Origin of the sequence: Carboxylicivirga caseinilyticus (genome assembly GCF_050589785.1) — a bacterium.
Lineage (GTDB): Bacteria > Bacteroidota > Bacteroidia > Bacteroidales > Marinilabiliaceae > Carboxylicivirga > Carboxylicivirga caseinilyticus.
On the sequence record NZ_JBNGOX010000014.1, the window covers coordinates 57,672 to 115,342 of the forward strand.

At 37.2% G+C, this 57,671-nt stretch carries 38 protein-coding genes and 1 riboswitch (1 of these 39 only partly in view); of the genes, 19 read left to right on the plus strand and 19 right to left on the minus strand.

All coding sequences use genetic code 11. From position 1 onward, the window contains the following. Positions 1-267 precede the first annotated feature (267 nt). Complete coding sequence (gene erm / locus ACRD62_RS09355; RefSeq protein ID WP_088653487.1) at positions 268-1,068, plus strand: 23S ribosomal RNA methyltransferase Erm; 801 nt, start codon at positions 268-270, stop codon at positions 1,066-1,068. Between the two features lie 168 nt (positions 1,069-1,236). Here the strand turns inward: erm and ACRD62_RS09360 are convergent, their stop codons facing one another. From ACRD62_RS09360 to ACRD62_RS09375, 4 genes are all read right to left on the minus strand, one after another. Continuing rightward, positions 1,237-1,917: a hypothetical protein gene (locus ACRD62_RS09360; protein WP_430819859.1), complete on the minus strand. Its 681-nt coding sequence runs from the start codon at positions 1,915-1,917 to the stop codon at positions 1,237-1,239. Between the two features lie 185 nt (positions 1,918-2,102). Continuing rightward, entirely contained in the window at positions 2,103-3,314 is a 1,212-nt protein-coding gene (locus ACRD62_RS09365) for a DNA cytosine methyltransferase (RefSeq protein ID WP_430819860.1), read from the minus strand. Next, on the minus strand, positions 3,311-4,483 hold the full coding sequence (locus ACRD62_RS09370) for an HNH endonuclease (RefSeq protein WP_430819861.1): 1,173 nt from the start codon (positions 4,481-4,483) through the stop codon (positions 3,311-3,313). The genes ACRD62_RS09365 and ACRD62_RS09370 overlap by 4 nt, the downstream gene beginning before the upstream one ends. A gap of 190 nt (positions 4,484-4,673) precedes the next feature. Continuing rightward, positions 4,674-5,816 carry a tyrosine-type recombinase/integrase gene (locus ACRD62_RS09375; protein WP_430819862.1) on the minus strand — a complete coding sequence of 381 codons (1,143 nt, stop codon included), beginning with the start codon at positions 5,814-5,816 and terminating at the stop codon, positions 4,674-4,676. Between the two features lie 942 nt (positions 5,817-6,758). On the opposite strand from ACRD62_RS09375, the gene ACRD62_RS09380 reads away from it, so the two are divergent. The 3 genes from ACRD62_RS09380 to ACRD62_RS09390 all read left to right on the plus strand — a co-directional run bounded on the left by ACRD62_RS09380 (position 6,759) and on the right by ACRD62_RS09390 (position 12,524). Continuing rightward, positions 6,759-9,497, plus strand: coding sequence for an alpha-L-rhamnosidase (locus ACRD62_RS09380; RefSeq protein ID WP_430819863.1), 2,739 nt, complete (start codon positions 6,759-6,761; stop codon positions 9,495-9,497). A 378-nt stretch (positions 9,498-9,875) separates the two neighbouring features. Then, entirely contained in the window at positions 9,876-10,955 is a 1,080-nt protein-coding gene (locus ACRD62_RS09385) for a porin (protein ID WP_430819864.1), read from the plus strand. A gap of 24 nt (positions 10,956-10,979) precedes the next feature. After that, positions 10,980-12,524: a methyl-accepting chemotaxis protein gene (locus ACRD62_RS09390; RefSeq protein ID WP_430819865.1), complete on the plus strand. Its 1,545-nt coding sequence runs from the start codon at positions 10,980-10,982 to the stop codon at positions 12,522-12,524. An 85-nt stretch (positions 12,525-12,609) separates the two neighbouring features. Here ACRD62_RS09390 and ACRD62_RS09395 read toward each other — a convergent pair whose 3' ends face one another. After that, positions 12,610-13,974 (minus strand): alpha-L-fucosidase, encoded by a 1,365-nt coding sequence (locus tag ACRD62_RS09395; RefSeq protein WP_430819866.1) that lies wholly within the window; start codon positions 13,972-13,974, stop codon positions 12,610-12,612. Positions 13,975-14,648: 674 nt separating this feature from the next. Here ACRD62_RS09395 and ACRD62_RS09400 point away from each other — a divergent pair. Next, on the plus strand, positions 14,649-15,023 hold the full coding sequence (locus ACRD62_RS09400) for a GxxExxY protein (protein ID WP_430819867.1): 375 nt from the start codon (positions 14,649-14,651) through the stop codon (positions 15,021-15,023). Between the two features lie 403 nt (positions 15,024-15,426). On the opposite strand, the gene ACRD62_RS09405 is transcribed toward ACRD62_RS09400, so the two are convergent. The 4 genes from ACRD62_RS09405 to ACRD62_RS09420 form a co-directional block, all read right to left on the minus strand. Further along, complete coding sequence (locus tag ACRD62_RS09405; protein WP_430819868.1) at positions 15,427-16,944, minus strand: beta-N-acetylhexosaminidase; 1,518 nt, start codon at positions 16,942-16,944, stop codon at positions 15,427-15,429. Positions 16,945-17,286: 342 nt separating this feature from the next. After that, positions 17,287-18,735, minus strand: coding sequence for an alpha-L-fucosidase (locus ACRD62_RS09410; protein ID WP_430819869.1), 1,449 nt, complete (start codon positions 18,733-18,735; stop codon positions 17,287-17,289). Positions 18,736-18,834: 99 nt separating this feature from the next. Beyond that, positions 18,835-21,483 (minus strand): glycoside hydrolase family 3 N-terminal domain-containing protein, encoded by a 2,649-nt coding sequence (locus ACRD62_RS09415; RefSeq protein WP_430819870.1) that lies wholly within the window; start codon positions 21,481-21,483, stop codon positions 18,835-18,837. A 20-nt stretch (positions 21,484-21,503) separates the two neighbouring features. Continuing rightward, the gene (locus ACRD62_RS09420) at positions 21,504-23,732 is read right to left on the minus strand and encodes an alpha-L-fucosidase (RefSeq protein ID WP_430819871.1); all 2,229 of its coding nucleotides are present in this window, start codon (positions 23,730-23,732) and stop codon (positions 21,504-21,506) included. Positions 23,733-24,507: 775 nt separating this feature from the next. Between ACRD62_RS09420 and ACRD62_RS09425 the strand changes: the two genes are divergently transcribed. The 11 genes from ACRD62_RS09425 (at position 24,508) to ACRD62_RS09475 (ending at position 41,889) form a co-directional block, all read left to right on the plus strand. Further along, entirely contained in the window at positions 24,508-25,728 is a 1,221-nt protein-coding gene (locus ACRD62_RS09425) for a PNGase F N-terminal domain-containing protein (RefSeq protein WP_430819872.1), read from the plus strand. A gap of 24 nt (positions 25,729-25,752) precedes the next feature. Continuing rightward, on the plus strand, positions 25,753-26,514 hold the full coding sequence (locus ACRD62_RS09430) for a DeoR/GlpR family DNA-binding transcription regulator (RefSeq protein WP_430819873.1): 762 nt from the start codon (positions 25,753-25,755) through the stop codon (positions 26,512-26,514). 61 nt (positions 26,515-26,575) lie between these two features. Next, entirely contained in the window at positions 26,576-27,328 is a 753-nt protein-coding gene (locus ACRD62_RS09435; protein WP_430819874.1) for a copper homeostasis protein CutC, read from the plus strand. A gap of 31 nt (positions 27,329-27,359) precedes the next feature. After that, positions 27,360-29,906, plus strand: a complete 2,547-nt coding sequence (locus tag ACRD62_RS09440) for a beta-mannosidase (RefSeq protein WP_430819875.1) — start codon at positions 27,360-27,362, stop codon at positions 29,904-29,906. A 2-nt stretch (positions 29,907-29,908) separates the two neighbouring features. Then, entirely contained in the window at positions 29,909-31,069 is a 1,161-nt protein-coding gene (locus tag ACRD62_RS09445) for a transglutaminase-like domain-containing protein (protein ID WP_430819876.1), read from the plus strand. A gap of 61 nt (positions 31,070-31,130) precedes the next feature. Then, positions 31,131-32,195, plus strand: a complete 1,065-nt coding sequence (locus tag ACRD62_RS09450) for a carbohydrate-binding family 9-like protein (RefSeq protein WP_430819877.1) — start codon at positions 31,131-31,133, stop codon at positions 32,193-32,195. A gap of 10 nt (positions 32,196-32,205) precedes the next feature. Further along, the gene (locus ACRD62_RS09455; RefSeq protein WP_430819878.1) at positions 32,206-33,252 is read left to right on the plus strand and encodes a family 10 glycosylhydrolase; all 1,047 of its coding nucleotides are present in this window, start codon (positions 32,206-32,208) and stop codon (positions 33,250-33,252) included. Between the two features lies 1 nt (position 33,253). After that, a complete protein-coding gene (locus tag ACRD62_RS09460) occupies positions 33,254-35,509 on the plus strand; it encodes a GH92 family glycosyl hydrolase (protein ID WP_430819879.1) in 2,256 nt (751 codons plus the stop codon). Positions 35,510-35,513: 4 nt separating this feature from the next. Beyond that, complete coding sequence (locus ACRD62_RS09465; protein ID WP_430819880.1) at positions 35,514-36,512, plus strand: isoaspartyl peptidase/L-asparaginase family protein; 999 nt, start codon at positions 35,514-35,516, stop codon at positions 36,510-36,512. Positions 36,513-36,527: 15 nt separating this feature from the next. Further along, a complete protein-coding gene (locus tag ACRD62_RS09470) occupies positions 36,528-39,560 on the plus strand; it encodes a GH92 family glycosyl hydrolase (RefSeq protein ID WP_430819881.1) in 3,033 nt (1,010 codons plus the stop codon). Between the two features lie 97 nt (positions 39,561-39,657). After that, positions 39,658-41,889 carry a GH92 family glycosyl hydrolase gene (locus ACRD62_RS09475; RefSeq protein WP_430819882.1) on the plus strand — a complete coding sequence of 744 codons (2,232 nt, stop codon included), beginning with the start codon at positions 39,658-39,660 and terminating at the stop codon, positions 41,887-41,889. 92 nt (positions 41,890-41,981) lie between these two features. Here the strand turns inward: ACRD62_RS09475 and ACRD62_RS09480 are convergent, their stop codons facing one another. After that, positions 41,982-42,344, minus strand: coding sequence for a winged helix-turn-helix transcriptional regulator (locus ACRD62_RS09480; RefSeq protein ID WP_430819883.1), 363 nt, complete (start codon positions 42,342-42,344; stop codon positions 41,982-41,984). A 93-nt stretch (positions 42,345-42,437) separates the two neighbouring features. Between ACRD62_RS09480 and ACRD62_RS09485 the strand changes: the two genes are divergently transcribed. Next, a complete protein-coding gene (locus ACRD62_RS09485) occupies positions 42,438-42,716 on the plus strand; it encodes a hypothetical protein (RefSeq protein WP_430819884.1) in 279 nt (92 codons plus the stop codon). 69 nt (positions 42,717-42,785) lie between these two features. Here ACRD62_RS09485 and ACRD62_RS09490 read toward each other — a convergent pair whose 3' ends face one another. Beyond that, positions 42,786-43,757, minus strand: a complete 972-nt coding sequence (locus ACRD62_RS09490) for a helix-turn-helix domain-containing protein (RefSeq protein WP_430819885.1) — start codon at positions 43,755-43,757, stop codon at positions 42,786-42,788. A 455-nt stretch (positions 43,758-44,212) separates the two neighbouring features. Next, entirely contained in the window at positions 44,213-45,013 is an 801-nt protein-coding gene (locus ACRD62_RS09495; RefSeq protein WP_430819886.1) for a DUF4198 domain-containing protein, read from the minus strand. Between the two features lie 98 nt (positions 45,014-45,111). Beyond that, positions 45,112-45,292, minus strand: a riboswitch (cobalamin riboswitch). 333 nt (positions 45,293-45,625) lie between these two features. On the opposite strand from ACRD62_RS09495, the gene ACRD62_RS09500 reads away from it, so the two are divergent. Both ACRD62_RS09500 and ACRD62_RS09505 read left to right on the plus strand, forming a co-directional pair. Continuing rightward, entirely contained in the window at positions 45,626-46,399 is a 774-nt protein-coding gene (locus tag ACRD62_RS09500) for a threonine/serine exporter family protein (protein ID WP_430819887.1), read from the plus strand. Positions 46,400-46,402: 3 nt separating this feature from the next. Beyond that, positions 46,403-46,900: a threonine/serine exporter family protein gene (locus ACRD62_RS09505; RefSeq protein ID WP_430819889.1), complete on the plus strand. Its 498-nt coding sequence runs from the start codon at positions 46,403-46,405 to the stop codon at positions 46,898-46,900. Between the two features lie 3 nt (positions 46,901-46,903). On the opposite strand, the gene ACRD62_RS09510 is transcribed toward ACRD62_RS09505, so the two are convergent. The 7 genes from ACRD62_RS09510 to ACRD62_RS09540 all read right to left on the minus strand — a co-directional run. Then, on the minus strand, positions 46,904-47,497 hold the full coding sequence (locus tag ACRD62_RS09510; RefSeq protein WP_430819890.1) for a YkgJ family cysteine cluster protein: 594 nt from the start codon (positions 47,495-47,497) through the stop codon (positions 46,904-46,906). Positions 47,498-47,738: 241 nt separating this feature from the next. Beyond that, complete coding sequence (locus ACRD62_RS09515) at positions 47,739-49,988, minus strand: DUF4838 domain-containing protein (protein ID WP_430819891.1); 2,250 nt, start codon at positions 49,986-49,988, stop codon at positions 47,739-47,741. Between the two features lie 124 nt (positions 49,989-50,112). Beyond that, positions 50,113-51,678 carry a SusD/RagB family nutrient-binding outer membrane lipoprotein gene (locus ACRD62_RS09520; protein ID WP_430819892.1) on the minus strand — a complete coding sequence of 522 codons (1,566 nt, stop codon included), beginning with the start codon at positions 51,676-51,678 and terminating at the stop codon, positions 50,113-50,115. A 12-nt stretch (positions 51,679-51,690) separates the two neighbouring features. Beyond that, complete coding sequence (locus ACRD62_RS09525) at positions 51,691-53,928, minus strand: SusC/RagA family TonB-linked outer membrane protein (RefSeq protein ID WP_430819893.1); 2,238 nt, start codon at positions 53,926-53,928, stop codon at positions 51,691-51,693. A gap of 42 nt (positions 53,929-53,970) precedes the next feature. Continuing rightward, entirely contained in the window at positions 53,971-54,900 is a 930-nt protein-coding gene (locus ACRD62_RS09530) for a TonB-dependent receptor plug domain-containing protein (protein WP_430819894.1), read from the minus strand. A gap of 389 nt (positions 54,901-55,289) precedes the next feature. Beyond that, positions 55,290-56,723, minus strand: a complete 1,434-nt coding sequence (locus ACRD62_RS09535; RefSeq protein WP_430819895.1) for an alpha-L-fucosidase — start codon at positions 56,721-56,723, stop codon at positions 55,290-55,292. Between the two features lie 110 nt (positions 56,724-56,833). Next, positions 56,834-57,671, minus strand: partial view of an ROK family protein gene (locus ACRD62_RS09540; protein ID WP_430819896.1) — the 3' portion only. Its footprint extends 47 nt past the window's final position; 838 of the gene's 885 nt are visible here — the last part of the coding sequence; the start codon falls outside the window, past its right edge — the gene reads right to left on this strand; the stop codon is at positions 56,834-56,836.

Sequence of the window (57,671 nt, forward strand, 5' to 3'; positions counted from 1 at the left end):
TGCAAATTAAAACAAAGTTACTAATTTTGCATTCAATTATTTAATTTTTTTTTCATTATGTATTACAGCAGACCTTGGACGACTATCTAAGTGATAGACAGTCCCAAATAAAATTCCTATAATCTTTTTGGTAAGACAAACAGTCTATGCCTTAGTGTGTCGTCATTTTTAATGAATGCATTGCTTTGTCATAGTTGCGCTGTCAGGTAATACTGTCTTTCACTTCGCTGTGATTTGAATTCAAGTATTCACCTGTAAGAAGTCATAATGAATAAAAATAAATTACCTGTAAGATTTACGGGTCAGCACTTTACAATTGACAAAGTGCTAATTGAAGATGCAATAAAACAATCAAGAATTAATCAAAACGATACGGTCTTAGATATTGGTGCAGGAAAAGGATTTCTAACTGTACATCTACTACAAAAGGCAAAATTAGTCATTGCGATTGAGAATGATTTTGAGTTAATAACATATCTAAAACACAAGTTTAAACAAACTCAAAACATTCAAGTTTTTGGATGTGATTTCAGAAATTATAAAATTCCTAATTTTTCGTTTAAGGTTGTTTCTAATATACCATTTGGTATAACATCAGAAATTTTAAAAATATTGATGTTTGAAAATATGGAAAATTTTCAGGGCGGTTCAATTTTCCTGCAATTAGAACCTGCTAAAAAGTTATTTGCAGACAAAATCTTCAATCCTTACACTATCCTATATCATACATTTTATAGTTTGAAGATAGTTTACGAAATAAATCCTAATAGTTTTATACCTCCTCCAACTGTTAAGTCTGCTTTTCTTAAAATTGAACGAAAACCTTTACATATTGATTTTAATCAGAAAGTCAAATATTTAAATTTCCTATCCTTTCTGTTACAAAAACCTAATTTATCTGTCAGAACGGCTTTAAAATTAATATTCAGAAAAAGTCAGGTTAATGAGATTTCCGAAAAATTTGGAATTAATTTGAACTTAAAAATCGTGAATCTATTTCCAAGTCAATGGGAAGAATGTTTTATTGAAATGCTGAAAGTTGTTCCTGAAAAGTTCCACCCTTCATAATCAATTCTTTTTTGTCAGGGAGTATTTCCATCGTGGGTGTCTTCTTTTTAGCTGACGCACAACGGTTGCTGGATGAAGTCGTGGCGCGTTAGTCGTGGTGTCGTGTCACCCGATAGGGGGACTAAGACGGTAGACAAAGGCGTCAGGACGAGCCAACCTAGCCATGCTTTATTCCAGCGTGTTACCGCCAGTTATTTGTTGTTTTTTTAATTCTAGATTATTGTCAATTAACTCAATTTGATATTTCCCGTTATAATTCTCAACTGTAATTTTATTGGATTCCAATTGAGTCAAGTCAAATTTTTTATTAAACATTATTCTTGGTTTCCCATTACTAAATTCTATAAAAGTTAAAAGACCAGGTTCACTTGCGTAAACCCAGCTAAACAATCCAATTAATTTCGTCTTTCCAAAATCGGTCAACAACAAGAAGTCCGTATTAAATTGATTTTGTTCTTTTATAAAATCAGGTACTGGATAATTATTATCAAAACGAACCCAGCCGTCAAAATTGGTTTTCATCCAACTCTCACCATTGTCTAGTTTTATCTCTATTTGATGAAAATCTCCAGGGTCATTTTCGAATCCATTAAGTTTGTATAGAATTAATGTGTCTTGTTTTTGATTTTGGTTTAAATCAGCAATAAACTCTTTAACACGATAATTAGTCAATTCAGGATTCTCTGGATATAACCATTCATCACGGTAAAAACCGTCAATAAGTTTTGAATTTAATACGAATCCAACTTTTTCAGAATTTAGAGCAGTGTCTTTATTCTCCGTTTGGTTTGACTTACAAGAAGTCATAATTAAAACCAATATTAATATTCTCGAAATCTTCATTTTCATTATTGGCGGTAACGGTGGCGGTATGAAACGTAAGGGCTTTATTGCAATACATTATCTAACCGCTAAGTAGCCAAAACTACGTTTTGACACCGAATTTAAAACATTTTACAAAACCGTCAAAACGTAGTTTTGGCGAGGCTGATTAAATGCCGAAAAGTTACATAACCTACTGAACCCCTTATGTTTTATGACCGCGTGTTAGGCAACGTTTTTTTTATCCCTAAGGCTAATTTGTATGCCAACAATGGAGGAACTGCATTTCCAACTTGAGTAAATTGTCTTGCTGCTGAACCTGTAAATATATAATTGTCAGGAAATGTTTGTAATCTTGCTGATTCCCTTGCTGACAATGTTCTCGGAGAATAAGGGTGTAGATGAGAACGTCCACCACCTTTTGTTCCTCCTGCTATTACTGTTTTTGAAGGTAAAAAAGGATTTAGTCTGTCAACACGACCTCGTTGGTCTCTCATTCCATAGTCTAACTGAATATATCTTAAAATTGATTCTGCTGTATGGTTTCTTGTTACGTGATTCTCAATACCATCAAGGTCAGTATGAAAGACATCGTAGCTTGCTGACTGAAAAACATTTGGTTTAGGAAACTCAAAATTATTTTTACCCTTTATTCCTATTATGAAAAGACGTCTTCTATTTTGAGGAACTCCATAATCTGCAGAATTTATAACTGTTGGTTTTGTTATTGAATATCCTAAATTAGATAATTTATCTAAATGCTTTTGAATTAAATCAGCCTCATCTAATTCTCCTAAACCTGGAACATTTTCAATAAGAAAAGCCTTTGGTAAAAAATATTCAATGAACCATAAATAATCAAATAACAAATTGCCTTTTTCCTTATCCTCAAAACCTAAACGCTTAAAATTATCATCTTGCTTTTTAAACCGTTGATTGGATGCGATACTGAAAGGTTGACAAGGTGGTCCACCATGAAAAACGCCATTGAAGTTTTTTGAAATTCCAACATTTTTTATCAAAATGTCTTTAAGCGTTTCTCTTTCTCTTACATCGCCTGTAAAATCAGATGGTCCAATTACAATTTTTTCTGGATTGTTAAGTCTTAAAGTGTTGCAAAAAAGTTCAGTATTTTCAATTGATGCGAGATTATTAAATCCTGCATATTTAAATCCGATATCTAAACCACCTGCCCCCGAAAAAAAGCTAATTGCCGGAATATTTTCAGTAGAAGGAACAATATCATTTAATGATTCTGCTTTTCCCTGTCTATTAAAGCCATTAACGTAATTATTGTATCTCAGATTGTCATATGACAAACTTTTATTCTTTAATTCCTCATGCAAAGGGATTTCGTTTAAAATGCAGTAATTTAACATTTTAACTTGCTCTTCAATACTTAATTTATCCCTAAGTTCTTTCATATAACCAACTTCCTTTTTGCTTGCAAATATACATCTTTTGCCTCGTTTTTACTTCTAAAATCATCAATACTCTCTGCGTCTAACCAAGTCTTGTAAAATAAGTGTACACTTTTATGACAAGACGGACAAAGACCAATCAAATCATCCATTGACGTGCCCTTTGTTGAAATAGCAATTGTAGATGAAAGCGGCAAAATGTGATGCATTTCAATTAAATATTTTGTCCAAGGATATCTTAGGCTCATATTTGTTTCACACATATGACAAACAGGTTCTGGGTTGTTTTGAAGAAATACTTTTCTCAATAATGGACTTCTTTCTATTTTTAAGTGTGTAACTCTTGATTTTTTACCCTCAATAAATAATTCATCTGAGGCTGATTCACGACTTCTAATTTTTGTTGGTAGAATAATTCCATCACTGGTTTTCGTTAACTTCAGAAAATCTTCTTCTTTTAATTTGTTTGGCAATAATAGCTTTGGTGTAATCAATTTTCTAAATTCTGGAGAATTGATTTCATCATTGTCTATATCTAAGTACAATGAATTATTAAACCATTTTAAAATGCTCATTTGGCTTATAAAGATTAGCATTTCTCTTACTTGCCTTTTTTGGTCACCTTTTATAGTATATGGAATTGGAAGAAGCTTCTTGTAATCTTCAATAGTTTCAAAGCCTGTACAATTATTAGCTATGATAATTCCAAATACTTCTTCTATCGTTATTTTGGGTTCATCACCCAATTCTATACGCGATGCTAAAAATTTAAGAATAGCGCAAAATGGATGGATTACGTTATCTTTTGGGTTATAATCTTGAAATGCTGGAAAAGGAAACCGAAATCGAGGAATATAAAGAGAAAAATAATCATCAACATCGTTAATACTTCCATCTTGCCTGCAAATTTCAAGACAGAAGTCAGTTGCTTGCAGTTTGCCATCTATCTTTGTAGCTAAAAATGAACACTCAAAAACTCTTTTGTAATTTCTCCAAACGGTATAATTTGAAGGTGCAAATGGCAAGTTTGTTTTATCTTCGAGAGCATTTCTTAAAATGTCTGTACCAGCTAACATTGACGTTCCTGATAATTCGCTCAATACCTCAGCCATATTTTTCAACACATCAAATTGAAAATATAATAATCTACCTTGATCCCATCTCCAAATCATAAAATTTGATTCAATAGTTTAAAAGTCTAAAATAATCATTTTTCTCATTACTTATCTTGGCTTGATGAACGCTCTTTTAAATGTTGCCTAACTCTCCAATAAACGGAGTATTACTGTTATTTTTAATTTACCCATTTTTTTATTCCACTATACATACCGTATAGGGTTGTAAAGCGGACATTGTTTTATGTTAATTATATAAATCATCCAATGGATTTTTAATCCTTTTCAATTCTTTGTTACTTACGTAAGTATAAATCTCTGTAGTTTTACTCGAACTATGTCCGAGCAATTCTTGTATGTATCTTAAATCTGTTCCTTGTTCCAGTAAATGAGTCGCAAAAGAATGCCTGAGCATATGTGGAGTTACTCTTCTTTTTATTCCGGCTTTAAGTGCCGATCGTTTTAATACCTTTTGAATACTTGTTGTAGAATATGGTTCTCCAGGTGTAGCACCCTCAAATAACCAATACTTTGGCCTGTATTTCTTGTAGTATTCTCTTAATTCAATTAAAAGGTTCTTCGATAGTGTTGTATATCTATCCTTCTTTCCTTTTGCATTAATAATTCTAACCTGATATCTGTCCGAAATAATATCGTTAAGTTTTAAATGTATTAATTCACTTATCCTCAATCCAGCCGAATATATTAAAGATAGAACACACCTTTGTTTTAAATTGTCAGTACATCTGAGAATCTTTACTACCTCTTCTCTGCTTAGTACTTTGGGTAAAGTATTTGAAGATCTGGGACGCTCCAGTTTATAGTGTATCGGTTCTTGACCCAAAACCTTTTCGTAATAAAATTTAATGGCACTTATTCGCTGATTTTGTTCTGATGCGGATATTTTATTTTCACGAATTAGTTTCAATAAGTATTCCGAGATTTGTTCATAGCTTATTTCATTAACATTTTGATCTTTAAATTCAAATACAAAATCCCTAAAGTAGGCCAGATATGTTCTTTTTGTGTTTTCGCTATATCTTTTCTCATCCAGATGCTTTGTATATGAATCCGGTATTTGAACCGTTTTTCGATACTCATACTTCATATTAACAGGCACCTTAATGTCCTTATCTATACTTTGAGTATCATTTCGTTTGAGTAAAGCTTCATAATTTACAAAAGCTTTAGATTTCAAAGCATGAAATACTGTATTTAAATTAAATTCTTGCAAAAATAAATACCAACATTTATTAGTATTACTCCAGTGCAATTTAAGTTCATCTTTTAGTTGTCGAATAAGTTCTTGATTAAACTCAAACTTAAAGAAAACTACTTTTTCACCTCGATGTATTCCTGGCTCAAGTATTATAATTGGTTTGGCTGGCAAGAAACTTTAGTTTAAATTAATTATTCCATTTCTTATCTACAATATAACAAATTTTGATTAAAATCTACACAGCTTTATCTTGTTACAAACTCATCATTTTGCCATACATCTGCTCAAAAGCTGGAAAATCAAAGGTGGAAACCTTTATTATTTCTGCTATGATTATGGCTATACACCATCAAGTGAATCAGGTAAAGTAATGGTTATTCAACAACAGTATTATATGAAGTAACTCACAACCGATTTTTGTAACCAACTCTTTAATTGTGTTTGAATCAAATATAAACTGGTAATACTGCACTTCTGGTAATGCTTCGCCATCTCACTCCCAATAGCACGCTATGAGTAAGTCGATGTTTGTAAGTCAATGACTATACTCTTTGTGCCCATCAACACTCATCATGCTCCCACACAAACAGCAATTGTATAATTCCGACTTAGGTTTGATTACGAATCATAAAAAAACATATTTTTTTTGAAAATTCAAATGATACAGTTAAATCGAAGACCAAACATTTCTGTTATTTTTCAACAAATTTTGTAGCTTCAATACCATTATACTATCAAAGGAGAACCTTTTCAGCTAAACAAATCATTAAACTCTAAATAACACATCCGGTCTAACTAATTATTTTTCAAACCGTTTTTTAAGTTACAGTAACATTCTATCAACAAATACTAAATCAGTTGCCAACTGCACTCCTGTTTTCACCTTTGCTAAAATCAGAACTACTATAATATCTATTTACAATACAATTGAAAAAACAAATAAAGACAATAAGATATTTTTATTGAATAATAACGAATATGAGTATAGTAGGTACGAAAAGTGTATTTGTAATATGTAAACCATATTTATTTAAGTATCTTCAGATGTGTTTTATAACTCTTAATCGTAAAAGCTAAGTTATCATCCACCTAAATCATCCTAATTACAACAAAATGAAAAAATCAAATCTCCGCCTCTTAATTGCCTTAGTTTTTTTCGTTGTGTCTCATGGTATTTCAGCAAAAACAGAAATCAAAAATCTGGTTACTGAGTATCTCACCAATCCGGTGGGCATCGACATAATAAAGCCACGTTTGAGTTGGCAACTTTTTTCTACCGAAACCAACGTTATGCAGTCGGCCTATGAAATAAGAATGGCATCTTCATCTAATAACTTAATAAAAGGAAAAGATCTGATTTGGAGCAGTGGCAAGATCCTGAGCGATCAATCGGTAAATATCGAATACAATGGTCCTGAACTTCAATCAAAACAACGGGTTTACTGGCAGGTACGCATTTGGGATCAAAAAGGTAAAGTAAGCAAATGGAGTCAGCCTGCCTTTTGGGAGATGGGACTCTTACAAACAACCGACTGGAAAGCAAAATGGATAAGTGCTAACGAAGACAAAACTGATTCACCCCTTCCCTGTCCTTATTTTCGCAAACAATTTTCAACTGCAAAAACCATTCAATCAGCCAGAATCTATGTTACGTCTCTGGGTCTTTATCAACTGTTTTTAAATGGCGAGAAAGTAAGTAATGATTTATTCTCGCCCGGTTGGACGAGTTACAACAAAAGGCTTCAATACCAAACCTACGATGTAACTTCACTTTTAAAAAATGAAAATGCAATAGGTGCAATTCTGGGTGATGGCTGGTATCGCGGACGAATCGGATGGGCCCGAAACAAAAACTATTACGGCAACAAGCTTGCCTTATTACTTCAACTCGAAATAAAATATTCCGATGGATCTGCCGAAACGATTATAAGTGACGAAAACTGGAAAACAAGCACTGGTCCTATTCTGGCATCCGGCATTTACGATGGCGAAACATACGATGCCCGTTTGGAGAAAAAAGGCTGGTCAACCTCCACTTTTGATGATAACCAGTGGAACAGTGTCATCATCCTCGATCATTCGAAAGACATGTTGGTTGCTTCGCAAAGTAATCCTGTACAAGGCACTATCGAAATTAAACCCATTGCCATCATCACAACGCCTAAAGGCGAAACAGTTTTGGATATGGGACAAAATATGACCGGTTGGCTTCGAATGAAAGTTAAAGGCGAGCAAGGAAACAAGGTAAGCCTGAGCTTTGGCGAAGTATTAGACAAAGAAGGTAATTTTTATCGCGATAACATGCGAAGTGCCAAAACAACCGACACATATATTCTACAGGGAGACGAAGAAGAAACCTTTGAACCACATTTTACCTTTCATGGATTCCGCTTTGTTAAATTAATTGATTATCCGGGTACTCCTCAATTGGATGATTTTACGGGTGTGGTTATTCATTCCGATATGCAGCCCACCGGATCATTTAGCTGTTCCGACTCGTTAATCAACCAGCTGCAGCATAATATCCAGTGGGGTCAGCGAGGTAATTTTCTCGATATTCCTACCGACTGTCCACAGCGCGACGAAAGACTGGGATGGACAGGCGATGCACAGGTTTTTAGTATGACGGCTGCTTATAACTTCAATGTAGCACCATTCTTTACCAAGTGGTCAAAAGACATAGCTGCCGATCAGCATCCCGATGGAAAAATCCCTCATGTAATACCCGATGTAATGCTGGGGCGAGAAGGTGGATCAACAGCCTGGGCCGATGCGTCGGTGATTATTCCCTGGACGGTTTATCAGGTTTATGGTGATAAACGAATACTGGAAGATCAGTACGAAAGCATGAAAGCATGGGTCGAGTTTATGAAGTCGCAATCTAACGATGACAGCCTTTGGACCAAAGGATTCCATTTTGGCGATTGGCTGGCTTTTGCAACAACCTGGTCTGACTACCCGGGAGCAACCACCGAAAAGGACTTGATTGCCAACGCTTACTTTTATTATTCCACACAATTATTGAGTAAAGCGGCAAAGGTGATTGGCAAAACAGATGATGTGCAGAAATACGAAGCTCTTTGCAATAAGATTAAAGAGGCTTTTAACAAAGAGTATGTAACGCCGAACGGTCGCCTGGTTTCACACACGCAAACAGCTTATGTACTGGCTCTGGCTTTTGGTTTATTGCCGGATGAGTTGCAAACTAAAGCAACTGAATACTTTGCCAACGATGTAAGAAGATTTGGTCATCTCACAACCGGTTTTGTAGGCACTCCTCTCCTATGCCATACGCTATCAGCAACCGGCCACGACGATTTGGCTTTTATGCTCTTAACCCGCAAAGATTATCCTTCTTGGTTATATCCGGTTACACAAGGCGCCACCACCATTTGGGAACGCTGGGACGGTCAAAAACCGGATGGTAGTTTTCAGGATGTAGGTATGAACAGTTTTAACCATTATGCCTACGGTGCCATTGGTGAATGGCTGTACAGTTATGTTGCAGGTTTACAAATCGATCCTGAAAATGCCGGATATAAACACTTTAATCTTTGCCCACATATTGGTGGAGGATTAACAAATGCCAAAGCCGAATTTCATTCAATGTATGGAACCATCCTGTCAGCATGGACAAAAGAAGGCGAAACATTTATTTATAACATTAAGATTCCGGCCAACACAACAGCTACTATTGAATTACCGTTAGCTAAAGCAAATAAGGTTGTTATGAACAATAAAGAGTTAATACAAAGCAAAAACAACGGATTAAAAGAAGATACTGACAAGGTAATTGTTAACCTGGGTTCCGGAAACTATACTTTTAAATATCCTATAAAAGCCGTAAAATAATTCATTTTCATTATTGAAAACAAAAGGCTCCTTTTTGTTTAGATAAGAGGAGCCTTTACTATATCACAAAACAGTTATCATCCATATCTCATTAACTATAATACTCTTTTAAATAAATCATACCATTAATTTTATTGCTCTATATACTAACCATATTTTTGCATATACATTTCTCATTATACATTAAAACAATTACTCCCCTAAATAATGGAGCTATGAAAGGTTGTCGAAAATTATTGACAATTACCTCTTGATCATTTTTGAGATAGGTCATATCTTTTAAGATAGGAAATCCCCCTCCTGATTTTTTATCCATACCAACCCATTATCATTTACACTCAGAAAGTGTGAATATGTATAACTTTTAAAAGGGAGGTTATGGTGAAGCCAGTTGTTATTTCCATGTTGGTTTGCATTTTAATTGCGCCTTGCAAAGTAAGTGCACAAGAACAAAAAGAATTTACTCCAACATTAAAATGGAGTGGTTTTACACACATGTGGATTGGTTACGTCCAGCGCGATAATCTGGATGTTCATTATGGTTTTATTCCCAGGTACGTTCGTTTAAAAGCTTCGGGCAAGCTCACACCCGATGTTCAATTTGCTATACAGGCATCCTACGACAAAGGTACTCCAGCTTTACTGGATGTTTTTCTTTCGTATGAGCCTTCGCCATTTTTTAAAGTACGAGTTGGCCAGTTTCCTGTTCCGGGAATTAAATCGGCCGTCCATTCTTCTCCCCTTTGGGGAACTGCTAAAATGAAACTAAACGATAGGCCTACAATTGCACAAAACTGGAATTCAAATGTTGCCTTGTCGGGTTTTAGAAGTGGCGGAGTAATGTTGTATGGAGGAATCACAGATGACAAAGTTCAATATTTTGCCATGATATCCATGCCACATGCAGGCCCCAACTATTACTGGAACCCAAGCGTTAAATCGCCCCGCTACGAAAACGATGAAAATGGTCTGGCATTATTCACCCGACTCGAATTCAGACCCGTAAAGAATGTCGAAACAGGATTAAGTTTTCATACCGGTTCCGGCACTGTAGGCGACACCATTAAAACTAACAGAAATTCGTTCAGCGTGTATTTCGTCACTCAGTATCAAAAGCTGTATTTTATGACCGAATACATTGCCGGTATGAATAAGCAGTTTCTTAACGATATTAAGGACAGTGAGTTTAGTTACTCCGGTTTCTTTGCCGAAACAGCTTATAAAATCACACCAAAACTGGAACCCACCTTGCGGTATGATTATTACATACCCATTAAAGATGCATTTGATGCAATTGGATATAAAAAATACAGCAACATTACAGTTGGTTTAAACTATTATGTTTTTAAGAACATCGCTTTAATGACGAATTACGTTATGCGAACGGAAGACCCTGCCGAAGGTTATTCAACCATACACAACGACTTGTTTTACGTTCAGTTACGATTTAAATATTAATACTTCATTCAAATATCCAAAGTCATGAAAAATATATCTATTAAGTACAGATTAATAACAATGATAAGTGTGTTTCTATTGTTCTTTCTGGTTAGTTTCATTCTATCCATTAACAATATGAACAGGATGATTGATAATACCGAAACCATTTACAAAATAAGACTGGCAGGAATTCAAAACCTTGTGGAAGCAGACAGGGATGCATATCAGTCAAATCTGGCAATTAATCATGCCATCTTAAACAATGAGGTTTCCGACAATGAAAAATCAGGCTATTTTGATGAAATAACAACCAATTTGGGCCAAATTGATGAAAGGTTTCATGTATTTATAGATAATTACAAGAAATCATCGAGCACTCCTCACCCTGATCTTGAACAGACTTACGAGGAAGGGTATGCTGAATTGGGAAAAGTTACCTCAACAATTATAGATGAGCTTAAAAGCAACAATTATGAAGAAGCTTCTATAGTATACTTTACAAACTATCTTCCGATTTTTGAAGAAGTGCGTTCTGTTCTTGATGAATTCACCAATATCAGTTCAGAAGAAGCTCAATTGGAATATGACTCCATTACAGCTACCAGTTTAAGCAGTAAAATCACCTTCTTTGTAATTTTCATCGTTATCATGGTTATTGCCATTGTAGGAGGTATATTTCTGGTCAATTCCATTACCAGGCCATTATCGCAGGGCATTTCCTTTGCAACAGAGATTTCGCAGGGCAATCTTGATGCATCCATTGAAGATCCGGGAAGTAATGAAATTGGACATCTTACTCATGCCCTAATGAACATGGCTAACAAACTAAAAGAAGTAGTTTCCAACATTATGGAAGGTGCCAGCTATGTTTCATCGGCAAGCGAACAAATAAATTCATCTGCTCAAACCATGAGTCAGGGAGCCAATCAACAAGCTGCTTCGGTTGAACAAATATCCTCTACCGTTGAACAGATGGTTTCTAATATTGAGCAGAATACCGACAATGCACGACAGACTGAAAAAATTTCTTCCACGGCTCAATCAGGCATTGGTGAAGTTAGTCAACACTCAAGCAATACGGTAAGTGCCAACAAACAGATTAGTGAGAAGATTGATATCATCAATGTTATTGCCCTCCAAACAAATATACTTGCTTTAAACGCAGCGGTTGAAGCTGCTCGAGCCGGTGATCAGGGACGAGGTTTTGCTGTAGTGGCTGGAGAAGTAAGAAAACTGGCCGAACGAAGTAAAGTAGCAGCCCAGGAAATAGTCATGCTGGCCAACAGCAGCCTTGATCTGGCTCAAAAAGCCGGAAGCAGAATGGATGAAATTCTGCCAGACATTGAAACAACCGCCAATCTGGTGAAAGAAATCACAGCTGCCAGTCTTGAGCAAAAGAACGGGGCTTCAGAAATTAATAATGCTATTCAGCAGTTAAACGGTGTAACCCAGCAAACAGCATCGGTAAGTGAAGAGCTTGCTTCCAGTGCCGAAGAACTCAATAGTCAGGCTGAACAATTAGTTGAGCTGGTAAGCTTTTTTAAACTAAAAACGAACTCCAAACCTACCACTTCTATGGCTGGCTAACAATATTTGAATCATATCACGTCAAAAAACCCGGGGTAATATTCTCACACCCGGGTTTTCTATTTATTTCAGATATAATTCTTCTTTAATCATTTAACTCCACCCCATGCCCTATTCCTCTGTACAACGAAAAAGGTTCCTTAAACTCCACCTTAATGACCGACACATAACGGGCATCCTCAGCCTGACTAACGTCCATCACAATAATGCCGGGTATATCGTTCCAGGGTGTTGAATCCTGAATTTTAAAAGGTACATCCAGTTTATTATGCAACATGGTAATATTTTGTACTTCGCCTTTAATACCTCTCAAAGTCAACATCTGATTAAACTTACCCATGCAAAACAAATAAATGCTTTTACCATCTGCCGATAAGGTTGTTTCTCCATCAAAATGACCATACGGTATTCCGGGTTGACCATAACGCACTGCCTCTTCATGAATATGATACCACGCTCCTATCTCTTCCAACAAATCAATCTGACGTTGTTCTATTGTACCATCTGCTTTAGGACCCACATCGAGCAACAGATTACCGCCTTTTGCAACCGATCGCACAAAGGTCTCGATCAAAAACTTGGGTGATTTATAATCATTATCATCTTTCTGGTAGCCCCACGATTCGTTCATAGTCAAACATAATTCCCACGGTCTTTCAGGTGTTTTTATCGGCGGATCCTGTTCCGGTGTGTTGTAATCGCCATATGAGTTCAATCGCGAATTAACCACTATATTAGGATTCCAGGTCAGCAAAGAATCTTTTATCACTCGCGATGGCCATTCGTCGGCTTTATGTTCCCAATCGCCATCAAACCATATTAAATCGGGTTGGTATCGATCAAAAAGCTCTTTCATTTGATTGAGATTAAACTGTTGAAAGCGACTCCACTTCGTCCAGTAAGTCTGCATTTTTGGATAAGGATAAAGTTTTCGTAGCTTCTTTTCAGGCCGGGGAAAATTAATGGGTGAATAATCAGGATGTGACCAGTCGCACAGCGAATAGTAAACACCCACTTTCATTCCAGCCTTTCTTACAGCATCAACATAAGGCGTATAAACATCGCGCTTGGCTGCACTCCAGTCTTTTGCATTAATCTTAGAATATTTGGTATCCCACAAAGCAAAGCCATCATGATGTTTGGATGTCATCACCACATAGTCGGCACCCACTTTTTTAAACAAAGCAGCCCATTCCTCCGGATGATAATTTTCGGCTGTAAAAACAGAAGCCTTACCTTCCATATAATCGCTCCAGCTGATACTTTTATGATACATTGCCCACGATTCAGAAGTAGTGCCCTCGGAATACAAACCCCAATGAATAAAAATACCCAGGCGGGCTTCCCGAAACCATTCCATTCGTTCATTATAAGCTTCAGTAGTCTCTTTTTGAGCAACAGCAATTGTTGTAATCAATATTGACAATAAAAGGATAATGGATTTTTTCATGATTGAGTTTTTGTTTGAAGTTACAATTTCTGAATTAATGATACCATAATTAAACAATCACAAATTCAATAAAAACAATTCCGTAGGAATTAAACAATACAATAAGCGAAAGAAGTGAATCACTATAATTTAAATACTCTATTAATTGACTAAAACAACACAAATTTCACCAATTGGCACAAATAAAATTCTTTTAGAATCTGTGAAATCTGTGTAATGTGTGGTTAAATTTATTTTTAAAGTATATAATCAACGTTTGGTGGAAGCGCATAAATATCATGGACCTGGATCATTAGTAACAGTATATCAGGAAGCATAAGCCAAAGAAGTGAATCACTATATTTTAAATACTCTATGAATAGAATAAAATACCACAAATTTCACCAATTAACACAAATAAAATTCTCTTAGAATTTGAGCAATCTGTGTAATTTGTGGTTTAAGATATATAATCAACGATTAGTGGAAGCGCATAAATATCTTGGCCTGGATCATTAGAAACAGAATATCAGGAAGCCTAAGCCAAAGAAGTGAATCACTATATTTTAAATACTCTATGAATTGAATAAACCACCACAAATTTCACAAATTAACGCAAATAAAATTCTTTTATGTTTTATGAAATCTGTGTAATTTGTGGTTCATATAATTTTAAAATATATAATCAGTGATTAATGGAAGGCTTTCTGTTTAAAAGGGAATGTTATAGAATAATAGGTTGCTGTATGGAGGTGCATAAATATCTTGGCCCAGGATTATTAGAAGCAGTTTATCAGGAAGCTTTAGCAATGGAACTGAAACAAAACAAAATTCCTTTCGCACAAGAAGTTGAATTACAAATAGATTACAAAGGAGTAATTCTTAATAAGAAATACAAAGCAGATTTGATATGTTTTAATGAAATAATTGTTGAGCTAAAGGCTGTCAAGGAACTTGATGATATACATTATTCACAGCTTATCAATTATTTAAAAATCACCAATAAGAAAGTAGGTTTACTAATTAATTTCGGAAGTGAATCACTCGAATTTAAACGCTTTATTAATTGAATAAAACACCACAAATTTCACCAATTAACACAAACCAAATTCTTTTAGAATTTGTGCAATCTGTGTAATTTGTGGTTAATATAATTTATAAAGTATATAATCAACGATTAGTGGAAGCGCATAAGTATCATGGACCTGGATTATTAGTAACAGTATATCAGGATACATAAGCGAAAGAAGTGAATCGCTATAATTTAAACACTCTATTAATCGAATAAACTACCACAAATTTCACTAATTACCACAAACCAAATTCCTTTAGATTTTGTGAAATCTGTGTGATTTGTGGTTTATAATATTAACAATAATCAATGGAAGGCATTTTGATTAAAAAGGAGAAGTTACTAACAAAAAGCCCCGATTCTAATTAAAACCGGGGCATGTCCTATCTTAAAAAAACCAATTAATACTCACAACCGGTTGCAATATAAACATGGTTATAGTTTAACTTCCAGCTATCGTATACCTTGAAGATATAAGGTAGTTTTCGGTTCATATTTTCCCAGTCTCTCAGATCCTGATTGGTCCATGCAACTTCTGACAACAATGCAAAACGAGGAAAGATTCTCATCTCGGCTGTTTCATTGCTGGTAACATATTCAGTCCATAAATTACCCTGAACACCAATCACCTTATCGTGGTATTTAGGATCCAAATCTTCAGGAATAGGATCATAGTTATAGGTTTTGTGCAGTGGAGTGGCATAAGGAAAGGCCAATGGTTCAAAATGCTCCTTATCGTACGATACATAAAAATCGAAATACATCCGATGATTTAAAGTTGAAACCACATCATTTCCTCTTTCTGCAGCTACTTTAGTCATATTTTCCTTAGTCCAGAAACGCCAGTGATAAACAGTTGCTGTTTTACTCATATCACCCTCCAAAATCTCATCCCAACCGGCAATCTGCTTGCCTTTGGCCATCACCGTTTTCTCTATCTCCTTTAAAAACCACGACTGAAGTTCTTCTTCATTTTTCAATCCCAAATCCTTAATCATCCTCTGACAGGATGCACTTTTCTCCCATTGCTCCTTAGGACATTCATCTCCTCCAATATGAATTAAACGATATGGAAATAAATCGCACACTTCGCTGATGACATCTTTAGCAAACTCCAGCGTTTTAGGATTGCTTACATCCAGCACATCGTGCGAAACACCCCAATACTGACGAACCTCGTACGATTCTTTTGGACCCAACTCGGGGTAAGCATGCAAAGCTGCCATCATATGACCCGGCATATCAATTTCAGGAATCACATCAATACCCAACTTAGCTGCATATTCAATCACTTCCTTAATCTGTTCCTGAGTGTAAAAATAACCCTTTCCATACTCAACACCATCAGTAGGACAATCCATAATATCCGGCTTCCAACCTACCTGAGTCGCTTTTCTTATCGAACCTTTCTCTGTAAGCAAAGGATATTTTTTGATTTCAATTCTCCAGCCCTGGTCGTCGGATAAATGCCAGTGAAACTTATTCAACTTATGAAAAGCCATACGATCCAGAGTCTTTTTCACAAACTCCATTCCCTGAAAATGACGTGCTTCATCCAACATAAACCCCCGGTGTTTAAAGCGAGGCTTATCATCAATTTTAACCAAAGGAATATAGTTGGTGACTCCATCGTTGTCCTGCAGTTGAGACAAGGTTGCTTCGGCATACATCTTTGCCACATCTGTAGCATATGTTATAGTAACGCCTTTTGTGTTTACCTCCAGCTTGTACTCTTCTTTACCAAGGTTGCTATCCTGATTATATACAACATCGGGTGCTTCGCCATAAGTGTAACGTCCTGCTATTACCTCCATATTGTTAGGCTCAGGTATAACGTGCGTTTGATAAACGATGTCATTGTTCTGGCAGCAACTTGCCAAAGCAATGGTTATTAGGGCAAATAGAAAAAACTTCTTCATATTAATTCTTTTACTATGATATTAATATCGTTAAGAGCGTAATTTTTTTTAATCCTTAATTTAAACAGCTCAAGCCGCAAGCCTTTTGGTTTCTCCGATTTTCAATTCATTTCTTGTCTTGATACAAGAAACGAAACAAAGAAAATCAAGGCTACATTAGAGATGATTTCTAATTCTTGCAGCTCTTAAGTGCGGCCGGGTGATCTTCGAACAAGTTCTCAGCTTCCCGGTCTTACTAAAGACCTACTGCGCCTCATTCTTCATCCCTAATGAGGCCGAATCAGTAGCTTAAATACTAAAAAGTTGCCCCCTCTATGCAAGAGAACAACTTTCATTTAGTTTTTATAAATTTCTGTTATCAGCATCAATGGCAGCCTGTGAATTACCAAACTCTTTACCGGCCATCTTTTCTACTTTCGATATCTCAAAGGCCACAGCATATTGAGCGGTTCCTTTTTTCTTTGGCATATCTACCAATGTTGAATTACCCTGTTGTGAAAAATTAACCTGTTTACCAGTTGCAACATCAGTAACAACTGCATCTTTAGCAACCAAACAACCTGGTAACATAGCCTTAGTCATCTGCTCACCTTCTTCGAGCAAAACAATTGCATATACCTTTTTACCATCTTTCGATTTCGTGTATCTTACATTAGCCTCGGCATAAGGAGCAACTGCTCTGGTGCTGTAAATAGCTTTTCCGTTGATTTTTAACCATTCACCCATTTCGCGCACTACTTCCACCTCTTTTTTATTGAACCAACCTTCAGGAGAAGCTCCCAGGTCAAGTAAAAGGTTTCCTCCTTTCGAAACAATGTCGATTAGCTTATGAGTCAATTCACGGGCTTCTTTTACATTTGTTTCTTCGCTTTCTACAAAACGATAGGAGAAACAGCAGTTAACAGTCATACAGGTCTCCCAAGGAATAGCTTCTGCTTCTCCCGGAATATGTTGTTCAGGAGTACGGTAGTTTTCCCATCGTCCGCCAACCCAACGATCAACCACCATTATTCCAGGTTGTTTCTCACGACACATAGCTCCTACTCTGTCCATTCCCATATCCTGGCCTCTGTTGGCTTTATCAGCCCACGCTCCATCTAACCAAAGAATGTCAATATCACCGTAATTCGTCATCAACTCCTCTACCTGATTGTAAAAGAAATCAGTGTATTTTTTCCACCAATCGGGGTGACGCTCAATTTTATAGTTAACATTACGCCCCGGACTTTCAAATGATGGTGACCAGTAGTAAGGACTGTGCCAGTCGGGTTTTGAGATATAAGCACCAATCATCATGTTTTTGTTTCGCATGGCATCAAACAACGATCCTGTAATATCAGCGTATTTAGCATTTGCATACGGATACTCTGGGTTGGTGATTTTATAATCTGTTTGCTTGGTATCCCACATGGTAAATCCATCGTGGTGCTTGGTAGTGAATACAAAGTACTTCGCTCCCATATCCACTGCCAGGTCTGCCCATTGATCGGGACTGAATTTGGTCGGATTAAAACGCTTAGGTAAATCAAAGTAATGATCTCTGAATTCTTTCAGGTTTTCGTGTGGTGTTAACCAATCCACATCCTCCGATACTACCGGCCACGATTCACATAAACCTTCTACAGAATATGCTCCCCAGTGAACAAAGAATCCCAATTTAAGATCCTGCCACTCATCAAGCTTTTCCAACACTTGTTCATCTTCCTCCACCACGTATTCTTTTCCTGCCCATTGAGCAAAGGCAGCTGATGTAGCAAGAGTTAACGCGATTGATAAAAATATTTTTTTCATATCTTTTCTTTTAATGAACCTCAGATTATACAGATTACTTTTGTTACAAAAAAAAAATCTGTGTATCTGCGTAATCTGTGGTTATAGATTAAAAAGCTTTTAGTCTTCTAACTGATAGCTGTTCATTAAAGTGAATTCTTCCTGTAATGAAAGATCATTGGAATTAGAACCTGTCATTACCCTGAATTCACCTGCTTCAACTGCCCATTGTTTATCAACATTCCATAATCTCAAATCCTGTTTACCCAAAGTAAAGGTAAAAGTCTTTGTCTCACCGGCCTTTATCATTTGTTTATCAAATGCCTTTAATGATTTAACCGGCGTAGTTACCGACGATTTTAAATCCCGAACGTAAATCTGAACTACTTCTTTACCATCTACCTTAGAAGTGTTGGTAACATCAACACTCACATTCACTTTAAAGTCACCTGCAGACTCATCAACAGCCACTTTAAGGTTATTATATTCGTATGTTGAATAAGATAAACCGTATCCGAAAGGATACAAAGGCTGATCATCTTTATCAACATAGCGATAGATAGTTGTAGGCTTTTGATTGTAATATATGGGTAGCTGACCAACCGACTTGGCAACCGAAACCGGCATTCGTCCTGATGGGTTTGTTTTACCAAACAATACGTTGGCAATGGCATTTCCGCCTTGCTCACCTGCAAACCAGGCTTCAACCAAAGCATTTGCATTTTCCGAAACCCAGTTGGTAGCCAATGGACGACCGTTTTGCAATACAACAATATATGGTTTGCCCGTTTTGTGTACTTCTTTAATCAATTCTTCCTGATCGGATGACAATCCTAGAGTCGCCACATCACGATTTTCATTTACTGTTTTGGTATTTTCTCCCACTGTGATGATAGCCAGATCAGATTGACGCGCAAGCTTCACTGCACGGGCAATACCTTCGTTCTTTTTCGACCATCGTAAAGATGCTGTTGCATGCCATTGATTGTCGTAAAATTCGTATCGAATATTGTATCTAACTCCTTTTTTGAAATTGTATTTAGCTCTGGTAATAGGTGTTGTTCCTTTCCAGGCATCAATCACCAACTCATCGTTGATGTACAAGCGCGAACCATCATCAGAGCTGGTACCAACCCAGCCGTTTACATCCACATCAGTTTTGATATATCCTTCCCAACGAGCCGAAAAGAAATCATCTTCAATACCCGGGTAAGGATTCCAGGGCCATTCGAAATCAACCAATTCATCAACACGAGTCAGTACTGGTTCTCCTTTCAATTCCATATTGTTGAAGAATGAGGCCTTCAGGCCTTTCTCACCATTTCCATGGAAAAGATACTTACTGTCAATAACTGTTCCTCGCTCAACAATAGTTGCTCCCTGTTCATACACAAATTGTGTCTCTGGTGAAGCAGCTTTTAAACCAGCTATAAGCGAAACCCCTTCAGCATCAGCTGCGGTGTAACCACCCAGTTCAGCATAGTTGGCCAAAGGACCTAATACAGCAATCTTCTTATATTTATTGGCTTCCAATGGAAGGATTCCGTCGTTCTCCAACAACACAATTCCCTCCTCTGCAATATTTAAAGCAGTTTGAATATGATCATCACAATGGTAATATTCATCAATTCTTTCCTGTGTAATAAAAGGCTCTTCAAACAAACCGAGGCGAAACTTGGTATAAAGGATTCCTTTAACTGCGCGATTGATGTATTTCTCATCCAATTTACCTGTTTGCACCAGATCAATTAAAGTAGCCTGATAAGTACTGTCGGTGAAATCATAGAACTGCATATCCATACCAGCTTTTGTTGCTTTGCGGATTGCATCCTGTGGAGACTCAGCAAAGTGATGTACATTCCAAAGGAAACGCATGGCACCAAGGTCTGATACAGTATATCCTTTAAATCCCCATTCATTGCGCAATACATCAGTTAATAACCATTCGTTTCCGATACATGGGATTCCGTCCAACTCAGAATAAGCCGACATCACATTTAAGGCACCTGCCTCTTTGATGGCACGCTCAAACGCAGGTAGAAAATCCATTCGGGCAGTACGCTCGCCTAGCAATACTGGTGAGGCATTCGATCCAGAGATAGGTGCTGAATGAACAGCATAATGCTTGGGTCCTGCCACCATCGAAAAAGGTGATTTAGGATCAAGGCCACCCATTCCTTGAATGATCTGCACTCCAATTTCTGAAGTTAAATAAGTATCTTCTGAATATAATTCGGCTACTCTACCCCAGCGTGGCTCGCGGGCAATACCTAAAGTAGGACCTAAAGCAACATGAGCCCCATGAATACGGGCTTCGGTACCAATAACCTTACCCACTTTATTCATCAGTTCTTTATTCCATGAAGCTCCCATACCTATTGGCATTGGAAAAACAGTTGCTCCCTGAGTCAGATAGCCATGAAGCATCTCTTCCATCAACATCACCGGAATACCTAAACGAGAGTTTTCCATGGTAATACGTTGTACCGTATTATACTCTTCAGCAGTTTTAGGATAGAAATCATGAATTGATCCCAATCCCAGATCTCCAACCTGCTCTGTAACTTTTTCCTTATTAATCTCACCATCCACTTTCAGATAATCACCCCGGGTCATGTTCATCTGACGCACCTTTTCCTGCAGCGTCATCTCCTTCAAAAGAAGTTCCGCTCGTGTCTCTTCCGGTAACGATGCATCTTTCCACCCCTCTGTCCTTCCGCAGGCCGAAACCATCAGGGCAATTAACAGTATTTGTGCAATCCTTTTCATATATTTTATTTTATTATTCTCTAAAACAGATCAATTTCTGCTATAGCAGCCTGTTGGCTGTCACCAGCAATTTCCTTTGTTGTAATTCTTACAAATTGAGCCTCAACCGACTCTTTGAAGTAATGCGTACGGGTTGTTGGCATATTTATCAGATTACCAAACTCAAAATCATCTGCCTTAACCCATGATTTTCCGTTACTACTTATCTCTACCACACCGCGCTGGATCATTCCTTCTTTGTTTTCTTTTTGTGGAGTATAAGAAAATCCTTTCAAGATTTTTAACTCCGAAAGATCAATGGTAATAGTATGTTTATGTCCGGCATTTGTCAACCAGTATGTTTCAACATCTGCATCAATGGCAAGAACTGCTTCGTGATCTTTCAGCTGAGAACTTGTGTTTTTCACTTTCCAATCTTTTTTAATCAACCCAACATTCTGAAGTAAAACAGGACCCTGCTTTCCATTATTAAAAGCTCGGGCTTTCACTTCAGCTGATTCAATCAATACAGGTTCAGTAAACAGCTCAGATTCCATCGTTGGCTCAGATCCATCCAACGTATATCTGATTTGCAGATTTTTATTCAAATTAGCTACAGGATCCAACCCATGTAATTTCCAGCGAAAAACATGCTTACTGGGTTCAATGGTTACTTTTCCTTCGATATCGCGTGTCAGCTGCAACTGAGGAGGCTGAACATCGCAATAATAAGCAGCTATATTTGCTATTGCCGGATAATAACGCGAATCAAGAACAGTGAACCGGAACTTATCGGAAGTAACCTGAGGGAAACGAAGAATTCGTTTATATCCAATATTAGTTCCTTTTGCAATCTCCTTCCATTCACCTTTAATCCAGGCTTCCACTTTATGGTCAGCAACACGCTCGCCATGCGACTGAATAGCTTCCTGAATTACAAAACGATTAATGGTTACAGGCTCCTTAGTGGTAATCTCAATACTGTTGTTTGTTTCATCAAGCAATTCAAAAGTGGAAGTATTTCCATCCAATACCTTAGTTGAACCGGCTGCTGATGCAAACAAATTAGTTCCGTAAGTATTTTTAATTCTTTCACCTGTTTCTTTCAATACTTTGACATCCTCATCAGAAAATAAACCATCACGATTTGGAGGTATATTTAACAGGAAGATTGAGTTTCCACCCACTGAGCGCTCATACATATCAAAAACATCATCTGTACTTCGTACCATTTGTGTAAGATCGTCACGATAAAACCATCCTTCGCGAATTGATGTATTGGTTTCGGCTGGTTGATAATGCAAATACTTTCCTTGCACCAGCTTCTCCTCACTTGCCAGATCATGATCCATCAAATCCGGAAACATATTCATAGTTTGAGGATTATCCTGATAAGGAATCACATTCCATTCTGTATTGCGGGTATCTCCTTCCTCGTTACCACACCAACGAATATCTTCTTTACCAAAGATAACTGCATCGGGTGCCAACTCTTTAATCATCTTTCTCCAGGCTCGGTAATTATACTTTTGACCACCTTTATGTTTTGGGTGAGCTCCATCGAACCAAACCTCATGAATGGGTCCATACTCAGTGAGTAATTCAAAAAGCTGATTCATAAAATACTCATTGTAATCGTCCACATTGGCGGTAAAAGTGGCTTTATTTTCAAACGGACGACCTTTTACAGGGCGAGGAATAACTCTATCGGTATATGAACTCAGGTTTCCATATAAACCATCAAGGCTTTCAATCTGGTATAAATCGGCAGGCGAAAGATAGATACCCAGCTTTAATCCATATTTTTGACACGATGCAGATAAGTGTTTTAACACATCTCCTTTTCCATTTTCAAAAGGAGACGACATTACACCATGTTTAGTGTAACGACTTTGCCATAAGACAAAACCGTCATGATGTTTGGCAGTAAAAATAACTTTTGTCATGCCGGCTGCCTTAATGCTTTCGCACCATTGGTCAGTATTAATATTTTGAAGGTTAAAAACCATTGGATCTTCAAAGCCATTACCCCACTCTTTTTGGGTGAAAGTATTAGGACCAAAGTGTATAAAAGCAATAAACTCATCTTCTAAAGCTTTGATTTGCTCCTGAGTAGGAACAACGTGAGCTGCCTTTAAGATAATACTATCTGGCGTATCTGTCTCTGTAACAGCAATAGTATTGGCAGTTTTCATTAATAAACCTGACGGTCCGTTACAACCGACGATTAAAGACAAAACAAACAGGCAAAAGACAATGCGTTTTTCCATACTTTATTTCTTTTTTAAGAATGGTTTTAATATGATTCAAAAATCTGTTTTAGTTTGCTTAAAAACAACATTTCGAAACTAAATAAAAGTTAAAACAAACTTTTTATAAGTATTTTGATTGCAAATATAAGGTTTTAAAACAAAAGTAGTTCTTCTGAAATTGTCCAATTATTCTAAAACAAGATCCTTTTATCTAGCTTACACATTCATTATCAATTTATTTAATCTTTCTTAGATATTCAATAATTGAATCTACCGGAATGAAGTGATTATTTATTAAGCAGCAACAGAATCGCGATAAAAAGAATAATTACAACATTTATCATCCACTATTTCATTAGCTTATACAGACATTCCACTTTGAATCTTTACTTAGCCTAAAATGATAATAAACTCATTTTAATTCATGCACATTCATGCAATTATCAACACAAATATATGCACATAATTTTATTAACTTACTATGAAATACCGAATTAATTGCATATAAATGCGTTTTATCGCCATATTAAGAGTAGTTAATTATCAAAAACAGCATTATAACTTTAACATAAAAAGCGACACTACAAACCAACCCCAAAATTAGTCTATCAATCTATTTATCTTTACTTTAAAACATTAAATACCAAACAAAAATTGAACTTATCATAGAATTATTCAATATCAAAAACTTTAAAATAATGCTGATTAAAAGAAAAATTAACACCAAACATGCAAATACATGCAAATAAGAAATTAAATTTGCATTAACTAAATAGCAAAATCTGTATCAATCATGTTGAAATATATCTTCACCTTTTCACTGATCATTACTCTGGCATCTTGTACAAGCAAACAAGAATCAATTGGAGATAAAGAGATAGAAATTTTTCAGAATCAAGCCATCAACTTTAATCCGGAAGAGAACACAACCAATCTGAGTGATGATATTATCAAAATAGACAACGGCAGAATCATTCTCAAAAAAGTATCCTTACCAAAGTATTCAAAACATGTGAACATCAGCATTGAAGCCGAAATTGTTTCAGCTGGTGATCCATGGGATAAAACAGGATCATTATTTATCATTCCATCATCAAGCAACATAAACTTTTTAACGGAACACGATGCTTTTGTTGATATTTATAAAGACACAAAAGACGAAGACTTGTTTGCAGGCATAATTCCAACAGGTAAATATTCGCCTGCAATTGAGCTCCTACGTTTTATGACTCCTTTTGGCGTTGGTCATTTCTCTCACGATGACCAAATTCTGAAACGCAAACCTGTTTACATTCCTCACTGGGAAGAAAAAGTAACCTGGATACAAGACATCACTCAGCTTTGCAGCGAACTGGAAAATGAAGTATGGATAGGGGCCTTTGTTGATGTTTGGACAAAACAAGGATATGCCATTTCTGCCAAATTAAAATACCAGGAGTCAAAGGCTGAAGTTTATAAAAAGGAAGAAACAAAGGTGATTCCATTAGCCAATACAATGCGCTACATTAGTCCTCAGCGATTATTCGATGGATTCAGCCGAAACGACATCACCTATGATTTTGAAGTAACAGACGATTTTTCAACAGCACAGTTGTACTATATCACAACCGGGCATGGTGGGCATAGCGAGGGTGATGAATTTGTTAAGAAAGAAAATATTGTATCTGTAAACGGAACGGTCCTTTATAAAGATATCCCCTGGAGAGACGATTGCGCATCATATCGTCGATTCAATCCTCACTCTGGCGTTTGGACCATGAAAAGAACGGCTCGCGTTGGCAACCTTAGAACAGGCGATACCAAAGAATCAGAAATTGAAGAATTCATAGCTTCATCTGATTTATCCAGATCGAACTGGTGCCCGGGCTCCCAGATTGAACCAATGGTTTTTAATGTAACGAACCTGAAAAAAGGAAGAAACAGCATAACAATCAGCATACCAGAAGCTCAACCTGAAACCATCAATGAGTTGAATCACTGGAATGTTTCAGCCTACATTGTTTTAACCCGATAATCTTGCTAAAATAATGAATCAACCATGTTAAAAGAAGAAAGACAAAATATCATCTTAGAAAAAATCAAACAATCATCTAAGGTATTATCATCAGAGCTAAGCATTGATTTAAATGTTTCGGAAGACACCATTCGGCGCGATTTAAAAGAACTGTCGCAACAAGGTTTGATTCGTAAGGTGCATGGTGGAGCCATCTTAACCGATTCATCATCGTACATACCCATGAAATACGATGACAGAAAAACATTTGCAGCTGAAGAAAAACAATTGATTGCTCAAAAGGCAGTTTCATTGCTCAAAGATGATATGCTGATATTTATTGACGGAGGAACCACCAATCTGGAAATAGCAAAACAGCTACCTTCTGATATTAAACTATCGGTCATGACCAATTGTCTGCCAGTTGCATCGGAATTATTATCAAAAAGTAATGTTCATACTTACTTCTTAGGTGGAGAATTTTTGTCTGATGTACCCATTACAGTGGGCACAGATACTCTAAACCTGCTAAACGAAGTAAATGCCGACATATTTTTTATTGGAACACGAAGCCTTAGTATCGACAGAGGTCTTACTGATATTGACAGGTCGGAAGTATTGGTCAAACGTAAAATGTCTGAACGAAGTGCTAAAACAGTTTCAGTTGCACTGAGCGAAAAACTTGATTCGGTTCAGAATTTCAACATCATACCCATTGAAAAACTGGATATTTTAATAACAGAGCTCAATCCGGACAATCCAATATTAAAACCTTATATAAAACTTGGTTCTTTACAAGTAATATAAACCAAAAAAATAGTAGGCAACTACTAATCTCAGATAAAATTGAAAGTAGTAAACAGAAGCAATGTATAAATTAGAAGTTAGCACTTACAGTATTGAAGGTGTAAAAGAAGCATTAAAATTGGGAGTTGACAGACTGGAGCTATGTGCCAACATTAAAGAAGGCGGAACTACTCCCAGCTTTGGCTTTATAAAGGCAGCCTTGAACACAGGCCACTCCAATGTATTTATTATAGTTAGGCCACGTGGAGGTGATTTTCTTTATTCGAATGATGAATTTGATATCATAAAAAAAGACATCATCGAAGCGAAAAAAATGGGCGTTCACGGTGTTGTGTGCGGCATTTTAAATGCAGATGGATCAATCGACAAATGCAGAACAAGACAACTGGTAGAATTAGCAGAACCTATGAAATTCACCTTTCATCGCGCTTTTGACATGTCGTGTGACTATAAAAAATCATTAGCAGATTTAATTGACTTAAAAGTAGATACCGTATTAACTTCGGGAACAAAAGAAACTGCTTTAGAAGGAAAAGAAATCATTAAAGAACTGGTTGAAATAGCTGCAGGTAAAATAAATATTTTGGTTGGAAGCGGTGTTAATGCCAGTAATATTGAAGAATTGCAAGTTGCAACAGGCGCCAATGAATTTCACATGTCGGCAGTTAAAATGATTCAGTCGGAAATGACTTTTACCAACAACAATTTAAATATGGGTAACATCGAATCAGAAGAATACCTTAAACAGACCGTTGACGAAGAAAAGATTGAAGCCGCAATGAAAGTTATTAAAAAACTGAACAACACATTATAAATCTTACTAAACATCGATAAAACTCAGTCCTATGTTACAAAGATTATTACAACTATCATTCATATTCATCCTCGCAATCCTTTATTCCTGTTCTTCCAGGGATCAGGCATTAAAAAGCTACGAATTGAATGCAGACTGGACTTTTCGTCAGGCTGATGAAGAAAGCTGGCATCCTGCCATTGTTCCGGGTAACGTACATATCGACCTTGAAAACGCTGGAATTATTGATAATCCGTTTTATGGAACCAATGAGGATAGCGTACAATGGGTCGAACATAAAGACTGGGTTTATCAGGGTGAATTTACAATTAATGATGAAACACTGAATTTTGATAATATAGAATTAGAATTTCTGGGATTGGACACCTATGCTGATGTAACATTAAATGGTCATAAACTATTTAGTTCGGAGAATATGTTTCTTGCCTACAGCAGTGAGGTAAAGCAGTATTTAAAGAAAGGCACCAATAAGCTTGAGGTTCTTTTTCATTCACCCATTAAAATGGCAATGCCTTTGCATAAAAAGGCAAAATATACCTATCCTGCCGATAACGACCGATCGGAAGAACATTTGAGTGTATACACCCGCAAGGCGCCCTATCATTATGGTTGGGATTGGGGCCCACGCTTTGTTACTTCAGGCATTTGGCGTCCTGTTAAAATAAACGCCTGGAATGATGCCCGTTTTAACGATGTTCAGTTTGTACAAAACACTTTGAGTGAAGAAAAAGCAGAAATAACCTTCAACTACGAAATAGAAGCATCAACAGCTTCAAATGCAACCGTTTCCTTAACTTTTGGAAGTATCGAAGCCAACAAAGAAGTTGAACTTCAGAAAGGGAAAAACAGAGTATCCATTGATATTACAGTTGATAATCCAGAAATCTGGTGGCCCAATGGCATGGGTGAACAAAAACTATATGCTGTCACATCTGAATTAAAAACCAATAGTCAGCTTTTGGATTCAAAGAGTCAAAAAATTGGTTTGAGAACCATTGAAGTTATTAATCAACCTGATTCTTTAGGCGTTAGTTTCTACTTCAAGGTAAATGGCACTCCAACTTATATGCGTGGGGTAAATTACATACCAAATGATATCTTTTTAGGCAGAATGACTGATTCTGTTTACCAAAACAACTTCAATGATTTATTGGCCTCTAATATGAACATGGTTCGGATTTGGGGTGGTGGTGTTTACGAAGACGATCGCTTCTTCGACCTGGCAGACGAAAAAGGTATTTTATTATGGCAGGATTTTATGTTTGCCTGTACTATGTATCCGTCGGATGATGTGTTTCTGGCAAATGTGGCCAACGAAGCAGAATACAACATCAAACGCCTGCGTAATCACCCAAGTTTGGCAATCTGGTGTGGTAACAACGAGATAAATGTTGGATGGCATAATTGGGGGTGGCAACAAACTTATGGCTATACCGAAGAAGATCAAAAAGAGCTTCTGGAAGGATACAACAAATTATTTCATCAATTATTACCAAACAAACTCAAAGAACTGGATCCACAACGTTTCTATTACGATTCATCACCCATCAGTAACTGGGGTGATATCAATGATATGAAGATAGCCGACAACCACTATTGGGGTGTATGGTGGGGCAAACATGAATTTGAAAAGATGAACGAATATGTTCCTCGATTTATGAGCGAATTTGGCTTTCAATCCTTCCCTTCGATGGAAACAATAAAAACTTTTTCGGAAGAAAAGGACTGGGACATTGAATCCGATGTGATGAAGACCCATCAAAAGAGCTCAATTGGCAATGTAACCATTAAAGAATACATGCAACGCGATTATAATATGCCAACCAACTTCGTAGATTTTGTCTACCTCAACCAGGTAATGCAGGCTGAAGGTATGCGCATTGGTTTTGAAGCTCAGCGTCGCAATAAACCTTTCTGCATGGGTTCACTTTACTGGCAACTAAACGATGTTTGGCCGGTGGTGTCATGGTCGGGAATTGATTATTATGGACGTTGGAAGGCCATGCAGTATTTCATCAAAAAAGCGTATGAACCGGTAATCACTTCCTCAGTAATGGATAATGATTATCTTCAGGTCAATCTGATTTCAGATAAAATTACTGAAACCAATGTGACAAGCTCCTTACAAATTATACAACTCGATGGCACCGTTATATGGGAACAAAACAAAGAATACAAACTGGAACCAAATGCAAACCAGGTTATTCTGAAAACTCCTTTAAAACAATTGATTGGAAGCATTGCTAAAAACAAGGTTATACTTGTAATGAATACTGTATACGATTCAAACCAAACCGAGACAACCTTCTTATTCTCTAAAGTGAAGCAACTTGCTTTGCAGAATCCTGATGTTGATATTAAGGTTATTGAGAATGGAAATATAGCTGAAGTAACTCTTAAAAGTTATGCATTTGTAAAAAACATTGAGTTAGTAGCTGAAGGTATCGATGGCAAATGGAGCGATAATTACTTTGATATGATTCCCGAGAAAGAATATAAAATCAGTTTTAACAGCAACAATCCAATTCATGATCTGAAATCCAAATTGCAAGTTAAATCTGTAAAAAATACCTACTAGTCATGAATAAATTATTATTGTTTGCATTACTTGCCTTAGTAACCTTTTCGTGCAAAGGCAAGTACGACGAAGAATTAACAAAAGCTCTGGAATTAAGCGGCAACAACCGGGCTCAACTGGAAAAGACCATTGAACACTACGATGGAGAACAACAGGAGGCAGCTAAATTTCTGATCAGATATATGCCTGAGCGTGATCTGACTACATTGAATTTTGAATTTCTGACGGAGAATATAGATTATGCCTATGTTGCACGCGAAGAATTTCCCTGGGCTCAGGCTCTGGATAAGGAAACCTTTTTCAACGAGGTACTCCCCTATGTTTCATTGAACGAAACCCGCGAACGCTGGCGTGCTGATTTCTACACCCGTTTTAAAAAATATCTTACTGATGCCAAAACTATTGAAGATGCCATCTGGGCCATCAACAATAATATTTTAAATGAGGTGAACGTTGAATACAATACCAAGCGTAATAAGCCTGATCAGAGTCCATACGAATCAATGGAGATAAACATGGCTTCCTGTTCAGGGTTATCCATTCTTTTGGTTGATGCCTTTCGTGCAGTTGGAATTCCTTCACGTGTTGCCGGAACACCCAATTGGTACAACAATTCAGGTAATCACAACTGGGTTGAAGTAAAAGTGAACGGCCAATGGCATTTTACCGAATATTATCCTTCCGGAACATTTGATGAAGCCTGGTTTTTGGAACGTGCAGGTAAAGCTAATGATGAAGATGCCTATCAATGGATTTATGCTTCCTCATACAAACCAACAGAAATAACTTTCCCCCTTGTTTGGGACGAAAATATCAAATATGTATATGCTACCAACGAAACACCTCGATACAAAAGGCTTTACGCTGAACAAAATCTGGGTGTGGTTAATGGCATTCCTGTTCAGGTTATTATGTTATTAGGTGACCAATGCAGCATTAGTGGCAATAACCGTGTTAAAGCAGAAGTTAAATTGCTTAACAACGGCTCAGTGGCTGACAGTGGATATACCAGTGGACCCGAAGATGATATGAATCGTTATCTGACTTTTCCGCTTGATAAGAATAAAAAATATGAACTTCAGTTCGTCAACTCAAAAGGAGAAACCATTACTCAATCATTTGGGACGGAAGACCAGGAAGAACAAATTATTCTGAGTTATTAATAAATCAGTCAAAATGAATGTTAGATAATTAGAAATTACAATTCATAAAAGTAAAAAAGCATTGAAGAAGTTACTGATCATTCTATTTTTAGCAGCAACCATTGGTTTACAGGCTCAGGAATTCAACTTTATTGAACCTGAACAATACTTGTGTTATAAAATCGACCATGACTTTACCATTGATGGAAACATCAATAAAACGGAGTGGCAAAAGGCAGATTGGACTCACCTTTTTGTTGATATTGAAGGAAGAGATTTTAAAAAGCCTTATTACAATACAAGAGCCAAAATGCAATGGAGCGATCAGTACCTTTATTTTGCTTTTGAATTAAAGGATCATCATATCTGGGCCAATATCACTCAGAAAGATGCCGTAATTTTCCATGATAACGACATTGAGATTTTTATTGATGCCAATGGAGATACTCACAATTATCTCGAACTTGAATTAAACGCCTTGAATACGGTTTGGGATTTATTTCTAACAAAACCCTATCGTGAAGGCAGTCCTGTTTTAAACGAATTTGATTTTGTGGGATTACAAACGGCAGTGCAAATAAATGGCACATTGAACAATCCACATGATGAAGATGATTCATGGACAGTGGAAGTAGCCATTCCATGGTCAAATCTGGTTACCACATTTACTCATCGTCGTTTACCTCATCATGGAGAAAATATGCGCATGAACTTTTCACGGGTTCAATGGGAAACTCAGGTAGTTGATGACAAGTATGAAAAAGTCCGAAACCCTGAAACAGCCAAACCTCTTCCTGAAAACAACTGGATTTGGTCGCCAATGGGTGTAATTGATATGCACCGTCCGGAGCTTTGGGGAATAGTAACATTCGTTGATCAACCAATTAATCAATCTTTCTTCAATAAAGATGAGGAGATATTACGACAGTTATTATCGCACATTTACAAAGTACAGCGAAGTGAGTATCGAAAAACCGGAAAATACTTTCACACACCTGATCAGTTAAACATTACAAATGAATTACTTGCAAAATATAACATCCATATGGATGTACTCGAATATTCATTTGAATTAAAAGGATCTACTCCTGATAATAAAGTCAGTTATTATTGTAATACCGAAGGTCGTTTAGTTAAAATCCAATAAAGTAAAGTCTATGAAGTTACCTGTTTTATTTATAGCATTGTTTTCTTTGATATTCGTATCCTGTTCGACAAAAAAGCAGGAAGTAGAAACCAAAAACTGGATCTGGGTTTATGCCAACAAGGACAAAACAACTGATGAGTGGACTCAACAGTTGGAGCAATACAATAAAATAGGAATTAAAGCCATTTTACTGGGAGCAAATAAGGAGGTATTACAAAGGGTAATACCATTGGCACATCAGAAAAACATTGAGGTACACGCCTGGATGTGGACTTTAAACCGCAACGGCGATACGATAGCTGCACAAAATCCCAATTGGTTTTCAGTAAATCGTTTGGGTGAATCGTGTTACGACAAAAAGCCCTATGTTAATTATTACAGCTGGGTGTGCCCTTCCATTCCTGAGGTACAAAAGCACATTTTAAAACAGGTAGCCGATCTTCTAAAAATCGAAGGTCTTGACGGCATACATCTCGATTACGTAAGATATTCCGATGCTATCTTACCCAAAGGATTATGGAAAAAATACGATTTAGTTCAAGACAAAGTTTATCCGGAATGGGATTACGGTTACAACCCTTCCAATCTTAAATTTTTCAAAGCCTTGTACGGATATAACCCGGTAGATCTGAAAGATCCGAACACAGATGAAAACTGGGTTGAATTCAGACTAAATACGGTTACTGAATTGGTGAATAAAATTGCCGATCTGGTTCATAGTCAAAACAAACAACTGACAGCGGCAGTATTTCCTTCGCCTCGAATGGCTCGCGAAATGGTTTACCAGGCTTGGGACCAATGGAATCTTGATGCAGCACTTCCAATGATCTACCACAATTTTTACGAAGAAGACCTGGACTGGATTGGTGAGACAACAGCAGATGGTGTGGCAACAATTGATGGAAAATTCCCCATCTACACAGGTTTGTTTGTACCTGATTTAAAAGATGGTGATTTAAAAGCTGCAACTAAAATTGCCATTGGATCAGGCGCTGAAGGATGGGCTTTGTTCGATGCCGGTTCATTTGAAAGATTACATCAATCTAAAATTGAATAAAATGAGAATATATTCAGGCATTATAATCAGCCTTCTTCTGTGGTCATGTTCAAATAAACAGATTGCCACCAATAATGATACAAGTTTACTAAGCTATGTGAATCCTTTTATGGGCACAGACGGACCTGGTAACACCTACCCCGGAGCCCAATTTCCCTTCGGTGCTGTTCAGTTAAGTCCGGATCATGGATTAAGTGGCTGGGATCGCATATCGGGTTACTCCTACCCCGACACCATCATTAGTGGATTTAGTCATATGCATTTAAGCGGCACCGGTGCTGGCGATTTATACGACCTGCTCTTCATGCCCATCAACAATCGTAGTTCAAGAACGATCAAGGAGAATGGTAACCGCCCCTTTTCAGTTTTCTCCCACTCTGAAGAGGGAGCCTCTCCGGGATACTATTGGGTGATGCTTCAGGACTTTGGTATAAAGGCAGAAATGACGGCAACCACCCGAGGCGGAGTTCAACGCTACCACTTTCCCGCCGACGCAGGTAAAGCCGTTATTCTCGATTTGGGATATGCCTTAAATTGGGATGGCCCCACTGACACCTACATCAAAATTATTGATAACAATACTCTAATAGGTTATCGCTTATCATCTGGTTGGGCAGCCGACCAACGTGTGTATTTTAAAGCTGAGTTTTCAATACCCTTCAATACCTACCAGCTATTTGAAGAAGACAATGAAGTTCAATCAGAGGCTCATGCAAAACACACAAAAATCAAACTCAATTTCGACTCTAACCAGGAAGAAGTGATTGAGATTAAGGTATCATTGGCATCTTCTAATTTGGAAGGAGCCAAAGCCAACTTTGCTTCTGAATTAGCCAACAAAAGCTTTGCTGAAATAAAAGTGGAAGCGGAACAAGCATGGATGAATGAATTATCAAAGATTTCCATTGAATCCAATGATGAAGAGCTGAAGAAAACTTTTTATACCACACTTTATCAAACCATGTTGAATCCACGTGTTTTTTCTGATGTAAACGGGTATTATAAAGCTCCGAATGGAAAAACAGAACATGCTGATAATTTTACGCGTTATGAGTTATTCTCTCTATGGGATACTTTCAGAGCGGCTCATCCACTTTACACGATTATGCACCCAAACAGGGTTCAGGATATGGTTAAATCCTTCATGGCTCATTATCACGAGAGTGGATTATTACCTGTTTGGTCACTCGAGGGCAACGAAACCAATATGATGATTGGCTATCATTCGGTACCTGTTATTGTAGATGCTTATTTTAAAGGTTTATTGAATGATTTAAATGCTGAAGACCTGTATACGGCCTGCAAAGCATCTGCCATGCAGGATGCTCACCGAATAGACGAGTATAAAGCAAAAGGTTTTGTTACGGCAGATGAAAAGCATGAAAACTGGTCGGTATCCCTGACATTGGAATATGCTTATGATGATTGGTGCATTGCCCAATTGGCAAAAGATCTTGATAAGCAAGAAGACTATCAGTATTTCATGAAACGATCTGACAACTGGGCCAATCACTACGATGATGAAAGCTCTTTTCTGAGAACAATTGAAGCTGATGGTACCTTTATCAAACATTTTATACCTAAAGAATATACACATGATTACTGCGAATCGAATGCATGGCAGTATTTCTGGTTTGTTCCTCATAATATTCAAGGCTTGATAAATAAATTAGGTTCATCAGAACGGTTTGAAGAAAAACTGGATTCGATGTTTAGCTATTATCCCCAACCCGATGATAAACTTCCCATCTTCAGCACAGGTATAATAGGCCAGTATGCACATGGAAATGAACCAAGCCATCATGTTGGTTATTTGTACAATTTTATTGGTAAACCCTGGAAGACACAGGCAATCGTACGACAGATAGCTGAAAGTCAGTATTCCGCAACTCCAGATGGACATTGTGGAAACGAAGATTGTGGACAAATGTCGGCCTGGTTTGTGTATTCAGCTTTGGGCTTTTACCCGGTTAATCCGGCAGATGGCAACTATGTTATCGGAAGCCCTCTAATGAATAAAGCAACCATCCGACTAGAAAATGGCAAACAATTTGTTGTAAAAGCTGAGAATCTGTCAAAAGACAATATTTATATACAGGAAGCCATCCTTAATGGCAAAACACTGAAAAAATCCTACATCCGACACCAGGACATAATTAATGGAGGCGAGTTGATCTTTTTAATGGGATCAGAGCCCAATATTGACTTATGGACTGATACGAATGCTTATCCTCCGTCCGACGAACTAAAAGATTAGAACAATGAGTGGAAGAAGAAATTTTATTAAGATGGCTTTAATGGGAGGCGCTGCTATTGCTTCCCAGGGTTTAAAGGCACGAACTGCGAAAGCCAATGGTTTTAAAGGAAAATCCGGAAATAAGCCTTTGGTAATATCAACCTGGAACCATGGTATCCCGGCCAATGCCGAGGCATGGAAAATCTTAAGCAAAGGTGGAAAGTCGATTGATGCAGTTGAAAAAGGCGTAATGATTCCTGAAGGTGATCCAGAAATACGCAGCGTAGGCTATGGAGGATACCCTGACAGGGATGGTAATGTTACATTGGATGCTTCCATCATGGATTACAATATGGATACGGGAGCTGTCTGTTTCCTGCAAGGTATTAAACACCCAATTAATGTAGCCAGGTTGGTAATGGATAAAACACCTCATGTGATGCTATCCGGAGAAGGAGCATTGCAATTTGCCTTGGAACAAGGATTTAAAACCGAGAATCTATTAACCGAAAAATCCAGAAAAGACTGGGAAGAGTGGAAAAAGAAATCGGATTACAAACCGGTTATCAATATTGAAAATCATGATACTATAGGCATGTTGGCCATCGATAAAGAAGGTCGTGTAGCAGGAGCTTGCACCACATCAGGGGCATCATGGAAAATGTACGGACGTGTTGGTGATTCTCCTATTGTAGGTGCAGGTTTATTTGTTGATGGTGAGGTAGGCGGAGCCACAGCTACCGGCTTGGGAGAAGCAGTTATTCGCACTGCAGGTAGTGCCATTGTGGTTGAATTAATGCGTAATGGACTGTCTCCATTTGATGCCTGCAAAGAAGCCACTCATCGTATTTACAAACAGCACAAAGGCCGTCCTGAATTTGACTATCTGCAGGTTGGATTTATTGCCATCAACAAACATGGCGAATACGGTGGTTACAGCCTTCGCAAAGGATTTAACTATGCTGTTTACGACGAAAAGGCTGGTAATCGAATGGAAGATGCTGTATATTATTACGAAGAATAAACAAGAGGATTGGTAATGAAGATATTTAAAAATAATGCAAAGTATTTAATCAAAAACCTCCCCCTTGCTATCCTTTTCCTTTTTGTATCAACACTAAATGCACAGGAAAAGGATTATACCCAATTTGTTGATCCTTTTATTGGGACAGGTGGTCACGGCCATACTTTCCCGGGAGCAACACTGCCGTTTGGCATGGTCCAGCTAAGTCCGGATACCGGAGTGGAAGGCTGGGACTGGTGTTCGGGCTACCATGCTTCCGACAGTTCGATTATTGGTTTTTCGCACACGCATTTAAGTGGAACAGGTGGAGCCGATTATGGCGATGTACTACTAATGCCAACCATTGGAAAAGTAAATTTTGAACCAGGCACCAAAGCTGATCCTGACGCAGGTTATCGAAGCCGTTTTAGTCATCAGAACGAAACAGCTTCACCGGGTTATTACTCGGTTCTGTTAGAAGATTATAATATCAAGGCTGAATTAACTGCCACGCTTCGTACAGGAATGCATAAATACACGTTTCCAGCCTCTGAAGATGCTCACATCATACTTGATCTGAAACACGGAATTGCAAATAATGTAACTGATTCGGAGCTTAAAATACTTTCTGACACTAAGGTGGAAGGAAAACGTTTTTCGCAGGGATGGGCCAGTAATCAACAATTATTTTTTGCCATTGAATTTTCTAAACCTTTTGAAAAAAAAGAACTGGCAAAGGATGATCAGATCATTTCTTCCACATCTGAAGCACAGGGTAAAAATATTAAAGCTGCCTTTAGTTATCAAACAAAAGAAGGTGAAAGCATCCTTGTGAAAGTGGCCATCTCATCTGTATCATGCGAAAATGCATGGGCTAACATGAAGGCCGAAAACAGCGGATTTGATTTTGATGTAATCCTGACTAAAGCTAAAGAAACATGGAACAAAGAATTATCCAGGATTGAAGTGGAAGGTGGTTCTGCTGATGATAAAGTGATCTTTTACACAGCTTTGTATCATACTAAAATACACCCTAATACATTTCAAGATGTTAATGGTGAGTATCGAGGTATGGATATGAAGGTTCATAAAGCTGAAGACCGTACTCATTACACTTTATATTCATTATGGGATACATTCCGTGCGTTACATCCTCTTTACTCCATTATCGACACAAAAAATAACAACGATTTTATCAAGGCGATGATTGCCAAGTATGATGAATCGGGCCGTTTGCCTGTTTGGGAACTGTGGAGCAACGAAACCAACACCATGATTGGCTACCATTCGGTACCTGTAATTGCCGATGCAATTCTAAAAGGATATTACACAGGCGATGTAGAAAAAGCTTACCAGGCAATGGTAAGCTCAGCCATGACTGATGGGCAGGGATTAAAAGACTATAAACACATGCATTATATTCCGCGCGAAAAAGAAGCTAACTCTGTATCGAAAACAGTGGAATATGCCTTTGATGATTATGCCATCGCCCAGGTTGCTCTGAAATTAGGCAAAATGGATGATTACAAGGAATTCACGCTTCGATCACTTAATTATAAAAACGTGTTTGATCCGGAAACTAAATTTATGCGTGGACGTGACGAAAACGGAGTATGGAATCCCTACTTTAATCCAATGGCCATCACATTATTTGGATCCGGAGATTTTACCGAAGGAAATTCCTGGCACTATTCATTCTTTGCTCCTCACGACATGAACGGGTTGATTGAGTTATATGGAGGGAAAGAAGCTTTCATTGCCAAGTTGGATGAGATGTTCGGTCAGGAAGCGGTAAACGACAATGAGCATGCACATGATGTTACCGGACTGATCGGTCAGTACGCACAGGGTAACGAACCATCGCACCATGTAATTTACACCTACAATTTTGCCCAGCGTCCGGATAAAACACAGGCAATGATTCGTCGCGTATTACAAGAGATGTATACTACTGATAGAGATGGTTACAGTGGAAATGAAGATACAGGTCAGATGTCTGCCTGGTATGTTTTATCATCCATGGGCTTCTACCCTATGAATCCTGTTAGTGATCAATACATAATTGGAAGTCCTGCATTTGAGAAAATCACCATTAACCTCGAGGATGGTAAACAATTTGTTATTGAAGCCAGGAACAATTCTGAGTCTAATGTTTATATCAGCTCTGCCACATTGAATGGTAAAGCTTATAAGTATACCTACCTCAAACATTCAGATATTATTAAGGGTGGTAAACTAACCTTCGAGATGAGTTCAACTCCTCAAAACTGGGGAACATCCATTGAAGCAACTCCTGTTGAATGGGCTAAAGAAGAAGGTATTGAAATTGAGCCTCGTCCATTAAAGGCTTTTATGCCATATCCGGCTACTCAGTCACGTAATTTTGAAGATGAACTTTCGGTAGCATTGCAATGTCAAACAGAAGATGTAGTTATTTATTATACGCTGGATGGAAGCATTCCTACTACAAATTCAAAGATATACAGCAAGCCTATCGTTCTAAAGAAATCAACAACATTAAAAGCTATCAGTGTTAAGGATGGTTATATCAACAGTGATGTTAAAAACATTCAGTTCCGTAAAGCCTATTTTAACAACGGAACCAATGAATATCCTATTCTTTCAAGCAATGCAACTATATCAGAAGCTTATAATCCGGGTATTCAAACATTGATTGATGGCAAGTTGGGTTCGAACAATTATCGCGATGGACTTTGGACTGGCACAAACGATGAAAAATTTGAAGCAGTCATTGATTTTGGCAAAAAGAACAAAATCAGTCAGGTGAGTGTGAATTTCACTCAAAACACCGGATCATGGATCTTTCCACCTAAATCAATTACTATTTCAGGATCGAATGACGGTGAAAACTTTACAGAGATTGCGAAAGAAGAATATGAACTACCAAACAGTCATGTTGACATACTAGTTTTAACGAAAAAACTGGTTGCAAAGACAAAAGTTCATTATTTAAAAGTAGTCATTGAAAGTGGAGGTATATTGCCAAGCTGGCACTCAGGATCAGGTTTACCATCCTACTTATTCATTGATGAGATAACGGTTGAGTAAATTATTGATGAGTCGATTAATCGATTTTCAATGCGACAATCTGTGATTCAATAATATCTAATGCATTAATCTTGATTGAGAATAAAAACATTCAAACATGAAACGAATATTAACCATCATAACAGCAGTTGGCCTATTGAGTTCTCTAAGTGCTCAAAACCCGGCTGACTATGTCAATCCGTTTATTGGCAGCGATAACTACGGAACAACTAATCCGGGGGCTATTGTTCCCAGAGGGATGATCTCGGCTGTTCCCTTTAATGTATCGGGCCAACCCAACAAACATGAAAAAGACAGTAATTGGTGGAGTACCCCATACTCAAACGTAAACGAGACATTTACAGGTTTTAGTCATGTAAATCTTTCGGGTGTTGGATGCCCTGACCTGGGAACCATTATTCTGATGCCTACAACTGGAGAACTCAGAACAAGTCCCGGTGAATATGCAACAGCATACACCGACGAAGAGGCTGAGCCTGGTTATTACAGTAACAAACTGACTCGTTACGATATTAAAACAGAAGTAACAGCAAGTGTAAGAAGTGCTATTAACCGTTATACTTTCCCAGCAGGACAGGCAAACATATTATTAAACCTGGGACTGGGATTAACTAACGAGCAGGATGGTTATTTGCGCATTACATCCAGCAACGAAGTGGAAGGCTTCAGAACCGTTGGCTCTTTTTGTTACAACAGTCCTGATGAGATTTACCCGGTTTATTTTGTAATTAAGCTTGATAAAAAAGCCGATACTTACGGAACCTGGAAAAAGCCACCGCATTATAATGGTGTTGAAGGCAACTGGATGGGTTATAACGGTAAAACCCGTTTAATGGAAGAGTATACCAAACCTTTGGTTGGTGACAGTATCGGGGCTTATTTCACTTATCAGTTTGATAAAGAAACCGAAATTGAGGTACAGATTGGTGTAAGCTATGTGAGTATAGACAATGCCCGTGAAAATCTACAAAAAGAAATTGCTGGTAAACATTTTGATGAGATCCGCACTCAAGCTTATAATAAATGGAACGAAACCCTTTCGCACATCAAGGTAAAAGGTGGTACCGAAGATCAGAAAACGATTTTTTATACAGCCTTGTATCACACCCATATCCATCCCAATACACTGAATGATGTAAATGGTGAATTCCCAACTGTTGGTTCTGGTAAAACTGGTCGGACCGATGGAACCCGTTACACTGTTTTCTCATTATGGGACACCTACCGCAACATGCATCAGCTAATGAGTCTGGTGTATCCCGAAGAGCAATTAGGAATGGTTCGTTCAATGATTGATATGTATAAAGAAAACGGCTGGTTACCTAAGTGGGAATTGAACTCAACCGAGACTTTTACCATGGTAGGAGATCCTGCTGCAGTTGTGATTGCGGACACTTATATGCGTGGCTTGCGCGATTTTGATACAGAACTGGCAATGGAGGCCATGCTCAAGAGCGCCACTCAAACAGAAAAAAACCCATTACGTCCGGAATTAAGCGAATACTTAAAACACAAGTACATACCTGTTCAGGAAGAATTTGATGGTTCTGTTTCAACCACATTAGAATATGGCGCTGCTGACTTTGCTATTGCTCAGATGGCAAAAGAAATGGGACGAACTACAACCTATAAAACCTTTATGGAACGTGCCGGATATTATAAAAATATGTACGATAAAGGCGAAGGTGTGATGCGACCCCGAATGAGTGATGGCAGCTGGTTTGCACCCTTCTCTCCTATGGATGGTGCCAACTTTAAGCCTGTTACCGGATTTATTGAAGGAACCTCCTGGCATTATTCGTTTATGGTACCCTACGATGCCAAAGGTTTGATTAAACTGAATGGAGGAAGTAAGAAGTTTGTTAACAAGCTTCAAAGCGTGTTTGACAATGGTTTATACGAGCCCGACAATGAACCTGACATGGGTTATGCTTTTCTTTTCAACTATATAAAAGGTGAAGAGTGGCGAACTCAAAAAGAAGTTCGCAAGATTATTGATCATGATTACTCAAATACACCTGCAGGAATACCAGGTAACGATGATACCGGAACCATGTCGGCCTGGCTGGCATTTGCAATGATGGGCATCTATCCTGATGCTCCGGCTGTTCCCCAATACACTATTTGCAGCCCTTATTTCGATGAAATCAGTATCCAGCTGAATTCAGATTTTTACAGTGGTAAAAATTTCACTATTGAAACGGTTAAAGCAACAAATGAAGCGACCACAATCGATAAGATGGAGTTAAATGGTAAACCTTTAAACAGCTATTTTATCAGTCACGATGATATTGTAAAGGGTGGGAAGCTCAAAATCTGGATGAAGTAATTAGCACCTACTACTATTATCATTATACTATCTAAAAGCAGCTTCTCAATCTCGGGAGCTGCTTTAGTATTTTAGTTTAAACAACTATAGAATCAGTTGGATGGAATCACATCCAACACATTTTTCCGATGTGATGCTCCCCATTTTTGCAGTTGCAGAATTATTTTTACCAATTCATTTCCCGGAGTTGTTAACGAGTACTCTACAGACTTTAGATTATCATTAAGTTCTTTACGATTTACAACTCCATTGATCTCCAACTCCTTTAACTCTTTTGATAAGATTCGCGGAGATATGCCATGGCATTTTTTCATCTCGTTAAAACGTTTGGGTTCTGATGCCAGACAGAGGATTAACCGCATCTTCCACTTTCCGTTCAACACACACATTAAATCATTGAGAGGCACAAAGAAACCATTACAGTCCCCTAGTCCTGAACATTTAACACAAGCCATCGATTTCAATTAAGTAACCAGTAACAAAAAGAATACTTGTACAAAAGTAACCGAATTAATTATTTACTTTGCAGCTCATCAGAAGAAAGAAAAATGAGCATCGCAATCGTTTCTTTTACATCATTTACTATCAATCTGTTATTAGGTAGATGGAGAGCAAAATATAAGAAGTTCACCATAGCATGGTGGTTACTTATTCATGCATCTATACCTATCCTAATTCCTTTGCGCATCTGGTTGGATACTCCCAAAATATGGATACCTCTGTTTATTGGTATTGCAATTGCCGGTCAATTTATTGGCTCAAGAGTATTAACAGATAATTCAATTGAGAAAAAAAAAGGACTAATAAAATTAGAATTATCGGGTTAACTAATTGATAAACAAATTTAAAATTTTTCTTCCAGGGACATAATTAAACTGCTAGAGAACATCATTTTATTATTCAAATTCCTGAATTAGTTTCTGCACTTTACTTTTAAGTTGATTAAAGAAACGAAATCGCTCCCGCTCAGAAGTACCGCTTAACTGCATCGACTTGGATATGGTATTGTTAATCCATTTCTCTGTTTCTTCATTAAATGCTGAATCAGCAGTAAAAATGGCATTAATGGTAAATAACTTTATGGATGTTGTAGTGCCGGTTGAACCTTTCATTTGAATAAAGTCGTTCTGCATATCTACCGGACTGAGGTAAAAATTAAAAGGCGTGGATATTCCTTTGTATACTTTAGCTGCAACTTGTGTTTTTTGCTCAATATCACAAACCATATCATGCAATTGATTAACCAATTGCAATGCTGTTTCTTTTGATTCAAAACTGCCAATATCCCTATAATATTCTAATAAATTCAAAATCGGTTCGATGGTATGATCACTCCATATCTCAATGGAAGGGATTTGTAGGAACGAATCAACTATGGTTTGATAGGGGACTTTAAGTTTATCAGGATTTAACTTTTTTACAAAAGCTTCATAGGTAATTACCTCGTTGTTTAAACTTCGAAAAAGGGCATAGACCTTAAAAAAAGTAAGTTCGGTATATGGAAGAAAATGGAATATGGGAACATCCTGAGCAGTTATCTTACATTCATTGCCTTTATCTGTAGCTAAACCAGTATACAAACGAGCCAGTCTGTCCATGTACATTTCATAAACCTGTGCTGATGAAAAATCAAGTGGTGAATAGTTAAATGGTATTGAATCAACCCTATGATTGAACAAATAATCCATGGAAATATTAAAATGCGAACACAATAATTTCAATTCACTTAACGACAATTCCTTATCACCTCTAATTCTGCGATAAGTTGAATCGGAACTGATTCCTAATAAGTCACCTATAACATCGGCTAACCTTAAGTTCGGATCTATCTTCTTCTTAATTTCCTCAAAAAGCTGTTGTTGAATCATTGGATTTATTAATGAAAAATCAATAAATAAACTAAAACTATTTGCAATAATCCGTAAATATAAATCATATCAAATGGTTTATTGCAGAAATCAAGAAGAAAACCTTCAGTTACCAACATCATACAGTCCCGAATTTACTGAATATCCTTAAAAGCCTCCTTACCCTTTTCGAATTGTCGTTTTAGTCAGGCACTCTTCTAAAGTACTTTTGAATCTATCAAATCATTAAAAACAAATACAATTAATTAAAAACAGGAGTCATGTTAAAGAATTTTCTAATACTCATGCCACTAATAATCTTGGGTGGATTTCTATTCGGTAAATATGAAGCTTCGTCTGTTAATCATGACCATTCAGTTAAAAAAGTAACTGAGATGCAATCAATGCACTTGAAAACTTCAAACGATCAACGACTAATTAAACCCATAAGGTTGTGTGGTAATACAAGCTCAGATTTATTCTGACAGATGAACTTCCAAAGTAAGTGAAGTATTGTAACTTTCCCATAGTGTGTCATCTATCTTCTTATGTATGGTGACAAATAACAAAACAAGTCCAGCTTTTTTAGGTGTAAATGTAAACACTCCTTCTTCATTGGCATATATACTACTTTCTCTAACATTCTCAACATCATACAAGTCCTCTATTCTTTTCTTTTCGTAATGCTCATTGTTATAAACCACCACAATTCGGGCATTCGCTACAGGTGTTCCATCATGATAAACTTTAAACTCAGTTTTCTGATTGAAAATCATTTCATTGGGTGATGATAATGGTATAATTTCAACTCCTTTGCCAACCAAATGAGTCTTATAATTAGCATTTCCCTTCATCAGATAAGTATCAGCACTACTGTAATATTGAAGACTTGTTAAGGTGCCTTCATGCTTTTTTATTTCATCAGAAAAATAAAGCTTGCCATCGGCTGTTTCGATTGCCTTGTATTTGGGTCCTTTACGCAAAGCAGCATGAATTCGATAGGTTCCTTCGCCAGATATTACCGGCTCGAGGTAGCAGGCTGCACATGTTTTTGCAGTTGGTTCCAGAACCTCCTCTCCATTAGGTCCAAACATGGTATAAAATGGAGCCACCATGGCAAAATCTGCCTGAAAAGGAAACTCAGTAAAGGAAGATTCTATTTGCAATCGGTTATGCAATATAATAAACTGGTTAGGCTTTAAAAATGGCACATGAGCATCAACAATAAGAGTATTGAAAACACCTAACAACAAAACTAAAAGCACTACTTTTTTCATTGATATTTATTAAAGATTAAACATTCATCACAAAGTAGATGCGGGAAAATGAAAAGAATTTTTCGCGAAGTTATTATCTTCTGCCTTTCTCCCGAAAGCTACGATACTTATATCCGGCAGGTCTTCTGACTTGTTCCTGTTTTATCGCCTTCCCATTCATTCATACAACAGTGGCTTGCATGATAAAACATTTCATTGGAACTTACAGCTACGGGGATAGTTCCTGACTCTAACAGGATTCCCTTTTAATCGATAAGAACCGAATACGAACGCAAAAATATAGAAAGAATGTGTGAAACCTTACTAAAGACAGATAGATATTTTAAAATTATATTAGCTGACATTACCGTCCATTTTTTCTTTTTTAACTATGCCTCTAATAACTAAATTATAAGCCACCACCCTCTGTTTTTAAACATCCATTTCTTAATTTTCTCGTTTTTTCTCACAAAATATCTTAAAACCCACACATTACAGAAATAAAACATCATTTTATAGCAGTAGCATTGAATTACTCTTTCTATCTTTGCAACTTCAAAATAGCTGTTTGGGGGGACATGGAATCGAACAGTTGTATTTAAGAAATTAAATAAAACACAAACAGTAACAGCTATGGAAAAAAGTATCCATAAAGATCAGGTAGAACGGTTCGGATCCATTCTACTGGAAATTGGTTCCTTACTTATGAGTTACGGAGCCAACAGTATGCGAATCAGAGTAACACTTAACCGAATAGCTAAAGCCTTTGGCTATAATCTTGAGTTATTGATTACTCACCGTGCTTTAATGCTACATATCGACGACAAAGACGATCAGCACTCATTCAACCAACTAAAACGTACTTCACCCCATGGGGTTAATTTCCGTCTGGTTAGTGGCATCAGCAACATGAGTTGGCGCATTGTAAGTGAGAAATGGTCGTTGGACGAAATTGAGAAAGAGATTGAGCGATTAAAAAGCCTTCCACATTATCCCCGAATCATTATACTCTTACTGGTAAGTCTTGCCGATTTATCATTTTGTCGTTTGTTTGGTGGAGGAATGATTGAAATGAGTATAGCTTTCGGAGCTACCTTCGTTGGCTTATTTGTTCGTCAGGAGGCTGTTAAAAAAACCTTTAATCCATACATATGTATCTTTTTTGCTTCTCTTGCTTCTTCATTGATATCAGGTTTAGCTGTTAAATTCAATTTAGGAGATCATCCTGAATATGCATTTGCAACCTCTGTTTTATACCTGATTCCAGGAGTACCATTAGTCAACTCCTTTTCAGATATTATTGATGGTAATATTATGAATGGAATTGTGAGAGGTATGCACGGAATGGTAATCGTTTTATCTATCGCACTGGGATTGGCTTTATCATTATTAATTTATCAGATTTAAGAGATGACTGTACTTTCAATTTTCGAACATATGTTATGGCCTGCACTGGCCTCAATAGGATTTGCTGTTTTATTTAATGTACCCCATCGTACTTTAATTGTAATTCTGGGAATGGGAGCAGTTTGCGGCCTCACCAAATATGTTACAATGGAGTTTGGTATGCATGTAATTACTGCCAGCTTTTTAGCTGCAATTGTAGTAGGATTTTTAAGTATCAGTGCAGCACAAAACAAACTCTCACCCATGTATGTATTTGCCATCCCATCAATCATTTCGATGATACCCGGGGCATTTTCATACCGTACCATGCTGGGTTTAATACAATTAACACAAGATCTGAATCCGGATCAATACGTAGAAGTGCTGCATAATGTAACCAGTAATGGTTTAAATGCTGTATTTGTATTATTGTCCATTTCTGTTGGTGTTTCAATTCCCATGCTATTGACACGTCATGAGTCTGCTCGTGAGATAGTAGCTTTGGTTAAACGAAATCCATAAGAATTACATTGCCTTACCCTTTTTATAATGAAAGTGGGTGGCAATGGTTTCAATCGCTATTTTAATGGCTTCTCCAATAGGATACATTTTTTGTGCCTTATTATAATCGACAAACTGCAACCGCTGATAATAATCGGTTGCTTTGGGACCCAATGGTTTTAAGCGAAGTATTTCATTAGCTATGACTACCCCATTCTGATGTTCAGTTTGTATGGTTTTACAGGTGGCAAGAACACGTTGATCGTATTTATTTACACGATAGGTATATCCAAAAATTCTGCAGATTAGTCCCCTCTGCTCGTAAAACATGCATCCAATTCTGGAACCATTGATGGAGAATGTATCCAAAAGAGGACAAATAGCAGAATTATTAACCTGATCAATTCGAGATAAAATATCGTTGGATAAATCATTTTTAACCAAATGGTATGCCAATGGATAAAACTCAACTGGTGTTGCCTCAATATTGGAGGTTGTACAACACTTTATGCAATTATTAGCACAGCTAATACCGGTTTGTTCTTTTAGTTTTTGAACGTCTTTTTCCAGTGTTTTGAATAATCTCTCAACAGCACGGACTTTGTGCACTATGGTCATAAAATATTCATCAATATGTTATCCAAATATATGCGAAAGAATGATAACTGATTCTGAGTAACTCAAATATTTTTATGAATTAAAAAACACTAATAACATGCACTTTTATCTCTAATATAAAGTTCTTTCAATAGTATATTTCAACTAATAAAAAAGTTAGATTAACTTTAATCTCATAAAAGCAATTATCCTAAAAAAGGTCAGGAAACCATTAATTATCCTGACCTTTATAGAAATATAATTATTGAATAATCAACTCATCAACAAACATCCAGCTTGGGTTACCAAAACCCCGATGCCATTCAGGACATTGTTTCATTGATTTAGCTGTTACTTTTAAATATCTGTATTTTTCTGTCTCAAATTGGATCGTAAAGGGTATTGACTGTACTAAAAAACCTCTGTCTTCATCCTTATTTTTTATTCTTCCCAACTCTTTAAACACTTTGCCATCGATTGACCCTTCAACTTTAACTTCCAATGGAAGAAAAGTCCAAGAATTAATAGCCTTCAAAAAGTTCATGTTCACTTTATGAACTTCCTCCTGTGATTCCAAATCAACAAGAAGAATCATATCATCACCTTCAAACCCTAACCATTTCTGGTGAAAATCCAATTCTCCAACCACTCCATCGTTTAAAGCCGAAGCTCCTCCAACAGGATACTTATCACTGTATAGGCTTAATATTTTAATATTCTTTCCTTTAGCTTTATTTAAGGCTGTTATTCGTTTTAACTTACTTAAAGCATAAGTACGATAATCATCCGTCTTAAAAAGTCGTTCATTAATATTTACAGCTCCGGTATTAATTGAATTGATCGTAAATCGATTGAGATATTCTAACATTTCTTGTTTAACGACAATAGTATCAACACTTCTATCGAAATACGAAATACCATCAGGTTCTTCATTTAATGCAATATCAAGATATGCAAAATCAACCGCTAACCGGGCACGTTGAACCCTTTTTAGGTACACTGGATCATTTTTAACAGCCTCTTCTGCCCTATCCATTATTTCCTTATAGTCGTTCAGATACTGAGGCGCCAGATATGAATCCAAATAATCTGCAGGAAATCCGTAAATATCCAATCGTTCTGTTTGTTCGAATTTTTTCAGGTTTTGTTGAGTTGCATCAAAATATGAACGAATAAAAGGAGCTGCATCGCCATAATATTTAGCTATAAAATCATTAATTATTGAATCAGCATTTGCATTGACATCCCACATTAATTTTGAAAGCAGATATTGCTTCAACTCGTTCAAATCCGACCAATTATGACCACTCCCTTGCTCAAACATGATTTTAACACCATGTTGATGAAAAAAGCGAAGATTAGGTTGCAACACAGTAAAATTTGGAAACGGAGTTAAATAGTTTTTAAACTGTACTACATAATCCCAGGCAAAAATATTATCCGATAAGCGACTCCAGTCTTCCATATCTGTGACAAAATCAGCACTACGCTCATCATCTGCCAATGGCATACTTCGGTTACATTCAATGGAACAAAACATGATGTTAACGTTCGGTAATGGTTTAATATTTTCAGGAGCCGAACGTGTAAAATTATATGCCAATGTTGATATTACTTTATCAGGAAACTTAGATGCTATCTGATTGGCCATTTGAATGTAAGCTCCTGAAATATCCCCATATTTCTTATATAAGGCTTTGCAGTCTTCACATTCGCAATAATTAAAACAATCATTTTGCGACACCGACCAGTATTTCTTTTCAGGATGTTGAGCCATCATGACTCCGAGGTTTTCAATCAAGGTTTGAATTGTACCCGCATTACTCAAACACAATTGCCCATCTTTTAATCGATGATTACCAACCAGTGAAAAATACTCAGGATGACTGTCGAAATACTTTTCAGGCGGAATTAAATGCTGAAAAGTATGAACAAACAATCCCCACTCATCAAGATCTTCCAGTTTATTCCAATTCTTATAATCATGAAATTCATCATCATCAAAGCAAAGTTTACGCAAAGTAAAATCTGGTTCATACACTTTTAAACCTTCGTTAAGAACAATCCTTTCTTTTTCAGGAATAAAGTATTCTGTTGGGGTTAACATATTACATCCAACATGTTCTTCCAGAAAGGTATATACAGCATACAAATTAGCTTTTCCGTTTTCTCCACATAAAATAATCTCCCTATCCTTTATTGAAATGATAAACCCATCCTCATCCATAGAATCTATCCCCAGAGCTTGTTGATTAAGCAAATCGTTACCAATAAAAATGGTACTTTCATCAGCTATTGCCTCATTACTTAGAGAGAGACTTACACCAGACACTTTCTGAATAAACTCCTGTAATTGACGAGCAGCAAACAAGGTTGTACTATCAGCATTTGATGCAACAACTATTTGATAATCCGAATGATTATTTCGCATTAAATCAATAGTTGAAACAGATTTCTGACATCCATTCAATGTGATAAATACAAAAAACAGGATCAGTAAATTAAATTTCATTTTTAAGGTTTTATAAACGCTTAATATCATATTACCTGTTCATTAAAGTTATCAATTATCACAGAGTAAAAAGAGGAAACCCTTTGCAGAATTTCCTCTTTCATTAATTATAACTGATAAATGGTTAATTTACATCCCACCATACTCTTACGCTACCTTTATCACCACCTGACAACGAACTTACTGCTTCATTAACAGCTGCTTCGTTAGTACTATACTCGGTAGGCACATAAGTTAATCTTCGCATTACTCCATAATTACCGTCAGCATCCTCAGTATACAATAAAGGATAAAGAATATCGGCATCTGAACGACGAAGGTCTGCCCATGTTTCCCATGACTCAGGGAAAAGAGCCAGATATTTTTGTACTGCAATCTGCTTTAATTGCTCAGCTTCTGTTGCCCCCCATGATACAGGAACGTCAACAGGAGGAGTAGCACTACCACCTACTTTAGTATACTCAACAGCTAAAGTTGGTTCAACAGCCGTTGTAGTTCCAGCAAGGTAAGTATCAATTGCAGATGCATCGCTAACACCCCATTGTGATAATGATAAACGAACACCTTCTTCGTACAAATCTTTAGCAGTGCCGCTCATATTCCAGCCTTTCAATGCACATTCTGCACGGTTGAAATAAGATTCTGCAGCCATCATAACTTCAATATCATGACCTGTATTGTCACCAAATGTAGTTTCCTGGTTCGATTGACTTAAAACAGATGTACTCCAGTCACGGGTAGTACCACCACCATTTGGCTGACCAATGTACTCTCCTTCACCGTTGGTACCATACCAGATCTCCATACGAGGATCGTTGTATCCTTTCAAGATACTTTCCATATCAGCTGACATATAGAATCCCCAATATTTAGCAATATCAACAAAGTTATTGTAAGTATCAGAAGTCACTGCAAAATAAGCACAATCATCATTGCTTTCCATTACACCAGCAGCCACCGCAGCTTCAGCTATTTCCTGTGCACGAGATGGATCGATATCTGAGATACGTAATGCTAAACGCAAACGCATTGAGTTAGCAAATTTTCTCCAAAGCTCAGTGTCACCACCATAGATAGCATCGTAATCTTTAAAAATACCTACTGTACCATTTAATCCGCTAAGTGTTTCGTTCGCATTCTCTAACAATGCAAAGAAATCATCATACATATCTTCCTGTAAATCGTATGCTACTGAAGCACCTCCTTGTCCGGCAGCTGAATAAGCTATCGGTCCCCAAGAGTCGGTGAAACGGTGATACATAAATACTTTCCAGATATCCAAAACAGCTAATGCTTCTTCGTCGCCTTCGGCAGCTGTATAAGCATTACGTAACGAAGGAACAGCTAAGGTATAGAAACGTAACCATCCACGACTTCTCCATCCATCGTTAACACCGTTACGTTCAGTTTGCCATCCAGTACTTCCACATGAGAAATAGTGAACAAAAAGCATAGAATGCAACATTGTTGCCAAACCATAAGTTCCGTAGTCATCACCAGAAATACTCCAAGAAGCATTTCCTAAACCTTTGTATTGCGCATTAGCAAATGAAGGTCCTGCCATAGAGGCATCCAATTGATCAGAAGTAAGTGTATTAGGATTGGTATTGATTTCGTCGAAATCTGATGTACATCCTGTTACATACAATAGGAATACTGCTGAAAATATTGTTGCTATATATTTTTTCATATCTCCAATTTTTTAAAAATCCAATTTCACGTTAAAACCAAATTCGCGTGTTGCAGGGATGTTAAATGATTCAATACCCTGAAGGTTACCAACACCAACACCTTGTTCCGGATCGAAGTATTTAGCATTATTCATGAAGAATAACAAGTTACGACCTACAACTGAGAAGTTAACACCAGCAAAAGGACCGTTACCTAGAACACTCTTTGGTAAAGAATAACCTAAAACTAATTCACGTAGACGAATGTTGGTTGCATCAAACACAAAGTCTTCAGCTGAGGCTGGATCACGACTGGCAACTTTAGTCCAGTAATCTTCTGCTAAAACTGATGTTGTATTTGTAACATACGATACAGCTCCAGTAGCTTCATCTGTAATAGCATTTACACCATCAACTACAAAACCGTCAGTACGACCGTTTAATGTGATATCGCTCACACCAGCACCAGCCATACGAGCCTGAGTATAAGAAATTACTTCACCACCAATACGGAAATCAACCAGGAAGCTTAATGTGAAATTTTTATAATTAAAACGGTTAGTTAAACCTGCTGTCCAGTCTGGATTGAAGTTACCAGCATACACATCAAATCCTGATGTTGTTTCAGGTAATCCAGTAATTTCATTTACAATAATCTGTCCATCATCGTTTCTTGCAAAACCTCTGATATACAAATCACCATACTCTCCGCCTTCTTTTACAATAGTTTGCGCAACACGTTCATATCCGGTTGTGATTGATAACTCATCGCGACCTTCCATAATGCTCAATACGGTTGTTTTGTATTTAGCAAAGTTAGCAGTCAGGTCCCATGAGAAATCAGCACGGTGCAATACATCGGCATTGAAAGTTAATTCAATACCTTTGTTCTCAATCTCTCCACCGTTAACATACTCAGTAGAATATCCTGATACTTCAGGTACATTGATTGTAAAAATCTGGTTGCTTGTATTGGTTTTAAAATAAGTAAAATCCAAACCAATCTTGTTTCCGAAGAAACGGGCATCAACACCAAATTCTGTTGAAGCTGAGATTTCTGGCTTTAGGTTCTCGTTATTTTTAACTGTAGATGAAAGTACTACACCACCATTAAATCTGTAGTACAATAACTCATTACTTAAACGATAAGGATCAGTATCGTTACTCACCTGAGCATATGAACCACGTGCTTTCAAGAAAGTAAGGAAATCTGACCTAATATCAAACATATCGCTCAATACAGCAGTTAAACCTACCGAAGGATAGAAGTAAGAACGGTTATCAGCTGGCAAAGTAGATGACCAGTCGTTACGAGTTGTTACATCCAGGTACAAATATTCTTTATAACCTAATTGACCAAATGCATACAACGAGTTCATTTTCTTTTCATAGAAACTTGATGTTGGTGTTGATGTCTGAAGGTTGCTTAGCGCAAAGAAGTTTCTACGGCTTAACTGACCACCAGCACTTAAAGAAGAACGTTTTTGGTATAACGAGTTACCACCCACGTTTAATCCTAATCTGAAATCACCAAAATCTTTGTTATATGATAGTAAGAAATCAGAGTTTAATTCCATTGTCTGTCCAGATGTTTCTGAATAGCTACCATAGTCGTTACCCAAAACTGATAAAGAAGCATATTGCTTAGAAACAGCTTTGTTTGATGCTTGATCGATACCTGAACGTACCATTAAGCTCAAATCTTTAGTTAAATCATATTTTAAAGAGGCAAAACCGATAAAACGATTTCTTACTTCTGTGTAAGGACGATTTAATGCATACCAATATGGGTTACCTCCCAATCCACCTACTGATGTAGGGTTTGGCCAGTTATATTGCAATAAGCCTGAAGCATCGGTATATTGATATTGCTCAATTTGCTCAAAAGGCATACTTCTGATCATTGTGTAAACTGCCTCACCAACTGAACTCTCACCTGTGTTAAGTGGATTTTCAATTGTTTGTGAGATAAAGTTAGCTTTTGAATCTAAATGTAATTTGTCAGACAAATCACTTGTTAAACGAATGTTTAAGTTGTGACGATCCAATTCGTTACCTTTTACAATACCTTTTGCCTCAGTATTGGTATATGAGAAATATCCCTGAATTTTTTCGTTACCCATAGATGCAGTAACTGTCTTAGCCCAGTTGTAACCTGTTTCGAATAAACTCATAGCGTTATCTGGCTGTGGAGTCATCGAATAGGTAGATGGACCTGCATAATCAGGATTGAATGACAATTGCCATGCAGCTACTGATTGACCAGTCATTTCAGGCCCCCAGCTTAAACGACTTGTAGGATCGTAAACACCCTAAGAACCTTGTCCGTAAGTATTCTGTAGATTAAGCATGTCATATGCTTTCGAAAACATCAGATTCGATGATACAGATACTTTAGCCTTTTGATTGGAAGAACCTTTTTTAGTTGTAATGATGATAACACCGTTACTTGCGCGTGAACCATAAAGAGCTGCAGCAGAAGCACCTTTCAATACCGACATTGATTCAATATCTTCAGGGTTGATGTTTGAAATACCATCTGAACTTGTTCTACCACCAATATCAGCAGACGCTGTACTAGCAACATTGTTATCCATTGGTACACCATCAATAACATACAATGGCTGGTTGTTTCCGGTTAAAGAACGGTTACCACGTAATGTTACCCTTGATGAACTACCTACACCACCACCGGTAGTAGAGAAGTTCAAACCAGCAACCTTACCCGACAGTGAGTTGGCAACGTTCAAAGAACGAGCTTCGCTCAGTTCCTCAGTTGAAACAGTTTGTTGTGCGTAAGTCAAGGCTTTTTTCTCACGCTTAATACCTAAAGCTGTTACAACCACACCTTCTAACTCTATTACATCTTCAATCATTGTTAGATTGATAGTTGTCTTTCCTGCTACAGGCATAACTTCCTCATTATAACCAATAAATGTAAAATGAAGAACGCTTGACTCTGATGGAACTGCGATTGAATAATTACCATCGATATCAGTAATTACTCCTTGTGTAGTTCCTTCAATTAGGATGGTTACTCCAATTAAAGGATCACCGTTTGCATCGGTAATTTTACCTGTAACCGTTTTTCCGTCCTGCTGAAGGCTCTCATTATTATTTGCAATACTTCCTTCAGCACTCACCATTTGTGTAAAGCCTACTAAACACAGACTTAAAACCAATAGTAGTTTCATTCTCTCCTGAAACCTCCGTTTGGCTGCTTTAACAATTGTCTTTTTCATAGATTCCAACTTGTTAAGTGAATAAAAATATTAGATTTAATTTTTAAGATTTATCTCTCAGTTTATTGTCTTTCTGTTCCTATCTGACCTGTCTCATAATGTTCAGAATTACTTTGGTTAAATTTTATTATCTTATTATCTATCAATACATTTCTTTTTACTTCTCCATTAAAAAAATGGTATAGAAATGGCTTGTACACACAAAATAGTTGTGTATAAAACTCATCGTTGTTGGATAATCTTTTGGAGTCAACCTGTCGCGATAGCTAAGCGCAACAGGTTGATCCAAAAGAAACTTACCACTCCGATATCTTTGTATTTCTTAAATTGATAACCATCCCCTTTGTGATGAAATATTATCGCCTCACTCTTTACTATGCAGTAGCTCCTTACTGCTTCTTATATTTAAATGCAATCGCCTTCCCCAAAGGCAATTCCTTCATATCTTTCGGTAAAACAACACTTACCTTATCCCCCGAAACCTGGTATTTAACCCGTTTCCCATTAGAAACAAGTCTTATTGCACTTCCCTTAGAAGGAACATTTCCCTCCCAGGAAAAGGTAGTTTCCAACGTATCATCTTCGTCATAACAAGCAATTGCATAGCAAGTCTTGTGATCCTTTGATTGAGTAAAAAAGACATTATCGCTCTGACAAACTTCCAATGATCGTGTAGCATAAATTGCTTCCCCGTTCTTCTGCATCCATTGTCCTATCATTTTCAGACTTGCCACTTGTTCTGCTGTAAATTCTCCTTCCGGAGTAGGACCAACACCTAACAATAAAGAACCACCTTTAGCAACTACTTCAACCAAAGTTCTTATCACCTGCGAGGTTGGCTTAAATCTATCTTTTGGAGAATAACCCCATGCACCACCAAGAGTAATACAACTCTCCCATGGATGATCCAATGCTTTATCCGGAATTCTTTGTTCTGGCGTCTGATAATTCTCGTACAAACCACCAACCGTACGATCAACAATTAGCAATCCGGGTTGATTTTGTCGGGCCATATTAGCTATTGAAGGCATATCAATATCCTGACTCCATGAAGGTATGGGAGCTCCCCAGGCTCTAACCTCATCTGTTACCGTCTCTATAGGACGAACCCAACCACCATCTAACCAAAGAATATCAACATCACCATAACCCGTCATCAATTCCTGAATCTGATTGAAAGTATACTTTTTGAATTGGTTCCATCGCCATGGAAATTTGTCAGCATCGTAATTGTTATTACGATTTGGTGTAGCATACTTTTTCCACCAGTAATAATCAGAATGCCAGTCAGGTTTTGAGAAATATGTACCAACCATAAACCCTTGATTACGATAGGCATTCAATACATATTTCAATGCATCTGAATGATCGTTTGATCCAAAAGGTGAGTTTGCAATGCTATAATCTGTCTGTTGCGTATTCCATAAACAAAAACCATCATGATGCTTGGTTGTAAAAACCAGATACTTCATACCAGCTTCCTTTGAAACTTCAGCCCATTGTTCTGGATTAAACTTAACCGGATTAAATTCATTAATCAATCCGAAATACCACTCTTTATAATCGTTATAACTAATGGTGCTATCACGATCAATCCAATCCTCAGAACAAACCGACCATGATTCAATAATTCCCGGAACAGCATATAAACCCCAATGAATAATAATACCAAACTTAAGATCCTGCCATTCCTCCAGTTTTTGAATCACCTGCTCATCCTTCGGGGCCATGTAATGCTCCGTTTGAGGATGTTCGTGTTGGGCAAATATCATTTGCGAAACAACAACCAGAAGAAATAAAAATGTTAGAATAATTTTTCTCATAATCTTATTGTGTACAATCTGTTTCAATTCAAACCAGATCTTTTCTAATTCTATCAAAAAATTTATTTATCAGCCCTTTCAACTAACGTTATATGTATAGTAGTTACTATTTAAGCCGTTTTTAAAATTTCTTCTACAACATCTTTTTGAAGATAATAGGGCACTAATGCCGCAGCACCTAAAACTGGTATTTCACTATTTTCTGAAGCTATCAAAGCTGTTGTCTGTAAAGCGTTCTGATGAGGAAACTTCTTAAGAGTCTCTGTCATATTTGGCTCAAACAGTTGATAAGCATTAGATAAAGAACCTCCCAAAATAATGGCTTCAGGACCATATGAATAAATAATGGTTTCGATAAGATGTGCTACATGTTCACCAAAACTATTAAAAGCTTCTGTCGACTCCGCATCACCTGCCATTGCCTTTTCAGCTATCTCTTTACCGGTACTTTTACAGGTACGTTGAAAGAACTTACCACTGCAATAGTTTTCAAAATCAGCATCCTTATAACCAATACCTCCAAATTCACCCGCCATTGACAAATTACCAATGTGTAGTTTATCATTAACTAAAACACCGGCTCCAACACCTGTTCCCATAGCTAAGGCTACCAAATCAGAGTAAGCTTTACCTTTGCCGTAAAATTTCTCTCCCAATAAAAAGCAGTTAGCATCATTTCCGATAAACACCGGCAAATTAAAATACTCTGAAAGTGCTGACTTTAATTCAACATTCTTCCAGGCTGGTATATTCTGAACGTTATAAACAATTCCTTTTTCAACATCAATTAATCCCGGAACTCCAACTCCAACACCTGCAACCTTTTCGTCCATAAGATTCTCAATTCCTTTAATCAGATCATTAATAATCTCGGACTTACCCCTATATGCGTCGGTTGATGTTTTAAATTGCTTTACAACTTTCCCACCTTCAACATAGGCAAAATGC

Bases quoted from the DNA above. Each gene is read 5' to 3' on its own strand.
- erm (WP_088653487.1), top strand. From the start codon at position 268: ATGAATAAAAATAAATTACCTGTAAGATTTACGGGTCAGCACTTTACA.
- ACRD62_RS09360 (WP_430819859.1), bottom strand. From the start codon at position 1,917: ATGAAAATGAAGATTTCGAGAATATTAATATTGGTTTTAATTATGACT.
- ACRD62_RS09365 (WP_430819860.1), bottom strand. From the start codon at position 3,314: ATGAAAGAACTTAGGGATAAATTAAGTATTGAAGAGCAAGTTAAAATG.
- ACRD62_RS09370 (WP_430819861.1), bottom strand. From the start codon at position 4,483: ATGATTTGGAGATGGGATCAAGGTAGATTATTATATTTTCAATTTGAT.
- ACRD62_RS09380 (WP_430819863.1), top strand. From the start codon at position 6,759: ATGAAAAAATCAAATCTCCGCCTCTTAATTGCCTTAGTTTTTTTCGTT.
- ACRD62_RS09385 (WP_430819864.1), top strand. From the start codon at position 9,876: ATGGTGAAGCCAGTTGTTATTTCCATGTTGGTTTGCATTTTAATTGCG.
- ACRD62_RS09390 (WP_430819865.1), top strand. From the start codon at position 10,980: ATGAAAAATATATCTATTAAGTACAGATTAATAACAATGATAAGTGTG.
- ACRD62_RS09395 (WP_430819866.1), bottom strand. From the start codon at position 13,974: ATGAAAAAATCCATTATCCTTTTATTGTCAATATTGATTACAACAATT.
- ACRD62_RS09400 (WP_430819867.1), top strand. From the start codon at position 14,649: ATGGAAGGCTTTCTGTTTAAAAGGGAATGTTATAGAATAATAGGTTGC.
- ACRD62_RS09405 (WP_430819868.1), bottom strand. From the start codon at position 16,944: ATGAAGAAGTTTTTTCTATTTGCCCTAATAACCATTGCTTTGGCAAGT.
- ACRD62_RS09410 (WP_430819869.1), bottom strand. From the start codon at position 18,735: ATGAAAAAAATATTTTTATCAATCGCGTTAACTCTTGCTACATCAGCT.
- ACRD62_RS09415 (WP_430819870.1), bottom strand. From the start codon at position 21,483: ATGAAAAGGATTGCACAAATACTGTTAATTGCCCTGATGGTTTCGGCC.
- ACRD62_RS09420 (WP_430819871.1), bottom strand. From the start codon at position 23,732: ATGGAAAAACGCATTGTCTTTTGCCTGTTTGTTTTGTCTTTAATCGTC.
- ACRD62_RS09425 (WP_430819872.1), top strand. From the start codon at position 24,508: ATGTTGAAATATATCTTCACCTTTTCACTGATCATTACTCTGGCATCT.
- ACRD62_RS09430 (WP_430819873.1), top strand. From the start codon at position 25,753: ATGTTAAAAGAAGAAAGACAAAATATCATCTTAGAAAAAATCAAACAA.
- ACRD62_RS09435 (WP_430819874.1), top strand. From the start codon at position 26,576: ATGTATAAATTAGAAGTTAGCACTTACAGTATTGAAGGTGTAAAAGAA.
- ACRD62_RS09440 (WP_430819875.1), top strand. From the start codon at position 27,360: ATGTTACAAAGATTATTACAACTATCATTCATATTCATCCTCGCAATC.
- ACRD62_RS09445 (WP_430819876.1), top strand. From the start codon at position 29,909: ATGAATAAATTATTATTGTTTGCATTACTTGCCTTAGTAACCTTTTCG.
- ACRD62_RS09455 (WP_430819878.1), top strand. From the start codon at position 32,206: ATGAAGTTACCTGTTTTATTTATAGCATTGTTTTCTTTGATATTCGTA.
- ACRD62_RS09460 (WP_430819879.1), top strand. From the start codon at position 33,254: ATGAGAATATATTCAGGCATTATAATCAGCCTTCTTCTGTGGTCATGT.
- ACRD62_RS09465 (WP_430819880.1), top strand. From the start codon at position 35,514: ATGAGTGGAAGAAGAAATTTTATTAAGATGGCTTTAATGGGAGGCGCT.
- ACRD62_RS09470 (WP_430819881.1), top strand. From the start codon at position 36,528: ATGAAGATATTTAAAAATAATGCAAAGTATTTAATCAAAAACCTCCCC.
- ACRD62_RS09475 (WP_430819882.1), top strand. From the start codon at position 39,658: ATGAAACGAATATTAACCATCATAACAGCAGTTGGCCTATTGAGTTCT.
- ACRD62_RS09480 (WP_430819883.1), bottom strand. From the start codon at position 42,344: ATGGCTTGTGTTAAATGTTCAGGACTAGGGGACTGTAATGGTTTCTTT.
- ACRD62_RS09485 (WP_430819884.1), top strand. From the start codon at position 42,438: ATGAGCATCGCAATCGTTTCTTTTACATCATTTACTATCAATCTGTTA.
- ACRD62_RS09490 (WP_430819885.1), bottom strand. From the start codon at position 43,757: ATGATTCAACAACAGCTTTTTGAGGAAATTAAGAAGAAGATAGATCCG.
- ACRD62_RS09495 (WP_430819886.1), bottom strand. From the start codon at position 45,013: ATGAAAAAAGTAGTGCTTTTAGTTTTGTTGTTAGGTGTTTTCAATACT.
- ACRD62_RS09500 (WP_430819887.1), top strand. From the start codon at position 45,626: ATGGAAAAAAGTATCCATAAAGATCAGGTAGAACGGTTCGGATCCATT.
- ACRD62_RS09505 (WP_430819889.1), top strand. From the start codon at position 46,403: ATGACTGTACTTTCAATTTTCGAACATATGTTATGGCCTGCACTGGCC.
- ACRD62_RS09510 (WP_430819890.1), bottom strand. From the start codon at position 47,497: ATGACCATAGTGCACAAAGTCCGTGCTGTTGAGAGATTATTCAAAACA.
- ACRD62_RS09515 (WP_430819891.1), bottom strand. From the start codon at position 49,988: ATGAAATTTAATTTACTGATCCTGTTTTTTGTATTTATCACATTGAAT.
- ACRD62_RS09520 (WP_430819892.1), bottom strand. From the start codon at position 51,678: ATGAAAAAATATATAGCAACAATATTTTCAGCAGTATTCCTATTGTAT.
- ACRD62_RS09525 (WP_430819893.1), bottom strand. From the start codon at position 53,928: ATGACTGGTCAATCAGTAGCTGCATGGCAATTGTCATTCAATCCTGAT.
- ACRD62_RS09530 (WP_430819894.1), bottom strand. From the start codon at position 54,900: ATGAAAAAGACAATTGTTAAAGCAGCCAAACGGAGGTTTCAGGAGAGA.
- ACRD62_RS09535 (WP_430819895.1), bottom strand. From the start codon at position 56,723: ATGAGAAAAATTATTCTAACATTTTTATTTCTTCTGGTTGTTGTTTCG.